The sequence below is a fragment of the Nonomuraea sp. NPDC049646 genome, from assembly GCF_044465525.1.
Classification (GTDB): Bacteria; Actinomycetota; Actinomycetes; order Streptosporangiales; family Streptosporangiaceae; genus Nonomuraea.
Map to the genome: position 1 here is coordinate 166426 of NZ_JBITLU010000016.1, position 55322 is coordinate 221747.

A 55322-nucleotide genomic window follows, 5' to 3' on the forward strand; every position below is an offset into this window, starting at 1 on the left:
GCGGCCAGCTCGCGCATGACGTGGCGGTAGAGGAAGGACCAGCTCGGCTCGCCGTGCAGCAGGACGACCGGCTCGCCGTCCGCCGGGCCGGCCTCGACGTAGGCCATGCGCGGGCCGTCCGGCAGGTCGGCGTGGCGGGGCTCGTAGGGGAAGTCGGGGAGGTTCGCGAAACGCTCTTCGGGGGTGCGCAGGGTCCGCATAGAACAAAACTCTATTCACCGGCGCTGGTGCCTGCCGGGGAACTCGCCGACGAGCACCTGCTTGGGGGTGACGCGCAGCACGTCGGGACCGGCCAGGGCGATGCCGCGCACCTCCACCCAGAACCGCCGCTGCAACGGGTCGGCCGCGAACACCGCCACGCGCGGGTCGGCCGCCACGCCCTCCCACGCCTCGGGCCCGGCGATCAGCCGCAGCTCGCCGGCGGAGGTGACGGACCCGGCCGCGCCCACGACCCGGGGGCCCGCGGGGTCGCCGTAGGACAGGACGAGGCTCCTGGCGTAGGAGAACGCCTGGCGCGCCTCCGGGGTCAGGGTCACCGAGGGCGCGCCGCCCATGGGCAGGTCGCACATGACGAGCGAGGCCCGCCAGGGCCCCGGCGCGCCGCGCCACCACGCGCGCAGGGCGCGGGCCGCGAACACCGCCATCGCCGCGCCGAGCGCGCCCATCCCCGCCCGCCAGGCCCAGGCCGACCCCAGCGCGCCGCCGGCCGCGCAGCCGAGGGCGGCGAGCGCCACGAGGACCCCGGCGGCCAGCAGCCAGCCGTCGCCCCCGCGGCGGGCCCGCAGCCAGGCCCGCAGCATCGGGAACGGCACCGCCACCGCGGCCACCGCGGCCCGCGGCTCGACCGCCAGCGCCCCGCCGACCAGCGGCACCAGCACCGACCAGGTCCTGATGAGCACGATCCACAACGTCACGCCGGCGTTCCTGGCCGCCGTGCGCTCGCCCGGGACGCGCGCCAGCTCGGCCAGCGCGGGCATCGGCCGCCCCCGCCACGACTCGGCCAGCACCCGGACGACCGTCAGCGCCGGCCACATCAGCACCACGATCCCGGCCAGCCCGGCCCAGACCGGATCCCGCCAGGACGGCGCCGCCGGCACCGCGCCCAGCAGCAGCCACCCCGCGAACGCCGGCACCGACAACCCCGCCGACACCACGGCCGCGCCCAGCCAGGGATCGCGCCCGGCCATGGCCGGCACGTACGCCCAGACCCCCACCCGCCGCGCCTGCCGGACGGTCAGCGGCACCAGCGCGGCCAGCGCGGCGAACCCGCACCACCGGGCCCACCCCGCGGCGTCGAGGGCCAGCGCGGCCGCCGTGACGGCGATCGTGGCCACGGCGAGCAGCAGCCGGGCCTGGCGCGCCCACACCTCCAGCGCCCGCCTGGCCCGTCCCGTCTGGCGCGGGTCGACCGGCCAGGCGGGGTCGTGGTGCGGGCGCGGACGGTCCCAGCGCAGCAGGCACAGCGCCAGGTTCACGCGGGCCTGCGGATGGGCCGGAGCCGTGGCGAGCGCGGCGCGGTAGGCCCGCCCGGCCCGCGGATGGTCGCCGCGCAGCAGCGCCAGGTCGCCGAGCAGGACCTCGGGGTCGGCCTCCTCGGGGGCGAACCGGGCGGCCAGCACGGCGTCGGCGACCGCCGCGGGCCAGCGGCCGGGGATCCGGCGGGAGATCGCGGCCAGGCGCAGGCGGGCGGACCAGGAGCCGGGCGCGAGGTCCACCGCGCGTTCGGCCGGGGGGAGGGCGTCGGCGTCGCGGCCCTGGCGTTCGTGGGCCAGGCTGATGAGGCGGCAGGCCCATTCGTCGCCGGGGTCGAGGTCGGCCGCCCGGCGCGCGGCTTCCAGCGCCGACTCGGGACGGCCCGCGTTCAGCCTGGTCAGGGCCTCGGTGCACCACTCGCGTGAGGACTTATCGGAAATATCATCTTTACCGGCACTTCCAGCGTTCCCCACGGCTCCCATGATCGGGTGACGGATGGAGGTTGGGTAGATCCGGACATATGGCTGTATCTCACTAGAGAGGTGGGGGCCGTCGCGGATCGGCCCATACCGCTATGCCGAGCGCCTGGCATGGCCTAAGCTGCCACGCAAGCCGGAGTGGAGAGCCGCGGCAGCAGAGGGCGCGAGACCGCCCCCCGCGAGTTCCCCCGCTTTCGACCGTTCTGCACGTGCAGGCCCTGGTGACCGGATCGGCCTGCAAGGAGGCCCATGACCGTCACCCAGGCCGCACCCCTCGTACGGCGTGCCGATCGCCCGCGACGGGACAACCGCTGGGCCGTCCTCGTGCTGCTCTGCCTGAGCCTGCTCCTGATCACGGTCGACGCCACCGTCCTGCACATCGCGGTGCCCGCGCTCACGGCCGCGCTCGAACCGTCCTCCGTCGAGCTGCTGTGGATCATCGACAGCTACTCGCTCGTCGTCGCGCCGTTGCTCATCGTGTTCGGCACGCTCGGCGACCGCTACGGCCGCAAGCGGCTGGTCCTGGGCGGGTTCGTGCTGTTCGGCCTGGCCTCGGCGGGAGCGGCGTTCGCGCCCACGCCGCTGACCCTGATCCTGGCCAGGGCGCTGCTCGGCGTCGGCGGCGCCATGATCATGCCGGCCACGCTCTCGCTGATCCGCCAGGTGTTCACCGACCGGCGCGAGCGGGCGGTCGCGCTCGGCGTCTGGAGCGCGGTCGCCGCGGCCGGGGCGGCGGTGGGGCCGCTGATCGGCGGCGTGCTGGTCGGCCTCTGGTGGGGCGCGGTCTTCCTGATCAACGTGCCGATCCTGCTGGTGCTGCTGCCCCTGGCCGTCCGGATGCTGCCGGAGTCGCCGCTGCGCAGGGAGCGCCCCTGGGACGCGACGAGCGCGGTGTTGTCGGTGCTCGGCCTGCTCGCCCTGGCCTTCGGGCTGAAGGAGGCCGGGTCGGGGACGCTGCTGCCGTTCTGGGCCTCGGCGCTGGTCTTCCTCGGCGGCGCGGGGCTGCTGGTCGCGTTCGTCCGCCGCCAGTCCCGGCTGCCGGCGCCGCTGCTGGAGCTGGCCCTGTTCCGGCGGCGCGAGTTCACCACCGGCGTGGCCGGCGTGCTGCTGGGCGTGTTCGCGCTGGTCGGGCTCCAGCTCATGCTGGCCCAGTACCTGCAACTCGTGCTGGGCGACAGCCCGGTGCGCGCGGCGGTCAGGATGCTGCCGCTGGTGCTGTCGGCCGTCACCGGCGGCCTCGCGGCGGCCCACATCCTGCCCAGGATCGGCATGCGGGCCACGATGAGCGGCGGGCTCGGGCTCGTCGCGCTGGCCCTGACGCCCACGCTGGGCTGGGGCGTCGAGGGCCATCCGGTGATGCTGGCGGTCTGTTTCGTGGGCATCGGGTTCGGCGTGCAGGTGGCGCTGCTGGCCGCCTCCGACACGATCATGTCCGCGGTGCCCGAGTCCCGCGCCGGCGGGGCCGCGGCCATCGAGGAGACCGCGTACGAGCTGGGCGCGGGCCTCGGCGTCGCCGTGCTCGGCACGATCACCACGCTCGCCTACGCGCCCGCCCTGCCCGCCGTGCCCGGCGTGTCGGCGGGCGGCATGGACCAGGCCAGGCAGTCGCTGGCCGGAGCCGCCCACGTCGCCCGCGAGATCGGCGGCAGCACCGGCGACGCGCTGCTCGACGCCGCTCGCTGGGCCTTCGTCGGCGCCCTGCACACGACCGTGGTCGTCAGCGTCGTCCTGCTCGGCCTGACCGCCGTAGCGGTGGCCATGCTGCTCAGCCGTGATTGAGGTGTGCCGGGCCCCGGACAGGGCAGACAAACATCGTGAAACAGGCCCTGCGTGATGTCGCCGCCTTAGTCGCCCGCGTCGGCGTGGGCGGCATCTTCTTCGCCAACGGCTGGACCAAGCTGGAGGACGGGCTCACCGCCACCGGCGCGAAGTTCCTCCAGCAGGGCGCGCCCGCGCCCGGCGCGTGGGCCACGGTCACCATGCTCACCGAGCTGATCGGCGGCGCGTTGCTGATCGCCGGGCTGGGGGTCGCCGTCACCGGGCTGATCCTGTTCGCCGAGGCGCTGGGCGTCTTCCTGGTGGCCCCACCGCTCAACCCCATCAGCATGAACGAGCTGATCCTGCTCGGGGCCGCCGCCATCCTGCTCGCCGTCGTGGGCGCCGGACGGCTGTCGGTCGACCACATGGTGGTGATCCGCAGGAGGGAGACGGAGGCGGCCAACGAGTTCGCCGCCGACGCCGAGGCCGACCGGGTCATCGCCTCGCTGCGCGACGCCGACGCGCCCGCCCGCCAGTCGAAGCCCGCCGAGGACGCCGTCCCGCAGGCAGGGGAGACCGGTCAGCAGACCGAGGAGAGCGGGCAGCAGGACGGGGACGCGCCCTCGCCCATGACGGACACCATGCCGCACCCCCGGCCCCGCACGCGGCCCGCCGGCCCGCCGGCCGCCGAGGAGCCCGCGCCGGCCCCCGTGCCCGGCGACACGCTGGTGGCGGGCCGCAAGAAGCCCGCGCCCCGCGGACGCCGTCCCTCAGCGGACGGCTGAGCGCGCGGGCACGCGCAGCGCCCCCTGGGTGAGCGCGATGGCCGCCAGGATGACCAGCGCGCCCACCGGCTGGTTCCAGGTGATCGTCTCGTCGAGCAGCAGCACGCCGGAGGCCACCGCGAACACCGGCAGCAGGTACGTCACCGTCGAGGTCGTCGTCACGCCCGCCAGGGCCTGGACCCGGTACAGCAGCAGGTAGGCCACGCCCGTGCCGAGGCCGCCGAGGCCCAGCAGGCTCCACCAGACCTCGGCGGGCGCCGCGGTGTCCACCAGCGGCACGCCCGCCACCAGCGTGATCACCGCGAGCTGGGCCGCGCCGGTCAGGAGCTGCCCCGCGGCCAGCACCACCGGCGGCTCGGACCGCCGCCCGGTGATGAAGCGCCCCATGTACGCCCCGCCGATCCCGTAGCAGAGCGCCGCCCCGAAGCAGGCCAGGCTGCCGCCGAGCTGCCCGCCCGCCATGGGCTGCCACACCCCGAGCACCACCATGACGCCGGCGAACCCGAGCCCGAGCCCGGCCGCCCGCGCGGCGGTCGCCCGCTCGGCGCGCAGCACCAGGGTGAAGGCCAGGGTGCACAGCGGCGTGGTGGCGTTCCAGATCGCGGCGACGACGGAGGAGACGTACTGCTCGCCGTAGGCGAACAGGGTGAAGGGCAGCGTGGTGAGCACGACGGAGGCGATCTGGAAGTGCCCCCACAGCCGCGGGTCGCGGGGGAGCGGCCGCCTGGTCAGCGCGAGCGCGACCAGCAGGGTGGCCGCGCCGACCGCCATGCGGCCGAACGACACCTGCAACGGGTGCAGCGCGCCCACGGCGATCTTGATGAAGAAGAAACTGTTGCCCCAGATGGCGGCCAGCAGCAGGAACGCGGGCAGCCACCTCCCCGTGGCCTCGCTGCGCACGTACGCCTCCTGTAGATGAACCATCGAGGAGCGTAGCGGTCAGAACCGACAATTGGGAGAAGTCACATGTCTGCGGTGAGCCGGGCCACCACCCGCATCTTGTTCATCGCGTCCAGCGCCGCCACCTTGTACGACTCCGCCAGCGTCGGGTAGTTGAACACCGCGTTGACCAGGTAGTCGACGGTCCCGCCGCAGCCCATCACGGTCTGGCCGATGTGCACCAGCTCGGTGGCCCCCGTGCCGAACACGTGCACGCCGAGCAGCCGCCGGTCCTCGGAGGAGACCAGCAGCTTGAGCATCCCGTACGAGTCGCCGATGATCTGTCCCCTGGCCAGCTCCCGGTAGCGCGAGATGCCCACCTCGAACGGGATCCGGTCGCGGGTCAGCTCGTCCTCCGACTTCCCGACGAAGCTGATCTCGGGGATCGTGTAGATGCCGATGGGCGGCAGCTCCCGCAGCTCGGCCACGGGTTCGCCGCAGGCGTGCTGGGCGGCCACCCGGCCCTGCTCCATCGAGGTGGCGGCCAGCGCCGGGAAGCCGATCACGTCACCGACGGCGTAGATGTGCGGCACGGCGGTGGCGTAGTGCTCGTCCACCCGGATCCGGCCGCGGTCGTCGGCGGCCAGCCCGGCGGCCTCCAGGTTCAGCTCGGCCGTCCTGCCCTGGCGTCCGGCCGAGTACATGACGCAGTCGGCCGGGATGCGCTTGCCGCTCTCCAGCAGGGTCAGCGCGCCGCGCGCACGGCGTTCGACGGCGGCGACGTGCTCGCCGAAGCGGAAGGTCACCGCCAGGTCGCGCAGGTGGTACTTGAGCGCCTCGACGATCTCCAGGTCGCAGAACTCCAGCATGCGCTCGCGCCGTTCGACCACCGTCACCTTGGTGCCGAGGGCGGCGAACATGGAGGCGTACTCGATGCCGATGACCCCGGCGCCGACCACGACCATGGTCTCGGGCACCCGGTCCAGGTGCAGGATGGCGTCGGAGTCGATGACCGTGCGCTCGTCGAACTGCACGCTGTCCGGACGGGCGGGGGAGGTGCCGGTGGCGATCACGATCCGGTCGGCGGTGACCTTGCGCTCCTCGTCGCCGCTGATCCCGATGGTGTGCGGGTCGAGGAAGCGTCCGGTGCCGGGCAGGAGCGTGACGTGGTTGCGGCCGAGCTGGCTGCGGATCACCTGGATCTCGCGGCCGATCACGTGCTGGGTGCGCATCCCGAGGTCGGCGACCGTGATCTCGTCCTTGACGCGGTAGCTGGCGCCGTACAGCTCGCGCTGGTTGAGGCCGGTGAGGTAGAGGACCGCCTCGCGCAGCGTCTTGGACGGGATCGTGCCGGTGTTGATGCAGACGCCGCCGATCATGTTCCGTTTCTCGACGACGGCGACGCGCCGGCCCAGCTTCGCCGCCGCGATGGCGGCCTTCTGCCCGCCGGGACCGGAGCCGAGCACCAGCATGTCGTAGTCCGCCACACCGCCCAGTGTGAGCGCGCGGGGTGACCGGCGGAAGGCCCGTCGGCGAGACTGCGCGTATGCAACGTGCATTCCGTCAGGTCGACGTGTTCACCTCCGTCCCTTATCGCGGCAACCCGCTCGCGGTCGTGCTCGACGGCCAAGGGCTGGACACCGAGGAGATGCGGCGCTTCGCCGCCTGGACGAACCTGTCCGAGACGACGTTCGTGCTGCCCCCGACCGTGCCCGGGGCCGACTACCGGGTCCGGATCTTCACCGGGGGCGGCGAGCTGCCCTTCGCCGGGCACCCCACGCTCGGCACCTGCCACGCCTGGCTGGAGGGCGGCGGCCGGCCGCGCGACGCGGCGGAGATCGTCCAGGAGTGCGACGCCGGGCTGATCCGGGTGCGCAGGACCGCCGACGGGCTCGCCTTCGCCGCGCCCGAGCTGGTGCGGTCGGGGCCGGTCGAGGAGGAGCTGGCCGAGCGGCTGGCCGAGACCCTGCGCATCGGGCGCGAGCGCATGGTGGCCGTCGAGTGGGCCGACAACGGGCCCGGCTGGGTGGTGGTGCTGCTCGCCGCCGCCGAGGAGGTGCTGGCGCTGCGGCCGGGCGCGATCGAGCACATGGTCGGCGTGGCGGGGCCCTGCCCGGAGGGCTCGCCGTACGCCTACGAGGTGCGGGTGTTCGCCCCCGATGTCGAGGATCCGGTGACCGGCAGCCTGCACGCGTCCCTGGCGCAGTTCCTGCTGCGCACGGGGCGGGCGAAGGCGCCGTACACGGCGGGGCAGGGGACCGTGCTGGGCCGGGCGGGGCGCGTGCGGATCACCGCCGACGAGCGGGACGTGTGGGTCGGCGGATCGGTCGTCACCTGCGTCAGCGGCCAGGTCGCGTTGTGAAGCGCACCTCGTCGCCGGGCCGCAGTTGCGCCGCGACCGGCAGGTCGGCCTGCCGCACCACCGCGATCACCGGGTAGCCGCCCGTGGGCGGGTGGTCGGCGAGGAACACGATCGGCTGCCCGCTCGGCGGCACCTGCACCGCCCCGGTGACCATGCCCTCGCTCGGCAGCTCGCCCTTCCTGGCCCGCCTCAGCTCGGGCCCGTGCAGGCGCACCCCGACGCGGTTGCTGTCCTGGCTCACCGCGTACGGCCCCCCGCACAGCGCCTCCAGCGCCCCGGGGACGAACCAGTCGTCCCGCGGCCCGGCGAGCACCCGCAGCACGGCGGGCGCGGGCCCCGGCGGCGGCGCCAGGTCCACCGAGATCTCCCCGGCGGCGGACCCGCCCACCGGCAGCAGCGTCCCGGCCCGCAACGGCTCGGGGCCGAGCCCCGACAGCGAGTCGGTGGACCGGCTGCCCAGCACCGGCTCGACCGCGATGCCGCCGCGCACCGCCACGTACGTGCGCAGCCCCCACTCCGGCGCCCCCAGCCGCAGCTCGCCCCCCGGCGGCACCCAGAACGGCGCCCCCATCCGCGCCTCCGCCGGCGCGCCGGTCAGCGCCGCCCACGCGCCCACGTGGAAGCGCAGCCGCGCCAGCCCGAACGTCACCTCGATGCCCGCCGCGTCCTCGCGGTTGCCCACCAGCCGGTTGGCCAGCCGCAGGCTCGGCGCGTCGGCCGCCCCCGAGCACGGGACGCCCAGATGGGCCAGGCCGGGCCGCCCCAGGTCCTGGACGCTGGCGTAAGGGCCGGGCGCGATCACCTCGATCATGCGCGCTCGAACCGCACGCGCATCCCCGGCCGGAACAGCGACGGCGGCTCGGCCGTCACGTCCCAGACCCGCGTCGCCGTGCGCCCCAGCAGCCGCCACCCGCCGGGGGAGGCGGTCGGGTAGACCGCCGAGTACGGCCCCGCGACCGCCACCGAGCCGGCCGGCACCGACGTGCGGGGCGTGTCCAGCCGGGGCAGTTCCAGCACCGGGTCGAGCCCGGTCAGATAGGCGAACCCCGGGGCGAACCCCAGCCACCCGACCACCAGCTCGCGCCCGGTGTGCCGGGCGACCACCTCCTCGGCCGAGATCCCGGCCAGCGCCGCGACGGAATCGAGATCGGCCCCGTCATAGACGACGGGAATCGTCACCGCGGGCCCGGCCGGAGCTTCCGCAGCCGCCGCTCCGGGGGCCGATTCCGTCAGGGCCGCCAGCCTGGCCCGCAACCGCTCCCGGTCGGCGCCCGGCGCCACCACCAGCACGGTCTCCGGCCCCGGCACGACCTCCACGACCCCCTCGGGCCGCTCGGCCCGCAGCGCAGCGTCGAGCCGGTGTGAGGCCGCCAGCGACCCGGTCTCGACGAGCAGCGCGTGCTCCCCCGCCGCACGGATCACGCGAACGCCTGCAGGACCACTCCGGCCGCCAGCAGGTCGTTGCGCACGGCACGGGCCAGCCCGACGGCGTCAGGGGTGTCTCCGTGGACGCACAGCGACCGGGCGGAGACCGGCACCGGACTGCCGTCGACGGCCGTCACAGAGCCCTCCAGGGCCATCCTGCGGGCCCGCGCGGTCACCGCCGCGACGTCGTGGATGACCGCGCCCGCCTCGCGCCGCGGCACCAGCGCCCCCGCCGCCGTGTACGCCCGGTCGGCGAACGCCTCGCTCACCGTCGGGACGCCCGCCGCCGCGGCCACCTCGTGCACCGCCGAGACCGGCAGCGTGAGCACCGGCAGCGTCGGGTCGTAGTCGGCGACGGCGTCGATCACCGCCGCCGCCTGCACCTCGTCGCGGCAGACCCGGTTGTACAGCGCGCCGTGCGGCTTGACGTAGGAGACCCGGCCGCCCATCGCCCTGGCGATGCCGTCGACGGCCGCGAGCTGGTAGAGCACCTCGGCGCACAGCTCCTCGGGCTCCACCTCCATCTCCCTGCGGCCGAAGTGGGCCAGGTCGCGGTAGGACACCTGGGCGCCGATCGACACGCCGCGGTCGACGGCCGCGGCGCACGTGCGCCTGATCGTCACCGGGTCGCCCGCGTGGAAGCCGCAGGCGACGTTGGCGCTGGTGACGATGTCGAGCAGCGCGAGGTCGTCGCCGAGCCGCCAGATGCCGAAACCCTCACCGAGGTCGGCGTTGAGGTCGATCACCATCCCCCCATCATGGCGCAGCGTCACCTCGGCGCGACGAACAACGTCTGAGTCGCCGCACCGACTTCGCCGCGCTCGTCGTACAGGGTGGTGCGGGTCAGGCCGCGGCCGGCGGGGCCGATCGCGGTGGCCGCGTCCATGCAGGTCCATTCGCCCACCGGCGTGCGGAACAGCGAGATCGTCAGGTCGACGTTGACGAACACGTGGGTGGCGAAGTCGACGGCCGGGCTCACGCCGTTGCCGCTGTCGGCGAAGGCGGCCAGCCGTTCGAACGGGGTGATCTCCTCGCCCTCCACCAGCGGCACGGCCAGCCTGCCCCACACCGTGGCCGGGCCGGGCAGCATCGGGCCGCCGCGGGCGAAGCGCCAGTCGAACGCCCTGCCGTAGCCGAAGCCCGACACCAGGTAGGAGGCCGCGTGCGCGGGGGAGGGCGGCGGCACGGGCGCGGGCGGCCCGGCGGCCGGCGTGGCGGGCGTGTCGGCCTCGCGGATGCGCCACGCGGTGGCCCTGGCGTACTCGCGCCCGCCGGACAGCACGGCCGCCGACAGGCACTGCACCCGCTTGCCGTCGCGGACGACGTCGGTGACGACCTCCAGCTCGGCCACGGGCACCGGGGCGAACACGTCGACCGCCAGCCTGGACAGCGCCAGGCCGGGCAGGGGCGCGGTGCGGTCGAGCTCGTGGACGATCAGGGCCGTCACCGGGCCCATGTGCTGGGAGCCCGGGTCCCAGGGCCCCTGGGTGTGCTCGGAGGCGAGGTAGCGGCCCATGGCCAGCCGGCGGTACATCGACATGGGACGGACCCTAGATCTCGTCGGGGATGTCGGCGATGTCGTCGAGGGCCGCGGCCAGCTCGTCGGGGTCGCCGCCGATGCGCTCGGCGATCTCGATCAGCACATGGAGCACGTCGTGGCGGTCGTGGCCGAGGTCGAGCAGGCGCTGGGCGGCCTCCCACAGCTGGGGCGGGTCGCCGTCCCACAGCCGGGTCGCGATCTCCTCGTGCCAGGCCAGGTGCTCCTGGTCGATCACGCCGCCGTGGTCGATCTCCAGTAAGGTGCGCCGGTCGGCCTCGTCGGCCGGGTTGAGCCGGTCGAGGTCGATGCCGTTGTGCACGCCCTGCAGGTAGGGGAACGCGAACACCCGCCTGGCCAGCGCCGACAGGTCGCCGTCGGGCAGCAGCCGCTCCAGCAGCGGCCGGTCGAGCCCGAACGACGTCGGGTCGCGGTAGGCCTCGGGGAACTTGCCGGTGGCCTCCCACACCGCGTCGAGCGTGGCCTTGAGCCCCTGCTCGGGCAGGCCGGTGCGGCGCGCGGCGAAGCGCACCCACGCCGACAGCACGTGCGGCATCGCCTCCTGCTCGGCCACGCTCAGCATCACCTTGCGCGGCAGCCAGTCGAGCAGGAACGTCTCGCACTTGGTCGGGCTGACCCGCAGCGGCCGGTTGAAGTCGCGCTCGCAGCCGTAGTCGATGATGTGGTCGGCGCAGCGCGAGGCCGCCGACGGGTCGGACAGGTGCTCGGCGGCGTCGGAGGCCAGGAACTCGGCGGCCAGCATGGCCCGCCGCTCCCGGCTGTAGGGCGCCTCGATGTGCAGCGGCGCCGGACGTTTGCGGCCCGGCGGCAGCGCCTTGAGCCGGGCGCGGGCGAAGGCGTGGTAGGCGCTGTAGCTCTCGCTCACCGGCGGCGGCGTCTTGGGCTCCCTGGTGGCCTTCATGGCCGACTCCAGCAGCGCCCTGGCCTGCTCGGGCTGGATCTCCTCGAACAGCAGCATCGGGTTGCCCGCCGCCTCGGCCCTGGCCTGCTCCAGCAGCTTGTCGACGTGCGAGGACACCCACGCGTCGCGGGCCATGCCGCTCATGTTGTGGTCGACGACCACGACCAGCGCGTGCCGGTCGCTCGGCGCCGATGCCTCGTTCCAGCGGTAGGCGAACGTGCAGATCACCGTGTCCTGGTCGCCGTAGGCGTCGCGGGAGACGTAGCAGCCGGTGGGCTTGACCGCGCCGACCTTGTCGGCCCAGCCCGGCCTGGCCACGCCCGACTCCATCATCGCCAGCGCCGCGCCCTCGGCCTTGGCGCCCTGGCGGGCGGTGCCCAGGTAGGCCAGGCACACCAGCAGCGTCAGGGAGGCCGGGGTGCCGGCCTTGGCCGCGTAGTCGACCAGGCCCTCCCCGAGGACCTGCTCCACGTCACCGCCCCTGACCCGCCTGCCCCACCAGGCCCCGATCATGTCCGAGACCATCAGTTCCGCGTCGAGAGGGCTGCGCACCGCGAGCAGCTCGCGGGCCGCCTGCACCATCTCCTGGAACACGTCGTCGGGCGGGCTGCTCTCCCGGGGATCTCGTCGGTGTCGGCGCACGCCCTCACTCTCTCGTATTCCAGGCGCAAACGGTGAAGAGAACTCGGCCTGGTGACCCCGATGTTATCGGTGGAGCCGCGATCAGCGGGGACTTCGGGGCGGCGGGGCGGAGTTCACGATGGCGAGCAGGTGCTCGCGCGCGATGCGCTCCACGACCTCCGGCGTGGCCGGGACGCCGAGATGCTCGGCGCACGCGCACACGTCGGCCACGCACCGGTCGATCGTGTCCACGGGTACGGTCAGGAACTCTTCGGCCAGCCGGAGACTGACCGGCTCCCTGAGGAAGCGTGTGGCCAGAGCGAGCATAGATGTGAGATTCCTCTGGAGACCCGGGAGCAAACCCCCAGGAACGTATGCAGGGTGACTTGCGCTCCCATTTCATCTTTTCTCGGCCTTGTGTCAAGGCTCTGAGGCGCCTGTGTTCGCTTCTCGTGCAAAGCTGTTTCCATGCGCATCCAGCTCGCCCAGCGGGACGAGGCAGACGAGCTCCTCGGCCGCAGCCCGCTCGCCCTGCTCGTCGGCATGCTGCTCGACCAGCAGATTCCCATGGAATGGGCGTTCACTGGGCCGTACACCATCTCCGAGCGCCTGGGGCACGACCTGACCGCCGAGGAGATCGCCGCCTGCGACCCCGAGGCGTTCGCCGAGCTCCTGGCGCAGAAGCCGGCCGTGCACCGTTACCCCAAGTCGATGGCCGCCCGCGTCCAGCAGCTCGCGGCCTACCTCGTCGAACACTACGACGGGCGGCCCGAGCTCATCTGGAGCGACGCGGCCGACGGGAAAGACTTGTTGAAACGACTGCAGGCCCTTCCGGGATACGGCAAGCAGAAGGCCCAGATCTTTTTGGCATTGCTGGGCAAGCAGCTGGGGGTCCAGCCGTCAGGCTGGCGTGAGGCAGCCGGACTCTACGGCGAGGAGGGGTCATACCGTTCGGTCGCCGACGTGGTCGACACCGACAGCCTGGGCCGGGTGCGCGCCGCCAAGCAGGAGGCCAAGCGCGCGGCCAAGGGCGAGTAACCTGATCTTGCTGCGCAATGTGGAGCGACTTTGACAGGATGCGTTGACCCTTATGGCGACCGGGCGGCGGCGGGGGCTTCCGTCGGCGCATGCCCATCGCCGATGATGTACTGCAGAATCCGGTCGCCCGGAGCTGCGCTACGCCGATACACAGTTATGGAGATGTGCCGCGTGGGAGACCCTGGCACGCGACGGAGGTGCCGACCATGAGCGCCGAGACCTCCGTTCCCCGTCCCCGGGAGTCGGATGTGGACATCTCAGACTCCGCCCTGTTCAAGGGCATGCTGTCGGAGGCCGAGTTCGCCTTCGCGTTCTTCGACGGCGATGGCCGCGTCCAGCGGGTCAACGACGTGTTCAGCGACGTCGTCAGCGTGCCCGCCGAGCGCCTGGTGGGCCGCTCGCCGGTCGAGGTGCTGACGGCCGACCTGAGCCAGATCATCACCCACGCCGTCCAGGCCGTCATCGAGAGCGACGCGCCGGTCACCGAGGGCCGCGTGCGGGTGCGGTCCGCCGAGGGCGACACCCGCCACTGGTCGCTGTCGTTCTCGCCGGTCCACGACGAGGCGGGCGAGCTGCGCGCCATCGCGCTGGTCGGCCTCGACGTGACCGAGAGCCGGCAGACCGAGGAGGCCCTGCGCCGCAGCGAGGAGCGTTACCGCTCGCTGGTCGAGGCGCAGTCCCAGCTCGTCTGGATCACCTCGCCCACGGGCGCCGTCGTCGAGGACGCGCCCCAGTGGCGCGCGATCACCGGCCAGGGGCTGGAGGAGTACCTCGCCAACGGCTGGTTGGAGGTCGTCCACCCCGAGGAGCGCCAGCAGACCGAGGAGGCCTGGCGGGAGGCGCTGCGCGGCCGCACGATGTTCGAGTGGAACTACCGGGTCCGCACCCGGGCCAGCGGCTACCGCCACTTCGAGGTGCGCGCGGTGCCGATCATCAGGCACGGCAGGGTCGTGGAGTGGGTCGGCGCCAACACCGACGTCACCCCGCAGCGCGAGGCCGAGGAGATGCGCGGCAGGCTGACCGACCAGCTCGGCGCCGCCGCCCTGCGCACCGCGCGGCTCCAGGGCGCCACGGCCCAGCTCGCCGAGGCCCTGACGGTCGAGCAGGTCGTTCAGGTCATCATCGACGTCGGCCGCACCGCGCTGGCCGCCGACCGCTCGGCCGTGGCGCTGCTCGACACCGACCGCGCCGCGCTCAAGCTGGTCAACGGCGAGGGCATCCCCGAGGTCCAGGGCTCGGGCGACGAGATCCCGCTGTCGCACTCCAACGTGATGACGATGGCCGTCAACAGCCGCCGTCCGGTCTTCGCCGAGTCGCCCGAGTCGCTGAAGGCCCAGCTGCTGGAGGCCGGCGACGACGAGGAGGCCCTCGCCGGGTTCATCAGCCAGGGCGACGAGCGCGCCTGGGTCGGTCTGCCGCTGCTGGCCGCCGGCCGGGCGCTCGGCGCGCTGCGCTTCTCGTTCACGCGCCCGCAGAAGATCTCCCAGGAGGACGGCGTCTTCCTGGAGGCGCTGGCCGGGCAGTGCGCCCTGGCCGTCGAGCGGGCCACGCTCTTCGAGCGCGAGCACCGCACGGCCGAGACGCTGCAGCGCAGCCTGCTGCCCGACCGCCTGCCCGTGGTCAAGGGCCTGGTGCTGGCCCAGCGCTTCCGTTCCGGCAGCCGCCACGTCCAGGTCGGCGGCGACTGGTACGACGCGTTCGTCCTGCAGGACGGGCGTGTCGCGGCGGTCGTCGGCGACGTCATGGGCAAGGGCGTCAAGGCCGCGGCGGGCATGGGCCGCATCCGCAACGCCATGCGGGCGCTCGCGCTCACCAACCCGCCGCCCGCCGCCGTGCTCACGGGCCTCGACCGGGTCTTCGAGGCCACGGAAGAGGAGGAGCAGGTCACCACGCTGGCCTACATGGTCGTCGAGCCGGTCACCGGCGAGGGCACGCTGGCCATGGCCGGCCACCCGCCGCCCGTCCTGGTCTCGCCCCAGGGCACGGCGATCCTGTGCGACGCCGAGCCCGGCACGCCGCTGGGCTGGCCGACCAGCCGCCGGCAGTTCCGGTTCGTGGTGCCGCCGGGACACACCGCGGTGCTCTACTCAGACGGTCTCGTGGAGAACAGGAAGCGAGGACTTGACGCCGGTCTCGCAGAGATTTGCAGTGTTGTGACCGAAGCGCCGCCTGAGGTGGTCAGCAGTCCGCACATGTTGCTGGACTTCCTGGTTGACCGGATGTTGTCTGGATATGAACAGGATGATGACGTTACCGCGCTCGCAATTCACGTCCCGCCGGCCACGAAGAGTGACTGAATGAAACAGTCATAACGGTTGCTTTCGGGTATCAGTGCCCCGCTTACGTACGCACTACTGTCTTGGTCGGCCTAGGGTGGAGGACAACCGCCGGGAGGTGGCCGTATGGAGTGCGGGGTCGTGCCACAATGCTGTGTCAGGTCCGTCGCGCTTCGCACGGCCTCACCGATCTCCGAGAGAGGCAACAGCCCCCAGCGGGCATCTGGGTCCATTGTCGCCACGCGTTCGTTCGAGAGGTGTTCGTGTCGCCTGCAAGTTCGACTCGCTCGAAGCCACAAGAGCTGAACGAGCCCGTCATTCAGCGACTGCTCGAGCGTGGGCGCTCGCAGGGTTTCCTCGAGTCTGAGGATGTCCGTCAGGCCTTCGAGGAGGCGGACATCCCCATGTCGCACGCCGCCGCGTTCTTGCGGAACCTCAGCAAAGAGGGCGTGACCGTGGTGGTGACCGCCGCGGATTCGGCTGCGCCGAAGAAGTCTCGTGGTCCAGCAAAGCGCCGCACCGCTGCCCCCGTCAAGACCAAGACGGCAGCGGCCGCCAAAGAGCAGCAGCCCGAGACCGTGACCGCGGTCGTGGGCGCCGCTGAGGCCGAGCCGGCCGCCAAGAAGCCGGCTCCGGCCAAGAAGGCCGCTCCCGCTCCGAAGAAGGCGGCTCCGGCCGCCGCCAAGAAGGCCAAGCCAGAAGTCAGCGCTGGGCCTGCCGAGACCAAGCCGAAGGCACCCGAGGGCCTCAAGGCGACCGACGCGGACGACGACGACGATCTCGAGCTCGACGGCGACGTGGAGCTTGAGGACCTTGAGGACCTCGAGGTCGACGACATCGTGGCCGAGGACGACGCCGACTCCGAGGGTGACTCCGACTCCGACGACGACTCCGACGACGAGCCCAAGGCCGCCGACGTCGCCGCCGTCACCGCGGACAAGACCGAGGACGAGGTCCTCATCCTGTCCGACGACGACGACGACGCCCCGGTCGCCCAGGTGGCCGCCGCCGGTGCCACCGCCGACCCGGTGAAGGACTACCTCAAGCAGATCGGCAAGGTCCCCCTGCTCAACGCCGAGCAGGAGGTCGAGCTGGCCAAGCGCATCGAGGCCGGTCTGTTCGCCGAGGAGCAGCTCGGCGGCGGCGAGACCGAGAGCCTGCCGGTCGACGTCCGGGCCGAGCTCGAATGGATCGCCGAAGACGGCCGCCGGGCCAAGAACCACCTGCTGGAGGCCAACCTCCGGCTCGTGGTCTCGCTGGCCAAGCGCTACACCGGGCGCGGCATGCTGTTCCTCGACCTGATCCAGGAGGGCAACCTCGGCCTGATCAGGGCCGTGGAGAAGTTCGACTACACCAAGGGCTACAAGTTCTCCACCTACGCCACGTGGTGGATCCGGCAGGCGATCACGCGTGCCATGGCCGACCAGGCGCGGACCATCCGCATCCCGGTCCACATGGTCGAAGTGATCAACAAGCTGGCCCGCGTCCAGCGGCAGATGCTGCAGGACCTCGGCCGCGAGCCCACGCCGGAAGAGCTGGCCCGCGAGCTGGACATGACGCCCGAGAAGGTCGTCGAGGTCCAGAAGTACGGCCGCGAGCCCATCTCCCTCCACACCCCGCTGGGTGAGGAGGGCGACAGCGAGTTCGGTGACCTCATCGAGGACTCCGAGGCCATCGTGCCGGCCGACGCCGTCAGCTTCACGCTGCTGCAGGAGCAGCTGCACTCCGTTCTCGACACGCTGTCGGAGCGGGAGGCGGGCGTCGTGTCCATGCGGTTCGGCCTCACCGACGGGCAGCCGAAGACGCTCGACGAGATCGGCAAGGTCTACGGGGTCACCCGTGAGCGCATCCGCCAGATCGAGTCGAAGACCATGTCCAAGCTGCGTCACCCGTCCCGGTCCCAGGTCCTGCGCGACTACCTGGACTAGGAGCCACCTCGTCGATCGCCCCGTCCGGAACCCTCCGGGCGGGGCGATCGCCGTTTCCGGAGGTGGCCCCGCCTCAGGCCGGGTCGGTGACGTGCACGTCGAGGAGCCATGGGCGGTTCGCCCGCGCGGGCTCGGCGAGATCGACCGTCCAGCCCAGGTTGCCGAGGGTCTTGGCCAGCTCGCCGGGCGTGCCGGGGGCCTCCTCCTGCTGGAGCAGGACGCGGGCGATCTCGCCCCGGGTGGCCTTGGCCATGTGGCTGACGACCTTGCCGTCGCGGAAGACGCGTACCGACACCGACCGGTCGCCGGGCTGCCACGCCCCCGCGTACGTGGCCGAGCGCAGGTCCACCACCAGCCCCGGCATCCGGTCCAGCTCCTTGGCCAGGTGCGTGCGCCAGTAGGCGGCCAGGCCGCCCAGCGGCGGCAGGCTGACGCCCATCGACAGGCGGTACGGGGGCACCCGGTCGGAGACACGCAACACGCCCCACAGGCCGGAGAAGATCAGCACGGCCTCCTCCGCCCGAGCCCTGGCGGCCTCGTCCAGGGTGTTCAGGCCGAGATTGTCGTACAGAACGCCGGTGTAGAGGTCGGCGGCGGGAAGGGTGGGGGCGGTCCGCAACGCCGTGTTCTTGGCCGCCTCGCCCGCCAGACCGGGCGTCAGCCCGAGCACCTGCGCGGCGTCGCGGCGCTTGGAGGCCCGGATGAGCGCGGTCACGACCCGCTTGCGGGCACGGTCGAGCTTGGGGAAGGACAGCTCGCCGAGCGGCGGACCGCTCCCCTCGGCGGCCTTTCCCTCGGACGGCGGCAGCAGAATCAGCACAACCCCACACCCTAACGGGCCGGTCAGAGGGTGTTCGCGCTGGTCGGCTAGGCTGCGCGGATGAACGTCGACCTGCTGGTGCACCAGGCGTGGCCGGCCTACGAGCAGCGTGTCCACGACGGCTGGGTGCTGCGTTGCGCCGGCGGCGTGACCAAACGGGCGAACTCGGTGCTCGCCCTGAACGCCCCCGCCGACCTGGAGGCCGCGATCGGCGCCGCCGAGGCGTTCTACGGCGAGCGGGGACAGAGCTGCGCCTTCTCCGTCGGCCCCGGCACCTGGGCCGGGCTGGACGCCGAGCTGGCCCGCAGAGGGTACGAGCTGGTCGACCCGACGGTCATCATGGCCGGATCGCCGTCGGCCGAGCCGGGCGGCCCGGTGCGGATCGAGGACCGTCCGTGGCCGGAATGGCTGGAGACCTGGTGGTCCGTGGACGGCCGGTACGGCGCCGGCCTGGCGGAGGCCACCCGCATCTGCACCGGCGTGCCCGCCTGGTACGGGGCCGTCGAGGAGGACGGCGTGCCGGTCGCGGTCGGCCGGGTCGTGCCGCAGGGGGACACAGCGGGCGTCTTCTGCATGGCGACGTTGCCACGGGCCCGGCGACGCGGGCTGGCCCGTACGGTGCTGCGTGCCCTGACCGGGCACGCCGGGGCGAAGAGCGCGTACCTGGTCACCACCGAGCCCAACCACGGGGCTCAGGCCCTGTACCGCGCCGAGGGTTTCGAAACCATAGGCCGATACCACTACCGCGTCCGCACACCTTGACCCAGGCCGTACGAACGCCCTGAACCACACCGCATGCGGAGGGTCGAGACATCGGCGCGCGCGGCCCCCTGGCCCCGTGCGGCCGGCTGGTGTACGGGAGCACGGCCTGGCCCTAGCCTGCATGCGACCTGGACCACCGCCTGGGCACCCCGGCCGCTGCCTGCCCTCGGCCTGGACGAGGGGCGTGCGCGCAGCCTGAACGGTGTCGCGTGCGGAGGATGGGACTCCGGCGCTCCTCCAGCCCTCCCACCCCGTGCGGAAGGCCTGTGCACGAGGGCACGGCCTGGCCTTTCCTTGCATACGGCCCTGGTTCACCGCCTGCGCGATCCGGCCACTAGATGCCCTCGGCCTGGACCCAGGGGTGTGCGCAGCCTGAACCGTGCCGCGTGCGAAGGGTTGCGACTGCGGCGGCCCTCTGACCACCGTGCGGAGGGCCGATGTACGACGGGCGCGGGCTCGGGTCGCCGCCTGCGTGTGACCCCAGCCATCGCTTGTGTGACCCCAGCCATCGCTTATGTGACCCCAGCCAACGCCTGTGTGTGACCTCAGCCATCGCCTGCGCGACCCCTAAGCAAGCCCCTGCGTGTGCCCCCGCCACCGCCTGCGTGTCTCCTGGACAACCGCCTGCGCGGGTGTGAACGCAGAACGGCGACCCCGGCGTGGTGTGCCGGGATCGCCGAACTGGTCGTGCAATATGTGGTTATGTGATCACAACGAACGCGTCAGCGGTCGTCGTTGGGGTTCATTGACGGGGTTTCGCTGAGGCGAGCCGACTCGTCCAGGATGTCGGCGCCCTTTTCGCGCAGCGCTGCGACGTGCTGACGCCCATGGTGGGCGCAGAACAGCAGCTCCCCACCAACAGGCAGGGTCGCGCGAATGTAGGCCTGGGCGCCGCAGCGGTCGCAGCGGTCGAGGGCCGTCAGCGGCTTAACGGGGGCGAGAGCTCCAGTCACGTATCGCCTTTCGGGTCACCCCCGCCGAAGCGAGGATCTGGCGTCAGTCACTTGAGACAACATCTAACCGGACGTGGACGTTCCCAACCTCCGCCTCGCTACGCCCAGAGCAGAATGTGTCCGAAAGTAATGGTGATCAGCCGGTTGGTAACGGCAAACGTGTCGCCATGGCAAGCTTGTACGCGCGCCTGAGGGAAGAACGGTAGGCTGCGCACACGTGTTCGATGCTTAGACCAGGGGAGCAAGAGTGACGGTAGTGGAGGCGGGTTACACAGCTCGTCACCTGTCGGTGCTTGAGGGCCTCGAGGCCGTACGCAAGCGGCCGGGCATGTACATCGGGTCCACCGACAGCCGCGGGCTCATGCACTGCCTCTGGGAGATCGTGGACAACGGCGTCGATGAGGCCCTGGCCGGCCACTGCGACCGCATCGAGGTCGAGCTCTACGCCGACGGCTCCATCGAGGTGCGGGACAACGGCCGCGGCATCCCCGTTGACATCCACCCCAAGACCGGCCTGGCCGGCGTCGAGCTCGTCTACACAAAGCTTCATGCCGGCGGCAAGTTCGGCAGCGGCTCCTACGGCGCCTCCGGCGGCCTCCACGGCGTGGGCGCCTCCGTGGTCAACGCCCTGTCCTCGCGACTCGACGTCGAGGTCGACCTCGACGGGCGGGTCCACGAGATCAGCTTCAGGCGCGGCGTGCCCGGCGTCTTCGACGGCGACGGGCCCACGGCCAAGTTCAAGAAGAAGTCCGGACTGCGGATCGGCGGCAACCTGCCCAAGAACGTCACGGGCACCCGTGTGCGCTTCTGGGCCGACAAGCAGATCTTCCTGCCCGACGCCGAGGTCTCGCTCGACGAGATCCACGTGCGCCTGCGGCAGACCGCGTTCCTGGTGCCCGGCCTGACCCTGGCGGTCTTCGACAGCAGGGGCGAGGAGCGCACCGGCGAGGAGTTCCGCTTCGACGGCGGCATCTCCGAGTTCACCGAGTTCCTGGCCCGCGACGAGCCCGTCTGCGAGGTGCTGCGGCTGCAGGGCGTGGGCCACTTCCACGAGACCGTGCCGGTCCTCGACGACCAGGGCCACATGACGCCCACCGAGGTGCAGCGCGAGCTCACCGTCGACGTGGCGGTCCGGTGGGGCAAGGGTTACGAGTCGACCGTGCGCTCGTTCGTCAACGTGATCGCCACGCCCAAGGGCGGCACGCACCTGACCGGTTTCGAGCGCGGCCTGGTCCGTACGATCAACGAGCTGCTGCGCGAGACCAGGCTGCTGAAGAGCGGCGACGACCCGGTCAACAAGGAGGACATCTCCGAGGGGCTGACCGGCGTGGTCACCGTCCGGGTGCCCGAGCCGCAGTTCGAGGGGCAGACCAAGGAGGTGCTCGGCACCTCCGCGGCCACCCGTATCGTCTCCCACGTGGTCTCGCGCGAGCTCAAGGAGCTGTTCGCCAACCCGCCGCGCGGGTTCAAGCAGCCGCTGCGCGCCGTGCTGGAGAAGATCGTCGCCGCCGCCAAGGCCCGCATCGCGGCCCGCGAGCACCGCGACAACCAGCGGCGCAAGAGCGCTCTGGAGAACTCCGCGCTGCCCGCCAAGCTGGTCGACTGCCGCAGCGACGCCGTCGACCGCAGCGAGCTGTTCATCGTCGAGGGCGACTCCGCGCTCGGCACGGCCAAGCTGGCCCGTGACTCCGAGTTCCAGGCGCTGCTGCCGATCCGCGGCAAGATTCTCAACGTGCAGAAGGCGTCCGTGAGCGACATGCTCAAGAACGCCGAGTGCGCCGCGATCATCCAGGTGGTGGGGGCCGGGTCGGGGCGTTCGTTCGACATCGAGGCGGCCCGCTACGGCAAGGTCATCCTCATGGCGGACGCCGACGTCGACGGCGCGCACATCCGCTGCCTGCTGCTCACCCTGTTCCACCGCTACATGCGGCCGATGGTGGAGGCCGGCCGGGTGTTCGCGGCCGTGCCGCCGCTGCACCGCATCGAGCTCACCAACCCCGGGCGCGGCAAGGAGAAGTACATCTACTGCTACTCCGACGCAGAGCTGCAGAAGGTCCTGCGCGACCTGGAGCGGCGGGGCAAGCGCTGGAAGGACCCGGTGCAGCGGTACAAGGGCCTGGGGGAGATGGACGCCGACCAGCTCGCCGAGACCACGATGGACCCGCGGCACCGGGTGCTGCGCCGGGTGCGCATCGAGGACGCCGAGGGGGCCGAGTCCATCTTCAGCCTGCTGATGGGGAGCGACGTGGCGCCGCGACGGGAGTTCATCGTCAGCAGCGCGGCCGAGGTCGACCGCGACCACATCGACGCCTGAGCCTGGCGGCGCCCACCCGGGGTCGTATGCCTGAACCCCGGGTTTCGGCGACACCTGGCTCAAGAAAGGTCTCGGGCCCAAGGGGCTCGGAACCTCGCGCGCACGCCCTCGGCGTCGGACCTCGCCGGTAGGAAGCCACCGGTCTCAACGTGACCTTGGGTTCCGCAATGGCCTCCCATGTGTCCTCGGCCGCAAGATGAGTCCCCGTGTCATCGGGCTGTGCGCTGGCCGGGCTTCAGGGGCCGCCGAACGGCACTTGGGGCGGATCGAGCCCGCTGACGCCGGATTCACGAGGACATCGGATTCGGGACGGCATCGAGTCAGGGAGACGCCGGGCTGAGGAGAACGCCGGATTCGGGACGGCATCGGGCTCAGTGCGGCATCCGGCTCAGGGGGACACCTAGGGCCTGGGAACGGCACCCCGGCATCTGGGCTTCTGGCCCGAAGAGTGCGGCGTTGCCGGCGGATGGCGCGGGGCTGGCTTGAGCAAGCCTTCATGGGGGGGCGGCGCGTGCCTCTCGGCGGATGTGCGGGCGCTGCGTGTTCGGTTGGGCGATGGGCCGCTCGGCAATCCCGGCGGCTCGGACGTTAAGGCCCTGCCACCGGTCGGAAAGGGCCCTTCGCTGCCGCCACCCGAGGGTCCGTCCTGGTGGCACGCCGGTCCTGAGACGTTGAGGGGCTTGCGGTGGCGCGCTCTCTCTCGCACGTGGTCTCTCCCTAGGCACCTCCGTCTCGCAGGGCACCGACCGTTCAGCCGGTTGGGAGGGCTTTTGCAGCGCGCCTAGGTTCCCTGTGCCGCCGCCGAGATGAGCAGCGGGTGTGGGGCGCTCGGGCCCGTTCATGACCTACGTCGAGTCCGTCGTCCGGGTGTCGGGACCAGCCATCACCCGTAACCTGCGCTCCTTCGGTGTGCCAGTGATGGACGTGGGGCCGGTCATCATAGTGGGCCCACTTGTAACTGCATGTCGCGCTTGGAGCATTTAGGAGCTTCCGCGAGCGGTCCCACGCCAGACCGGTAACGGCCTCAAGGCTCTCAGGGCCTCAGATGGGGCGTTCTGGCCGCGGTCGGCGCCTGGGCGCTCAAAGGGGGTTCTGGAGCCTCCTGGGGCCTGCTAGCGGGGTTGATGGGCTTGCTGGCGGGCTTCCGGGTTCGTGGCGGCGCGGCGGGGTGGAAGAACGCAGAGGGGCGGGAGACGGCCGAGGGCTGTGAGGGGGCGGACGGGGTGTCGACAGGAGGCTCGGGCTGCGAAGGGCAGTGGTTGCAGGCCGGGCGACAACGGGTCGGTGAAGCGTGGCAAGACTGGGGAGCGAGGTAGGGGGTCCTGGGGCCCTGTATCGGGACGGTAAGCGCCAGCTACGTAGTGTCATCAACGGGTCGAAGGGGTACGGGCGGGACGCAGCCGTTTCGCGGGTCACCAGGGACGAGTCCTGCCAGATCCCCCACGAAGTTCAAGGCCCATGGGCAGGGAGAGGGACGGCGATGGGGGTGACCGCGGGGGCGGCGGTGGATCTGGGGGCGGCGCGCATGCAGATGGCGTTGTCGCTCGGCTGGCACATCATCATCGCCTGCCTCGGCGTCGGCATGCCCGCCATCACCCTGCTCGCCGAGTGGCGGGGCCATCGCACCGGCGACAACAACTACCGGTTGCTGGCGCGACGCTGGGCCAGGGCGCTCGGGGTGCTGTTCGCGGTCGGCGCGGTCTCGGGGACGATCCTGTCGTTCGAGATGGGCCTCCTGTGGCCGGGCATGATGGGCGTGTACGGCGAGGTCATCGGCCTGCCGTTCTCGCTGGAGGGCATCGCGTTCTTCGTCGAGGCCATCTTCCTCGGCATCTACCTGTACGCCTGGGACCGCCTGCGGCCCGTCCCGCACCTGCTGGCCGGGATCCCGATCGTGGTGGCGGGGGTGGCCAGCGCGTTCTTCGTGGTCGCCGCCAACGCCTGGATGCAGCAGCCCACCGGGTACGAGGTCGCGGGCGGCCGGATCGTGGCCGTCGATCCGTGGGCGGCGATGTTCAACCGGGCCACGCCGCCCCAGACGGTCCACATGATCCTGGCGGCGTTCATGGTGGCCGGGTTCCTGATGGCCGGCGTGTACGCGGTCGCCATGCTGCGCGGCCGCCGCGACCGCTACCACCGGCTGGGCCTGCTGCTGCCGCTCACGGTCGCGGCGGCCGTCACGCCCGTGCAGATCGGCGTCGGCGACTGGGCCGCGCACTTCGTGGCCGAGTACCAGCCGGTCAAGCTGGCCGCCATGGAGGGCGTGTTCCGCACGGGCCGCGGCGTGCCGCTGCACCTGGGCGGCATCGCGGTGGACGGCGAGCTGAGGTACGCCCTGGAGATCCCCTACGGCCTGTCCCTGCTGGCCCACTGGAACCCGCACGCGGAGATCACCGGCCTGGAGCAGGTGCCGCCCGCCGACCGGCCGCCGGTCAACATGGTCCACTGGGCGTTCCAGATCATGGTGCTGCTGGGCTTCGGGCTGCTGCTGCTCGGGGCCTGCCTCGCGGTGTCCTGGAAACGACGGCGTGACCTGCCGGAGTCGCCGTGGTTCCTGCGCGCCGCCGCGCTGTCGGGCGTGGCGGCCGTGCTGGCGCTGGAGAGCGGCTGGGTGGTCACCGAGGTCGGACGCCAGCCGTGGATCGTGTTCCGGGTGATGCGCACGGCGCAGGCGGTCAACCCCGCGCCGGGCCTGGTGTACGGGTTCGCGCTGGTCACGGCCGTCTACGTGGCCCTGACCGTGGCCACCGTGTACGTGATGCGCCGACTGTCCCGCGACGTGCCGGTGCCGCTGGCGCCGCAGGAGCCCGACGTCACCGGCTACAAGGTCGTGTGACGATGCCGCTGCCGCAGATCATGCTGGCCGTCCTGTGGGTCGGGCTGACGGCGTACGTCCTGTTCGGGGGCGCCGACTTCGGCGGCGGCGTGTGGGACCTGCTGGCCGGCGGCGCCGAGCGCGGCCGGCGGCGGCGGGACCTGGTGGAGCACTCCATCGGCCCGATCTGGGAGGCCAACCACGTGTGGTTGATCTTCGTGATCGTGCTGGCCTGGACCGGCGTGCCGTCGGTGTTCGCCTCGGTCGCCTCCACTCTCTACATCCCGCTCACCCTGGTGGCGCTGGGCGTGATCGGGCGCGGCGCGGCGTTCGCGTTCCGCAAGGTCTCCTCGCGGCTGTGGCAGCGGCGGCTGTTCGGCGCGACCTTCGCCTTCTCCTCGGTGGTGACCCCGTTCTTCCTCGGCGCCGCGGCGGGCGGCATCGCCTCCGGCCGGGTGCCGCCCGGCGTCGCCAAGGGCGACCTGGTCGGGAGCTGGGTCAACCCCACGTCGATGGCGGTCGGCGCGCTGGGCGTGGGCACGGCCGCGTACCTGGCCGCCGTCTACCTGACCCGCGACGCCCAGCGCGGCGGCCAGGAGGACCTGGCCGAGGAGTTCCGGCGGCGGGCGCTGGGCTGCGGGGCGGTGGTCGGCGTGCTGGCGGCGGTGAGCCTGCTCGTGCTGCGCGCCGACGCGCCCGCCCTGTTCGCCGAGCTGACCACCGGCCGCGCCCTGCCGCTGCTGACGCTGTCGGCACTGGCCGGGCTGGCCTCGCTGGTGCTGCTGTGGCGGCGGGCCTATCTGGCGGTACGCCTCAGCGCCGCGCTGGCCGTGACCGGGCTGCTGTGGGGCTGGGGCGTGGGGCAGTACCCCGTGCTGCTCCCCGGCCTCACCCTCGACCAGGCCGCGGCCACCGACGCGGTGCTGGGGGCCAGCCTCGGGTCGCTGGCCGTCGGCGCGGTGCTGCTGGTCCCGTCGTTGTGGTGGTTGTACGCCACCTTCCAGCGCGAGCGCGACGAGGTCAGTCGCCGACCGGCGTGAGCAGGCCCGTGCGGACGTCGTAGATCGCGCCCGTCACCGGCATGCCGTCGGGCAGGAACGGGGTCGTGCGGATCCGGGTGAGGTCGTGGCGCAGCGCCTCGCCCTGGTCGGGGACGGTGTGGAACTCCAGGCTGCGCGTGTCCACCCCGCGGGCGCTGGTCAGGTCGTGCACGTCGGCGTCCGTCACCTTGGTCATCCCGCAGTCGGTGTGCGGCATGACCAGGACGCGCTCGACGCCGAGCAGGTACACGGCCAGCACCAGCGTGCGCAGCACGTCGTCGGTGACCCGCGCGCCCGCGTTGCGCAGGATCTTGGCGTCGCCGGGCTGCAGGCCCAGCAGGCCCAGTGGGTCGATGCGGGAGTCCATGCAGGTCACCACGGCAAGCCCGCGGGCTGCCCGGCCGGTGAGCCCGGAATCGCCGAAGTCCTTGGCGTACTTCGCGTTGGCGGCATACAGGTCGTCGAACGCAGTCATGCCTCAGATCTTCCCTCACGTCCCAAAGATGATGCTTTCCGGGGTGGCGACTGGCGCGAGTTCCCGAAGGTCCCACGAAATTCACTCACCTTGAGTGATGATGTCGTCACCATCTGTACGTCGTCGAAGAAGGTCAGTCGTGAGTAGGTCCGAATCGCTCGCCGCGTATCTCCGCGCTCAGGCCCGGCGCCGCCTCGACCGTGTGGAGTCCAACGACGACGGGCGCAACGCCAGATGCGCGCTGGCCCTGCTCGACACCGCCGCGTACGCCGCCGGCCTGCCCGAGGACGACCCCATCATCCTCATGCTCGACCAGGCGGGCTGCTACGGGCCGCTCGGCTGCGAGGAGTTCGACCCGGGCGAGGCCGGGGTCCGGCTGATCCGGTCGTGGACCGGCGGCGAGCCCCACGAACTCCTGCTCGCCCTGCCCGCCGCCATCGAGGCCGCCGCCTCCGCCTGACCGTGTTCAGGCTGCGGTCAGGCCCTGTTCAGGCCGTGGGCTCGTTCCCCGGCCGCCACTTGATGCCGCAGCCGATCGAGGCGCGCTGCTCGGCCGGGACGGGATCGCCCGCGAGCAGCGCGTCGACCGCCGCCCGCAGCGAGGAGCCGGTCACCGGGATTGAGTTGCCCGGACGCGACCCGTCGAACTCGCCCCGGTAGACGAGCCGCAGGTCGCCGTCGTAGAGGAAGAAGTCGGGCGTGCAGGCCGCGCGGTAGGCCTTGGCGACGTCCTGGGTGTCGTCCAGCAGGTACGGGAACGGGAACCTCGCGCGCCGGGCCTGTTCGGCCAGGTGTGTGGGATCATCGTCGGGGTAGTTCACGCTGTCGTTGCTGCAGATGCCCACCACCGACAGCCTGGAGCCGTAGCCCGCGGCCAGCGTGCCGAGGCCCGTCTCGATGTGCCGTACGTAGGGGCAGTTGTTGGACAGGAAGACCACGAGCGTGGCGGGGGAGCCCTTGAGGTCCGCGAGCGAGACGCTGCCGCCGTCGATGGCGGTGAGGTCGAAGGAGGGCGCGGGGGAGCCCAGGGGAACCATGAACGAATTGGCAGCCATGACCCTCATTCTCGTCGGCCGGGACGCCGGCGAAACAAGTCCAGGAGGTGAATGATGGCCGGCATCGCGGAGTTCCGCACGACGGTCCTCGACTGCCCGGAGCCGCGGGCGCTCGCCGAGTTCTACTCGCGCCTGCTCGGCTGGCCCGTCACGTACGACGACGACGACTGGGTGGTCGTCGAGGACGGCGGCTCGCCCAAGCGCCTGGCCTTCCAGCGCGTGCCCGGCCACCGGCCGCCGACCTGGCCTGAGGGCGACCGGCCGCAGCAGCTCCACATCGACGTCACCGTCACCGACCTGGACAAGGCCGAGCGGCAGGTGCTGGAGATCGGCGCGACCAAGCACGAGCGGCAGCCGAGCGAGGACGACAGCTTCCGGGTCTTCCTCGACCCCGCCGGCCACACGTTCTGCCTCTGCCGCGACTGACGCAGGCCCGTCCCGCGCGGGCGGGACGGGCCTGCGGTCAGCCGGCGATCACTCCTCCTCGGCCGCCGCCGGCGGCGCCGCGCCGGGCTCGGGGCCCGCGGCCAGGGCGCCGCCGACGGCGCCGATGGTGTGCGTCAGCCGCACGCCGGAGCCGTCGCGGCGGCCGATCTCCTCCGGCAGCGGCACCGGCTTGCCCACCGCCGACACGGCCTTGGCGGGCGCGGGGCCGGCCCAGGCGAGCAGCAGCTCGTCCTCGCCCTTCAGGAACCGCTGGGCCCGCACGCCGCCGGTGGCCCGGCCCTTGGACGGGAACTCGGCGTAGTCGGAGACCTTGCCGCCCCCGACCTGCGTGCCCGGCAGCGCCGTCGAGGACCCGGCCACGGTGACCACCTGCGCCGGACGCGAGGGGTCGACCACGCCGAACCAGATCACCCGGGCGCCGTCGTCGAGCCGGATGCCGGCCATGCCGCCGGCCGGACGCCCCTGAGGACGCACCAGCGAGGCCGGGTAACGCAGGAGCTGGGCGTCGGAGGAGATGAAGACCAGGTCGTGGTCCTCGGAGTCGAGCTCGGCGGCGCCCACCACGGTGTCGCCGTCCTTGAGGGTGATGACTTCGAAGTCGTCGCGGTTGGCCGGGTAGTCGGGCACCACCCGCTTGACCACGCCCTGGGCCGTGCCGATCGCCAGCCCGGGGCTGTCGGGGTCGAGCGAGCCGAGGCCCACGACCTTCTCGTCGGGCTGCAGCGAGACGAACTCGGAGACCGGATGGCCGCCCGACAACGTCGGCGGGTTGGCCGAGGGCGGCAGCGTCGGCAGGTCGACGACCTGGACCCGGATCAACCGCCCGAACGACGTCACCACGCCCACCTCGCCGCGTACGGACGTGCGCGCCACCGACACCAGCACGTCGTGCGCCGAACGGTCGCCCTCGCCCGCCAGCGGAGCCGCGTCGGAGGTGCGGGCCAGCAGCCCCGTGGAGGACAGCAGCGCCCAGCACGGGTCGTCGGCCACCTGGAGCGACACCACCGGCGTGCGGGCCACGCCCGGCGCCTCCAGCAGCACGGTACGGCGCGGCGTGGCGTACTTCTTGGCCACCTCGGCCAGCTCGCCCGAGACCACCTGCCGCAGCTTCGCCTCCGAGGACAGGATCTCGGTGAGCGCCGCGATCTCCGCGCTCAGCGTCTCCTTCTCGCTGTCGAGCTCCAGCTTGTCGAACCTGGTCAGCCGGCGCAGCGGCGTGTCGAGGATGTAGGCGGCCTGGATCTCGGTCAGGTCGAAGACCTCCATCAACCGGGCGCGGGCCTGCGCCGAGTCGTCGGAGGAGCGGATGACCTGGATGACCTCGTCGATGTTGAGCAGCGCGATGATCAGGCCGTCGACCAGGTGCAGGCGCTCCTCGCGCTTGCGCCGGCGGTACTCGGACCTGCGCCGCACGACCTCCAGGCGGTGGTCGACGTAGACCTGGAGCAGCTCGCGCAGGCCGAGCGTGCGCGGCTCGCCGTCGACCAGGGCGACGTTGTTGATGCCGAAGGTCTCCTCCATCGGCGTGAGCCGGTAGAGCTCCTCCAGGACGGCCTCGGGGATGAAGCCGTTCTTGATCTCGATGACCAGGCGCAGGCCCTTGTGCCGGTCGGTGAGGTCCTTCAGGTCGGCGATGCCCTGGAGCTTCTTGCTGGTCACCAGCTCCTTGATCTTGGTGACCACGCGCTCGGGGCCGACGTTGTAGGGCAGCTCGGTGACGATGATGCCCTTGCGGCGCGGCGTGATCTGCTCGACGGCGCACCTGGCCCGCATGCGGAACGTGCCGCGCCCGGTCTCGTAGGCGTCGCGCACGCCCTGGAGCCCGATGATCGAGCCGCCGGTCGGCAGGTCGGGGCCGGGCACGAACTTCATCAGCTCGTCGAGCGTGGCGTCGGGCTTCTTGATCAGGTGGCGGGCGGCGGCCACGACCTCGGCGAGGTTGTGCGGCGCCATGTTGGTCGCCATGCCGACCGCGATGCCGGTGGTGCCGTTGACCAGCAGGTTGGGGAACGCCGACGGCATGACCGTGGGCTCGGTCTCCTGGCCGTCGTAGTTGGGCTTGAAGTTGACGGTGTCCTCGTCGAGCGACTCCACCATGAGCATCGCCGCCGGGGCCAGCCTGGCCTCGGTGTACCGCATGGCGGCCGGCAGGTCGTCGGGGGAGCCGAAGTTGCCGTGGCCGTCGACCAGCGGCAGGCGCATCGAGAACGGCTGCGCCAGGCGCACGAGGGCGTCGTAGATGGCGCTGTCGCCATGGGGGTGGAGCTTGCCCATGACGTCGCCGACGACGCGTGAGGACTTGACGTGGCCGCGGTCGGGACGCAGCCCCATCTCGCTCATGGAGTAGAGGATGCGCCGCTGCACCGGTTTGAGGCCGTCGCGCGCGTCGGGCAGAGCCCGCTGGTAGATCACCGAGTAGGCGTACTCGAGATAGCTCTTGCGCATCTCGGAGGAGACGTCGATGTCGACGATCCGCTCCTCGAAGTCCTCAGGCGGGGGTGCAGTCGTACGTCGGGCCATGTCGAACATTGTGCCGAAGAGACTCGGGTGCCCGCGACTCGTCGGCGCGCCGCCCCGGTCTTGACCAAGCAATTGCTTGGGTCTTACCGTCGGAGGCGAGGACCCCGTCCCCCCGCCTCCGGAGGCTTCGCCATGATCGAGTTCCATCCCGTGACCAAGCACATCGGCGCCGAGGTCACCGGGGTCGATCTGCGCAAACCCCTCTCCCCGGAAGACGTCGCGACCCTGCGCGAGGGGTGGCTGCGGCACCTGGTGCTGTTCTTCCGCGACCAGCACATCGACGACGAGCAGCACCTGCAGTTCGCGCTCAACTTCGGCACGCTCAACCATCCGGCGTTCAAGAAGGACTCCGGCAGCCCGATCCACGTCCTCGACCAGACCTCCCCGAAGGGCGAGGGCGGGGACGAATGGCACAGCGACAACACCTTCGAGCCCACGCCGCCGATGGGCTCGCTGCTGCGCTGCATGCAACTGCCGAGCGTGGGCGGCGACACCTGCTGGGCCAACACCTACCTGGCCTACGAGACGCTGTCGCCGTCGATCCAGCGGCTGTGCGACGAGCTGACCGCCGTGCACGACATCACGATGTCGATGAAGAAGGCGATCTCCAAGGGGCACCCGTTCGACCTGGCCGAGATCCAGGCCAAATGGCCGCCGATAGAGCGCCCGGTGGTCCGCGTGCACGCCGAGACCGGGCGCAAGGCCCTGTTCGTCAACCGCGCCTCCACCACCCGCCTGGTGGGGCTGACCGACCGCGAGAACGAGGCCCTGCTGCCGCTGCTCATCGACCACATCCGCTCGCCCGAGTACCAGTGCAGGCTGAACTGGCGTCCCGGCACGCTGGCCTTCTGGGACAACCGGCCCACCCAGCACTACGCGGTCGCCGACTACACCGAACGCCGCCGCATGCACCGCGTCACGATCAACGCCTTCCCCGAGCACGCGGACGAGGAGCGCCTCACAGCTTGAGCGAGACCCAGCCCGACAGGGCGAAGAACAGGAGCAGCAGCGCCTCCACGCCGTAGACGATGTTGCGCCCGGTAGGGCCGGCCAGCACGTACGCCACAGCGGCGAGCGTGCAGCCGACCAGGAGGAGCACGTCCACCACCCCGAGCACGATCGCCAGCGCGAGGCGCGCCAGGAACCACAGGAAGCCCAGGCCGAACCAGCTCGACATCGTGGAGTCGTCGTAGGCCCACCTCGACAGCGCCATGGGGGAGTAGAAGGAGGTGTCCCAGTACTCCTGCCAGCGCTCCCCGATGCCCGCCGACCGCTCCTTGACGGTGGCCTCGGCGTTCTTGAACTCGACGGTCTGCACGGTGCCGTTGGTCACGTCGATGAGCACCTGACGGCGGACGACCTGGATGACGGCCGTGCCGTTCACCACGGCCATGAACTCGCCGGAACCGCTGTTGACCTTGTAGATGTGGTCGAACCCCGCCACGTCCGGCCTGTCGGGGCTCCTGCGGGCGTCGCGGACGATCACGTAGAAGGCGTCGTCGTCGGCCTCGGGCAGGTTGTACGCGGCGCCGATCGAGAAGACGCCGACCGGCGTGACCAGCGAGGTCTCCCCCGAGACCTGCACCCTGCCGTCGCTGCCCCACTCCAGCTTCACCGGCAGGAAGGCGGGGTGGTAGGACGCCTTCACGTCGGTCCCGGCGCAGCCCGCCGTGGTGAGGATCAGGACGGCCAGCACCACCCGGGCCATCATCTCGAAGTGATCTTTCGTGTTCCTCCGGCGACGCGCCGCCGGTCCGACCGGGGTGTGGACAAGCCCCGTCATCAGCCCTCCTGGGGGGCGAAAGCGCTTGACGACTGCTCAACGTCCCGCCCGGCCGCCCGGTTCCGTACGACGGGCCAACGCGGGCCGGGACGCGCGATCGGCCTGTTCCGTCGGTGGAAGCTGGTAATAAGGGGGACATGATTGAAGCCCCCGACGCGGCGATGCTGCGCGAAGAGGCCGAGGAGCGGCTGCGAGCCCTGGCCGGCGACCACGCCCGGCTGCGAGACGACCAGTGGTCCGCCATCGAGGCGCTCGTGCTCGACCGGCGCAGGGTCCTCGTCGTGCAGCGCACCGGCTGGGGCAAGTCCGCCGTCTACTTCGTGGCCACCGCCCTGCTGCGCGAGCTCGGCGAGGGCCCCACGGTCATCGTCTCGCCGCTGCTCGCCCTCATGCGCAACCAGATCGCCGCCGCCGAGCGCGCCGGGATCAGGGCCGTCACCATCAACTCCGCCAACCCCGAGGCGTGGGAGGAGATCTACGGCCAGGTCGCCGAGGGCATGGTCGACGTGCTGCTGGTCAGCCCCGAGCGGCTCAACAACCCCGACTTCCGCGACAACGTGCTGCCCGAGCTGGCCGAGAGCGCCGGGCTCGTGGTCGTCGACGAGGCCCACTGCATCTCCGACTGGGGCCACGACTTCCGGCCCGACTACCGCCGGCTCGCCACCCTGTTCGACGAGCTGCCGCCCGGCATCCCGGTGCTGGCCACCACCGCCACGGCCAACGCCCGCGTCACCCGCGACGTCGCCGAGCAGATGGGCGAGGGCACGTTCGTGCTGCGCGGCCCGCTGGAGCGCGAGAGCCTCCACCTGAGCGTCGTCAAGCTGCCCTCGGCCGAGCAGCGCCTGGCCTGGCTGGCCCAGACCCTGCGCGAGCTGCCGGGCTCCGGCATCGTCTACACGCTCACCGTCGCCGCCGCCCACGAGATCGCCGGCTACCTGCGCGAGCAGGGCCACGAGGTGGCCGCCTACTCCGGCCAGACCGACCCGGCCGAGCGGCTGGCCGCGGAGGAGGCGCTGCTCAACAACAAGATCAAGGCGCTGGTCGCCACGAGCGCGCTCGGCATGGGGTTCGACAAGCCCGACCTGGGCTTCGTCGTGCACGTCGGCGCGCCGCAGTCGCCCGTCGCCTACTACCAGCAGGTCGGCCGGGCCGGGCGCGGCGTCGAGCGGGCCGAGGTCATCCTGCTGCCCGGCACGGAAGACCGCGAGATCTGGGCCTACTTCACCTCCCTGGCCTTCCCGCCCGAGCCCGTCGTGCGCGCCACGCTCCAGGCGCTCGAACAGGGCGGCGTGATGTCCACCCAGGCCCTGGAGACCGCCGTCGACCTGAGCCGCAGCCGTCTGGAGATGATGCTCAAGGTCCTCGACGTCGACGGCGCCGTGCGCCGGGTCAAGGGCGGCTGGGAGTCGACCGGCGAGCCCTGGGCCTACGACACCGAGCGCTATGCCCGCATCGCCGCCGAGCGCAAGGCCGAGCAGGACGCCATGCTGCGCTACCTGACCACCGAGGAGTGCCGCGAGCAGTACCTGCGCAGGCACCTCGACGACGACACCGCCACGCCCTGCGGCCGCTGCGACAACTGCACCGGCCGCCACCGCTCGCCGGAGATCGCCGCCCAGGCCGTCGAGACCGCCCGCGAACGCCTGAGCAGGCCCGGCGTCGAGATCGAGGCGCGCCGGCAGTGGCCCACCGGCCTGGCCGACCTGTCCGGCAGGATCAAGCCCGAGCTCGGCGCGGAGCCGGGCCGCGCGCTCGGCCGGCTGACCGACATCGGCTGGGGCAACCGGCTGCGCGAGCTGCTGGCCGGAGCCGACGGGCCGATGGCCGACGACATGTTCAAGGCCGTCGTCCAGGTGTTGTCGGCGTGGAGCTGGCAGGAGCGGCCGGTGGCCGTGGTCAACGTGCCGTCGGCGACGCGCCCGCAGCTCGTGCGCGGCTTCGCCGAACGGCTGGCGCAGGTCGGCCGGCTGACCTACCTGGGCGAGCTGGGCTACCGGGCGGGGTCGCCCGGCCGGCAGTTCAACAGCGCCAAGCGCGTCCAGGCGATCAGGGGCACGCTGGCGATGCCGAAAGAGCTCGGCGCGGCCATCGCCCAGTGCGGCGGCCCGGTGCTGCTGGTCGACGACCGCGTGGACACGGGCTGGACGATGACCCTGGCGGCGGCCCTGATCCGGCACGCGGGCGCGCCGGCGGTGCTGCCGCTCGCGCTGGCCACCACGTCCTGACCGGCCGGTAGGCGTCCCGGCCGGGGCAGGGAAGCCCGGCCGGGGAGCGGGTCAGAACGGCGGGCGCGCGCCCAGGTGCATGATGGCCTTGGCGGCGAGCCGGCACCCGGCGGCCAGCGACTCGGCCGGCGGCTTGCCGGCCAGCCACGGCGGCAGGAACCCGGCCGAGAACGCGTCACCCGCGCCCGTGCCGTCGACGATCTTGTCGACCGGCTCGGCGGCCACCCGGACCGGGTCGGGGCGGCCGTTGCTGAACCACAGCGCGCCCTCGGCGTTCATCTTGATGACGACCTGCGGGAACCACGCGGTGAGCACCTTGGCGGCGGCCTCGGCGTCGTCGCGGCCGGTCAGCACCTTGGCCTGGTCGATGTTGGCGAACAGCAGCTTCGCGCCGTTGGTCCATTCGAGGAACGGCTCGGCGCCCGTGCGCTCCAGCGGCGCGGAGGAGGCGCAGTCGACCGAGATCGACATGCCCGTGCGGCGCGCCATGTCGAGCGCCGCCAGACCGGCGTCGCGCGAGCCCTCGTTGACCAGCGTGTAGCCCGACAGGTGCAGGTGGGCGCCCGAGGCGAACAGGTCGCGCGGCAGGTCTTCGGGGGACAGGGCGGCGTTGGCGCCCGGGTCGGAGAGCATCGTGCGCTCGCCCTTGTGCGTGACGAGCACCACGCAGGTGCCGGTGGGCCGCTCGGGGTCCATGACGAGCCGGGCGTCGACGCCGTAGCCCATCAGCTCCATGTCGCGGTTGCGGCCGGTGATGTCGGCGCCCCGGCGGCCGATGAAGGCCACCTCCGCGCCCTCGACGGCGAGCCACGAGGCGATGTTGGCGCCGGAGCCGCCGCCGTGCATCGTCACGATCGCGGGCGTGTCACTCGCCCTGGCGAGCGCGTAACGGGCGCGTGCGACCGCGTCGGTCATGAGATCGCCCACCACGACGACCCGCGTCATGATGCCACCACCTTGCTGCCTTCAGAACGACCCTGGCCACGGCAAAACTAACAGCTTCCGGGCTGTTCGTGGGGCTGACCCCGGACACCGGGCAGCAGTCGATGCACAAGCGTTGCCCAAGAGGCCCGCCGGTCTTGGCATGTGGGATGCGGGTTTACGCTCGTGGCGTGGAGGCACAGTATCCGGCTCACTGGGAGGCCGACGTCGTCCTGGCCGACGGGGGCACCGCGCACGTGCGCCCCATCAGGCCCGCCGACGCCGACCGTCTCCGTGCTTTCTACTCCCGTCTGTCGGCCGAGTCGATCTATTTCCGGTTCTTCGGCCCCCGGCCCCGGCTGTCCGACCGCGACGTCGAGCGCTTCACCAACGTCGACTACGTCAACCGCGTGGCCCTCATCGCCACCATCGGCGCCGAGATGGTCGCGGTCATCCGCTACGACCGCACCGAGCCGGGCGAGGCCGAGGTCGCCTTCCTGGTCGAGGACGCCCACCAGGGCAGGGGCGTGGCCTCCGTCCTGCTGGAGCACCTGGCGGCCACGGCCCGCGAGCGCGGCATCGAGCGGTTCGTCGCCGACGTGCTGCCCGCCAACATGAAGATGATGGGCGTCCTGCGGCAGGCCGGCTACACCGCCCAGAGCCAGTTCGCCGACGGCGTCGTCCGCATGACCCTCGACCTGACCCCGACCGAGACCTCGGCGGAGGTGACGACCTCGCGCGAGCACCGGGCCGAGTCGCGCTCGATCGCGCGCCTGCTGGCCCCCGGCTCGGTCGCGGTCATCGGCGCCTCGCGCGAGCCCGGCGGCGTCGGCCAGACCGTCCTGCGCAACCTGCTGGCGGCCGACTTCAGCGGCCCGGTCTACCCCGTCCACCGGCAGGTGCGGGCCGTGGCGGGCGTGCGGGCCTACCCCAGCGTGACCGAGATCGACGGCGAGGTCGATCTCGCGGTCGTGGCCGTGCCCGCCGAGGGCGTCCTCGACGTGGTCAAGGAGTGCGCGGAGAAGGGCGTCCACGGGCTGGTCGTGGTCTCCTCCGGGTTCGGCGAGACCGGCGCGTCCGGCCGCGCCCGGCAGGACGAGCTGGCCCGCATCGCCCGCTCCTACGGCCTGCGCGTGGTCGGCCCCAACTGCCTGGGCATCGCCAACACCGACCCGGCCGTCAAGCTCAACGCCACGCTGGCCGCCACCGTGCCGGGCCGCGGCCGGGTGGGCTTCTTCAGCCAGTCCGGCGCGCTCGGCACCGCGCTGCTCCAGCGCGTGGCCCAGCGCGGCATGGGCATCTCGTCGTTCGTCTCGGCCGGCAACCGCGCCGACGTCTCGGGCAACGACCTCCTGCAGTACTGGGAGGAGGACGCCGCGACCGAGGTCATCCTGCTCTACCTGGAGTCGCTGGGAAACCCGCGCAAGTTCACCCGGCTGGCCAGGCGCATCGCGCGCAACAAGCCGATCGTGGTGGTCAAGAGCGGCGGCACCCCGGCCGGCCACTCGGCCGAGGAGCTCGGGCTGCCCGACTCCGCGATCAGCTCCCTGTTCGCCCAGGCCGGCCTGATCAGGGTCGACGACCTCATCCAGCTCTTCGACGTGGGCCAGCTCCTGGCCTACCAGCCGCTGCCCGCCGGGCCCAGGGTCGCGCTGGTGACCAACTCCGACGCGCTCGGCCTGCTGGCCGCCGACTCCTGCCTGGCGGCCGGCCTCGAACCGCGCCCGCCGGTCAACCTGGGCGCCGCGGCCGGGCCGGCCGAGTTCGGCGCGGCGCTCGCCGGCGAGCTGGCCGCCGACGAGGTCGACGCGGCCGTCGTGATCTACATGCCGCCGATCCCCGGCGAGTCGGACGAGGTGGCGGCCGAGCTGCTGCGCGTCTCGCAGGAGTCCGCCAAGCCGGTGCTGGCCACGTTCCGCGGGCACCTCGGCATGCACCCGTCGCTGCGCGTGCCCGGCTCCTCCGGCGGCACGCCCGCGCGGGGCTCCATCCCGTCGTACGCGGCGCCGGAGGAGGCGGTCAGGGCCCTGGCCCACGTGGTGCGGTACGCCACCTGGCGGGCGCATCCGGCCGTGCCGCCGCCCGAGCTCGACGGCCTCGACACCGCCCGCGCCCGCGAGCTGGTGCTGGCCGCGCTGTCCGGCGCCCCGGCCCCGGCGGGGGAGGAGCCGGGCGGGTTCGCCGAGCCGGGCCCGCCGGTCGAGATCGACGCCACCGAGCTGCTGTCCGCCTACGGGCTGACCGTCTGGCCCGCCGAGGTCGTTCGCTCGCCCGAGGAGGCCGTGGCCGCCGCCGAACGGCTCGGCTGGCCCGTGGTGCTCAAGGTGGCCGACCCGGGGGCCTCGCGCCGCGCGGGCACCGTACGCCTGGGGCTCACCGGCCCCGAGATGGTGCGCCACGCCTACGCCGAGTTCGCCGACCAGCTCGGCGAGCGGGTCGAGCTGGCCGTGCAGCGCATGGCGCCGCAGCCGGCCGTGCCCACCGTCGTGGGGGTCGTCGAGGACCGCGCGTTCGGGCCGGTGGTCTCGTTCGGGCTCGGCGAGGTGACCGCCCGCCTGCTGCTCGACCAGGGCTTCCGGCTGGCCCCGCTGACCGGCGAGGACGCCGCCGCCCTGGTGCGTTCCGTACGCGCCGCCCCGCTGCTGTTCGGCCAGTACGGCTACCCGCCCGTCGCCGTCCCCGCCCTGGAGGAGCTGCTCGTACGGGTGGGCCGCCTGGCCAACGACCTGCCGCAGGTGGCCCGGCTCGACCTCGACCAGGTGCTGGTGGGCGAGTCGGAGGTGCTGATCCTGGGCGCCCGCGCCACCCTGCGCACCCCGGCGGGACCACGCCTGGACGGCGGCCCGAGACGGCTCTCCTGACCGCACGCACAATGTCGTTCATGTCTAGACAAAGACGTTCATAGAGCGTTATGTCTGGCGGGTGAGTGCACTGCGCGGCCCTGGCAGGATGGAGGCATGAGGGAAACCCGAGTCTCAGCCGCGGGCCTGCGTGAAGCGATCGAGCGCAGCGGCTACTACCCCGACCTCGTCACCGATGCGGTCGAATCCGCGCTGGGCAAGGAGGCCGTGACCGCGTTCGTGGTCCACCACGAGGCCACCTTCGATCCCGCCATGGAGGTTCGCAGGCACGTCACCGTCCTGGTGCTGTCGACGACGAGGCTGCTGGTCTGCCACACCGACGAGCACCCGGCGGTCGAGGGCGTCTCGGCCTCCCACGCGTCCACGACCACCGAGGCGGTCCGGCTGAGCCGCGTGCAGTCGGTGGCCGTCACCCGCGTGGTGCCCGACCCTGCCTCCTACGTGCCGGGCGTCCCGCCCACGGAGGTCACCCTCACCATCGGCTGGGGCGCGATCTCCCACGTCGACCTGGAGCCGGCCACCTGCGGCGACGAGAACTGCGACGCCGACCACGGCTACACCGGCGCGATCACGGCCGACGACCTGTCGCTGCGGGTCAGCGAGGCGGCCGACGGCCCTGAGGCGGTCACCCACGTGCTGGCCTTCGCCAAGGCACTGTCCGAGGCCACCGCCCGAGCCGCCGCCTGACCCCGACGACCCGCCGCTCGGCGCACCACCCGGCCGCCCCGGTCACCGCCAGGGCCGCAGCCTGACCACCCCCGGTCGTCACGGCCGCAGCCTGACCGCCCCCGGTCACCGTCAGGGCCGCCGCCCGGCCACCCGCGGCCACTAGGATGTGGGGATGCTGCCGGACTACGGCGCCGGGTCGCTGGCGGACCTTCCCGGTTCGCTGCTGGCCGCCCTCGGCCTGACCGAGCCCAACCCGCTGGCCCTCGACCCCGCGGCGCGCGTCTGCCTGCTCCTGGTCGACGGCCTGGGGGCCGAGCTGCTCCGCGCCCACCCCGAGACCGCCCCCTTCCTGTCCGCCCTGCCCGCCCGCACCCTCACCGCCGGTTTCCCCGCCACCACCGTCACCAGCCTGTGCTCGCTCGGCACCGGCCTGACCCCGGGCGAGCACGGCATGGTCGGCCTGACGCTGGCCGTCCCCGGCACCGGCCACCTGTTCAACTGCCTGCGCTGGACCCTCCCCGGCGGCCGGACGATGGACCCCGAGGAGTGGCAGCCCGCCACCACCGTCTACCAGCGGGCCGCGGCCCAGGGCGTCGACGCCGTCTACGTGGCCCCCGCCGAGTTCGAGGGCTCCGGCCTGACCAGGGCCGTCTACCGCGGCGTGCGCCACGTGCCCGCCGACGGCGTCGACGACATCGTCGCCCGCGTCGGCGAGGCGCTGCGCGGCGCGCCCCGCGCCCACGTCACCGCCTACTACGGCAAGCTCGACGCCGTCGGCCACATGTCCGGATGGGGTGGCGAGGAGTGGCTGGCCGAGCTGGCCGTCGTCGACGGCCTGGCCCGGCGGCTGGCCGAGTCGCTGCCGCCCGGCTCGGCCCTCTACGTCACCGCCGACCACGGCATGGTCAACGCCACCGAGAAGCTCGACGCCGAGCGCGTGCCCGCGCTGACCGAGGGCGTCGCGCTGCTCGGCGGCGAGGCCCGGGCCAGGCACGTCTACGCCGAGCCCGGCGCCGCCGGGCACGTCCTGGAGGCGTGGCGCGCGACGCTGGGCGAGCGCGCCTGGGTAGTGTCCAGGCAGGAGGCGGTCGAGTCCGGCTGGTTCGGGCCCCGGGTGCGAGAGGCGTGGCTGGGCCGCATCGGCGACGTCGTGGCCGTGCCCCGCGCCGGTCTGGCCGTCACCGCTCCCACCCGCCATCCGATCGAGGCGCTGTTCACCGGCTACCACGGCTCGCTGACCGCCGCCGAGCTCAACGTCCCGCTGCTGGAGGTTTCCACCCGATGAGTGCGCTGATCACGCCCGCCGAGCTCGCCGCGCTGCCGGAGGTGTCCGTGCTCGACGTGCGCTGGCGGCTCGGCGGCCCGCCCGGGATCGGACTCTACCGCGAGGGGCACCTCCCGGGCGCCGTCTTCTGCGACGTCGACGCCGACCTCGCCGCGCCCCCCGGCCCCGCCGGCCGCCACCCGCTGCCGGGCGCCGACGAGTTCCAGCGGGCCATGCGCGCGCTGGGCGTCCGCGACGGCCGCCCGGTCGTGGTCTACGACGACGCCGGCTCCACGACCGCCGCGCGCGCCTGGTGGGCGCTGCGCTTCTTCGGCCACACGTCCGTACGCGTGCTCGACGGCGGCCTGGCGGCCTGGACCGAGGCCGGCCTGCCGGTCACGAAGGACGAGCCCGAGATCGCGCCGGGCGACTTCACTGCCAGGCCCGGCGGCATGCCGACGCTGACCGCCGACGAGGCCGCCGCGGTGGCCGCCGAGGGCGTGCTGCTCGACGCCCGCGCCGCCGAACGTTACCGGGGCGAGGTCGAGCCCGTCGATCCGGTGGCCGGGCACGTGCCCGGCGCGGTGAGCGCGCCCACGACCGGCAACGTCGACGCGGGCGGCAGGTTCCTCGCCCCCGCCGTCCTGCGCGACCGCTTCGCCGGGCTGGGCGTGCGCGAGGGCGTCCCGGTGGGCGCCTACTGCGGGTCGGGGGTCACCGCCGCCCACGAGGTGCTGGCCCTGGAGCTGGCCGGCGTGCCCGCGGCCCTCTACGTCGGCTCCTGGTCGAACTGGGTCGCCGACCCCGCCCGCCCGGTGGCCACCGGCTGACGCCCGAACGCGGTCAGCCGGCCGGATGGACCGGCCGGTCGCCCGCCCCGAAACAGACGAACCCCAGCAGGCCGGTCTTGGCCGACGCGCAGGCCAGAGCCGCGTCCGGCGCCTGCCCGGCGGCCAGCAGCTCGTGGAAGGCGCCCATCATGGCCATCGCGGCCTCGTCCCCGATGGGCACCATCCCCGCCACCACGCACGAGCTCCCGCGCGCCAGGAACGTGCCCGGCAGCCCGAGCGGCGCCCCCTCCGCAGGCGTGCGGGCCATGCCCGAGTTGCACGCCGACAACACGACCAGCTCCGGCGCGCGGTGCAGGCCCAGCAGGTCGTAGGCCATGAGCTGCCCGTCGCCGAGCGTGATGCCGGACAGCAGCGGGCTGCGGGCGTGGAAGGCGCCGTGCGCGGCCAGATGGAGGACGTCGGCCTCGCCGAGCGCGGCCAGCACGGCGTCCCGGCTGCCGGGCACCGCCCGCGCGCCCGGATGGCAGGCCAGCACGCGGGCCACCTCCTCCTCGGCGTGGACCAGGTCGGGCCCGGCCGCCGCCAGCACCACCGGCGCCCCCTCCCGCAGGCGGGCCCGCCGCCGCGCGCCCACCCACGCCGCCGCGCTCGCCGCCACGCTCACGGGACGCTCGCGCAGCCCCGGCAGCGCGCCCCAGGGCAGGGTGTGCAGCGGCCCCACCGGCACCACCACCAGCGGCCGATCACCCAGCTCGGCCACGAGCGGCCCCAGCAGCAGCCGCTCCAGCTCCGCGCCGGCGCCGGTCAGCTCGGTGAGCGCCTGCGCGGGACCGGTCACGTCGAGCCCCGCACCCCACTGACGCAGGGCGTGGCGCAGCCGCATGATCGCCTCACGCGTCTGCCGCACGCCGCCCAGCCGCCGCAGGACCAGCCGGTCGGCGGTGATCAGCACCGCCAGCAGCGTCTCCTCCTCGGCCACGAACTCCACCAGCGCCGCGCCGTCGAGCGCCGCCCGGACCCGGTCGACGTCCACCAGGCCGCACGCGTGTTCCGGCGCCGCGACCGCACGCCACCGCTCGGCCCACTCGAACACCTCGCCCGCGCACCCGTCGCGCACCGCCAGGCCCAGCCCGAAGGCGGCCAGCCGCTCGCCGGACCGGGCCGCGTGCGCCCGCAACGCCGGATCCTCGAACGTCTCCACCTGCCCGCTCACCTCGGCCAGCCCGTCGCGGACCGCCCGCAGCGCCCCCGTGACGTCCTCCCGCAGCGCCGCCTCCAGGGCCAGGGCGTGCTGGCGTACGGTCGCCGGGATCTGCGCGAGCTGCGTGGTCTGCGGCTCGGGGGCCAGCGAGGTCAGGCGGGTGCCGGCCGGCATCCAGCGCTCGGCTCGCTCGGCGTGCCGGGTGAGCCTGCGCAGCTGGGCCGAGGCCACCGGATGGTCGTCGACGGCGAGCGCCGCCTCGGCCGCGCTCAGCCGCAGCGCCGCGGCGGCGGCCACGTGCGAGGAGACGTCCTCCAGCTCGTCGGCGCACTTGATCAGATCGGCGACCAGCTCGGACGTGACCGGCCCGAGCGCCAGCCGGGCACGCAGGACGACCTCGCCGGTCAGCGGCAGCCACGACAGCCGCTCCTGCTCGGCCAGCTCGCGCGCCGCCTGCTCGGCCACCTGCCTGGCCCGGTGGGGATCGCCGGTGAGCAACTCGACCTGGGCCAGCTTGAGCCGCGCCTCGGCCAGCGCCACCTGCGCGCCGGAGGACTCCAGATCGGGCACCGCCAGGCTCAGCATCGCCCTGGCCTCACCGGGCAGGTGCGCCGCCAGCAGCGCGCCGGCGAAGTCGGCCCGCATCGTGGCCAGCCGCTCGGGGAAGCCGAACAGGGTGTCCTCGGCCTCCCGGTAGTGCTCGAACGCGCTCGCGATGTCCCCCCGCCGCACGGCGAGGAAGGGCAGGTTGGCGGCAGACAGCCGGGCCAGGTGGCGCAGGCCGGCGTACTGGGCGATCTGCAGGCAGGCCGCGATGTCGCGCATGGCGGCGTCCCAGTCGCCGCGGTAGGCGTGGATCAGGCCGCGGTTGAGCAGGCCGCCGGCCAGGAACCGCCGGTCGTCGACCGTGCCGGGCGCGGCCACGAGGGCCCGCAGCGACCGGTCGCAGGCGGCGATGGCCTCCTGGTGGCGGCCCAGGTGGGCCAGGGCGACCGCGCGCTGGGTGTCGAGCTTGGCGCGGTCGAGGGGCGACAGGTAGGCCCAGGCCAGGGCGGCCACGCGCAGGGCCTGGAGCGGGTGCCCGCGCTCGGTGCGCACGGTGACCAGCGACAGCCGCGCCTGGGCCTGGCGCTCGGCCGGGGCGCCCGGGGTGGCGATGGCCTGGCGCAGGCAGTGTTCGGCGCCGAGGAGGTCGCCCAGCTCGCGGGCGGCCAGCGCCATGGCGCGCAGCGCGATGGCCTCGGCTTCGGGCGCCTCGGCCCGGCGGGCGGCGGCCAGGACGGTGCGGCCGGCGTAGAGGGCCTGCTCGGGATCGACGTGCGCGCGCAGCACGGCCGCCTCGGCCGCCTCGACGAGCGGACCGTGGTCGGGTGCTGATCCTGGTGGGGGAGAAGTGACGCTCATGGCGGGCTGACCGGCGGGGAGGAGGGGTGGGGGCGTAGGGCGCGGACGCGTGCCAGGGCGGCGGCGTCACGTGCGGATGCGCACCCACCTGGTCTGGACGGGGGCATGACCGGGACGGTGGCACACGATGCTCAGCCACCCGGGCGGCAGCCCGGTGGCGGCGAACCGGCCGTCCTGGGCGACCTGCCGGGTGAGCGTCAGGTGGGGGGTGCGCACGTCGATGGCGGCGCCCTCCCCGGGGTCGGGAAAGATCTGCCCGGCGACGTCGATCAGCCCGTCGCCCACGGTCACCTCCAGGTCGAAGGTGAGACCGTCGGTGACGAACCGCACCAGGTGCGAGCCGTCGTCGCGGTCGGGCGCACCCGAGCGCGCCGCGCGGCCACCGCCGTGGTCGGCGGGGTTGGCGGTCACCGCCTGGGGGACGCGCAGCCCGTAGACGTCACGCGCGGCGGCCGACACGTGCCCGGGCATCGGATCCATGCCGGCGGCCAGCCGGAGCGCCGCCAGGAAGTACTCGTCGTTGATCATTGCGCTGTCTCCTGTAGTGAGAGCAGAGTGCGCAGTTTCTCCAGGCAGCGGGCCCTGGTCGGCCCCACGCTGCCCACGGGCAACCCGAGCCGCATCGCCATCTGCTGGTTGCCCAGATCGGTCGCGACCAGTTGCAGCAGAGTGCGGCAGGGTTCCTGCAGGGCGGAGACCGACTTCCACAGCAGCCGCCTGCCGTCGGCCTCCAGCACGGCGGAGGCGGGGTCGGGCTCCTCGACGGCCCCGAAGGTGGGCCTGCCCTCCGGATCGGCGACCAGCAGGCCCGACGGCTCCTTCCGGAGCAGCAGCAGCGCCTCGCGGCGGGTGGTGGTCATCAGCCAGCCGCCCACCCGCGAGGGGTCGCGGATGTCGTGCAGGTGCTGGAGCAGCCGCAGCCAGGCGCCCTGGACCGCGTCGGCGGCGTCGGCCTCGCCCAGCCCGCACGAGCGGGCCAGCGCCCACATGCGCGGGCCGAACCGGGACTCCATCTCGTCCCAGGCTGATCGGTCGCCGTCGGCCGCGTCGCGGAGCAGCTCCGCCGGTTCGCGCAAGTCGCTCAAGCGGCCTCCTTTCGTCCCGCACGGGGAGGTCATCCTGCCTCCGCGTGATTGGCCGAGGACTGAGCGTAAACTCTACAGACTCGTGGGTACGACAACTCCCAGATCGGGAATTTGCCGGGACTGCCGGGGGTCGAGCAGTCGTTCGACGGCTTCCTTGGCCGGTTCGCGCCGGGCGGCGTCGGCCACGGCCCCCGACACCAGCGCGGTGGCGAACGACGTGCCGCTCCAGGCCGCGTAGCCGGCGAACTCGCCGGTGTCCAGGAAGCTGCTGGTCAGCCAGTCGCCGCGGGCGCAGGCGTCGACCCAGGTGCCGTATCCGGAGAAGGGCGCGCGGCGCTCCTGGGCGGCGTCGAGGGCCGCCACGCCCACCGCGCACGGCAGGGCGGCGGGCCAGAACGGCCGGTCGGAGGCGGTGTTGCCGGCGCAGGCCACCGTCACCGTGTCCTTCAGCGCGCCGATGGCGTCGGCCAGCAGGGGCGGCGGCCGGTCGTCGAAGGAGTGGCAGCCGAAGGAGAGGTTGAGCACCTGCGGCGGGTCCTCGCGCATGCGGTGGAGGGTGCGCACCACGGTCGCCTCGTCGCCCAGGCCGTCGCCGTCGAGCACGCGGCGGACCCGCAGCCTGGCGCCGGGCGCCCGGCGGGCCAGCAGGCCGGCGACGAACGTGCCGTGCCCGGCCTGCGCCCCCTGGGCCGCGTCGGCGCTCTCCGGGCCGAGCCCGGCGTACCAGTCGCTGCCCGACCACCACGGGTGCTTGGCCACGCCGGTGTCGAGCAGGGCCACGACCACGTCCGAACGCGACCTGGCCGGCCTGAAGGAGACGGGCGGCGCGGGGAACGGCCGGGACGCCGGTCCGCCGAAGAACAGCGGCTGGCCGGTGAGCACGTGGTTGGGCGAGGCCCGGAAGCCCCGGTCGCGCAGCTCGGCGGTGATCTCGCACGGGTCCACCCCGGCCGTCAGGTGCAGGACGGTGACCCCGTCGGCCTCGGAGACCGCCTGCGTCCAGCGGGCGGCGGCCGACACCGCGCCCCGGTCGACCAGCACCTGACCTGGCCGGATGAACGCCTCGCCGACAGATTGCATGTCCATGAGCCGGTTGTTTCCCCGCCCGCCACAACTGTCACGTGACACGCCCGCACCAACTTGGTATGGCCCCCCTCTGGTGTCCGATGGCGACCGACGGTAGTCTTCCCCTAGTCACTTGTGATCATCCCGGGGCGAGGCCGTTGGGGAAGGCGCACCTCGTACCGAAACGGGAGGTCCGGTGTCTGCTCGTGGCGTGCTTTACGTCCACTCGGCTCAGCCCGCGCTGTGCCCTCACATCGAATGGGCAGTCGCGGGTGTCCTCGGCGTGCCCGTTGATCTGACGTGGACACCGCAACCAGCCGCGCCGAACGTCGTGCGCGCGCAGGCGGAGTGGGAGGGCCGCGCCGGCATCGCGGCGGCCATCGCCTCTTCGCTCATGGGCTGGCAGCGCCTGCGATTCGAGATCACCGAGGATCCCTCGCCCGGCGTCGACGGCTCCAGACACGCCTACACGCCGACGCTCGGCGCCTTCACGGCGGTCATCGGCGCGGCCGGGGACATCATGATCCCCGAAGACCGCCTGCGTGCCGCCATGATGATGGCCGCCCAGGGCCGGTGCGTGCTGGAGGACGAGCTCGACAAGCTGCTCGGCCGGCCGTGGGACGAAGAGCTGGAGCCCTTCCGGTACGCCGGCGACGGCGCTCCCGTCCGCTGGCTGCACGCCGCCGTCTGACCCCGCCGTCTGACCCCGCCCCACCTCCCGCCGAGCGCCTGCCGGGGGCGGCCCGCGGCACGCACGTCATGCCCTGGAGCCGTCCGGCTTCTCGAACGACGGAAAGGCCCCGCACCGGGTCTCGGTGCGGGGCCTTTCGCATGGAACCGGCCGCTACAGCGGGATGTTGCCGTGGGCGCCCCTGGCCGGGGTGGCCTGGGCGAGCACCTTGGCGATGGCGCCGCGCGTCTCGGCGGGCTTGATCACCTCGTCGATGACGCCCAGCTCCTGGGCGCGGGCCAGGCCGCCGGCGAGCTGCTCGTGCTCCTCGGCGAGCCGCTGCTCCAGCGCCGGGCGCTCCTCCTCGGGCGCGGCGGCGAGCTCGCGCCGCTTGAGCACGCGCACCGCCGCCACCGCCCCCATGACCGCCACCTGGGTGGTCGGCCAGGCGAACACCCTGGTGGCGCCCAGTGCCCGTGAGTTCATCGCGATGTACGCCCCGCCGTACGCCTTGCGGGTGACCACGGTGACCCGGGGCACCGACGCCTCGGCGAAGGCGTGCAGCAGCTTGGCGCCGCGCCGGACGACGCCGTCGTGCTCCTGGCCGACGCCCGGCAGGTAACCCGGCACGTCCACGAGGACAACCAACGGCACTCCGAAGGCGTCACACATACGTACGAAGCGAGCGGCTTTCTCGGCGGACGTGGCGTCGAGGCAGCCGCCCAGCCGCAACGGGTTGTTGGCGACGACACCGACCGTCCGGCCGCCGAGACGGCCCAGAGACGTGACGACGTTGGGCGCCCATTTGGCGTGCAGTTCGACGCCGGCCTCGTCGAGCAGGCCGTTGACCAGCGGCTTGACGTCGTAGGCCCGGCGCGCGGACTCGGGCAGCAGCGAGGAGAAGTCGACCTCCTCGACCGCGCCGGGCCGCACCCGGCCCTGGTGGCCGAGCAGCGTGGCGAGCCGGCGCGCCTGGAGGTAGGCCTCGGCCTCGGTCTTGGTGACGACGTGCACGACGCCGCTGCGCCTGCTGTGCGGCTCGGGGCCGCCCAGCGCCTCGCTGTCGACGTTCTCGCCGGTGACGCTGCGCACGACGTCGGGGCCGGTCACGAAGATGCGGCCGGTGTCGGCCAGGATCACCAGGTCGGTGAGCGCGGGGCCGTAGGCGGCGCCGCCGGCCGCCGGGCCGACGACCACCGAGATCTGCGGCACGACGCCCGACGCCTTGGTCATGGCCGCGAACACCCGGCCGACGGCGTGCAGCGACTCGACGCCTTCGGCGAGCCGGGCGCCGCCGGAGTGCCAGATGCCGATGACCGGCACCCGCTCGCGGACGGCCACGTCGTAGGCGTGCACGATGTGCTCGCAGCCCTCGCTGCCCATCGCGCCGCCCTGGAAGCGCGCGTCGCTGCAGAAGGCGGCGACGGGCACGCCCTCGATCCGGCCCATGGCGGCCAGGACGCCGCTGTTGTCCTGCGGGGTGATGAGCCGCAGCGAGCCCTCGTCGAGCAGCGCTGCCAGGCGGACGACTGGATCGCGGGGGTCGGCGGGCTCCTGGCCGGAGCCTTCGCCCACCACCCGGCTGTCCAGTACGGTCATCAAGCCCCCTTGAAGACGACGGTCACGTTGTGCCCGCCGAACCCGAAGGAGTTGTTGACCGCGGCGATGTCACCCTGCGGCAGCGGGCGGTTCGCGCCGTGGACGATGTCGACCTCGATGCCGTCGTCGAGGTTGTCGAGGTTGATGGTGGCCGGGACGATCCGCTCCTGCAGCGCCTTGATCGTGAAGACGGACTCGATGCCGCCGGCGCCGCCGAGCAGGTGACCGGTCATGGACTTGGTCGAGGTGACCAGCGGGTGGGTGCCGATGGCCTTGGCCACGGCCTGCACCTCGCCGACGTCGCCCGCCGGGGTGGAGGTGGCGTGCGCGTTGACGTGCTTGACGTCGACGCCGGTGATCTCGGCGTCGGTCAGCGCCTGCGTCATCGCCATGATGATGCCGCGGCCCTCGGGCTCGGGCTGGGTGATGTGGTGCGCGTCGGCCGAGTAGCCGACGCCGGAGGCGTAGGCGTAGATGCGCGCGCCGCGCGCCTTGGCGTGCTCCTCCGACTCCAGCACCACGATGCCGGCGCCCTCGCCGAGCACGAACCCGTCGCGGTCGCGGTCCCACGGCCGGGAGGCGCCCTGCGGGTCGTCGTTGCGGGTGGACATCGCCCGCGCGGCGGCGAAGGCGGCGATGTTGAGGCCGTGGATGGCGGCCTCGGTGCCGCCGGCGACCACCACGTCGGCACGGCCGAGCCGGATCATGTCCATGGCGTAGCCGATCGCCTCGGCGCCGGAGGCGCAGGCGGAGACGGTGGCGTGCACGCCCGCCTGGGCGCCCAGGTCGATGCCGATCCAGGCGGCCGGGCCGTTGGGCATGAGCATCGGCACGGTGAAGGGCGACAGCCGGTTCCAGCCGCGCTCCTTCCACGTGTCGTAGGCGGTCAGGGTGGTGCTGATGCCGCCGATGCCGCTGGAGACCACGACGCCCAGCCGCTCGGGGGCCACCTCGGGGGCGCCGGCGTCCTGCCAGGCCTCCCTGGCGGCGACCAGGGCGAACTGCTCGCTGCGGTCGAGACGGCGGGACTCGGGGCGGGGCAGCACCTCGGTGGGGTCGACCGCCGCCGTCCCCGCGAACCGCACGGGGACGGAGTCGATCCACTCCGTGGTGAGGGTCTCCACACCCGACTGACCGGCGAGGAGCGCCGTCCAGGTCGAGGTGACGTCTCCACCGACGGGCGTCGTCGCGCCGAGCCCGGTGACGACGACACGTACCCGGTTCGCACTCACGTTTTCGCGCTCCTTACTGGTCAGAACTGCTGGGTGTCAGGCCTGGATGAAGTTGAGGACGTCCTTGACCGTCTTCAGGTTCTTCAGCTGGTCGTCGGGGATCTCGACGCCGAACTCGTCCTGAGCGGCCACGGCGATCTCGACCATGGACAGGGAGTCGATGTCGAGGTCGTCGACGAAGCTCTTCTCGGGGGTCACCTCGCCGGCCGGAATGCCGGTGATCTCGTTGATGATCTTGCCGAGGCCCGCGAGGATCTCCTGCTCGGTGGCAGCCATGTCGCTACTTCTCCTTCATTTTCTGGTTTCTGTACGGCGTCCGCCGTACGAGCTGAGGTACGGCGGGAGCCGTACCGGATCCTACGGAATCTCGATCACTTGGCCCGCATAGGTCAGACCGGCGCCGAAGCCGAGGATGAGCGCGAGGTCGCCTGAGCGGACCTCGCCGCGCTCCAGCATCCGCGAGAGCGCGAGCGGGATGGAGGCCGCCGACGTGTTGCCCGCGGTGACGATGTCGCGGCCGACGACGGCCTTGTCGGCACCGAGCTTGCGCGCGATGGCCTCGATGATGCGCAGGTTGGCCTGGTGGGGGACGAACGCCGCCAGCTCCGAGGGGTCGACCCCGGCGCGGGCGCACGCCTCCAGGGCCACCGGGTGCAGCGCGGTGGTGGCCCAGCGGAAGACCGTCTGGCCCTCCTGGAAGAGGAACTTCGTGCGGTCGGCGATGGAGATGGCCTCGGACCTGTCGCCGGAGCTGCCCCAGACGACCGGGCCGATGCCGGGCGTGTCGGTCGGGCCGACCACCGCGGCGCCGGCGCCGTCGGCGAAGATCACGGCCGTGGACCGGTCGGTCCAGTCGACCCACTGCGACAGCTTCTCCGAGCCGACGACCAGCACGTTCCTGGCCGAGCCGCCGCGGACGGCGGCGCTGGCGGTGGCCAGCGCGTAGCAGAAGCCGGCGCAGGCGGCGTTGACGTCGAAGGCGCCCGGGGACTTGATGCCCAGCCGGTGGGCCACGAGCGCCGCGGCGTTGGGGATCTGGGTCTCCAGCGTGCAGGTGGCCACGATCACCAGGTCGATCTCGTCGGGCGTGAGGCCGCTGGCGGCCAGCGCCTTGCCGCCGGCCTGGACCGCCATGTCCTCGACGGACTCGGCGGCCGAGGCGACCCGGCGCTCCTTGATCCCGACGCGGGACTGGATCCACTCGTCGTTGGTGTCCATGGTCTTGGCCAGGTCGTCGTTGGTGACGACGTTGTCCGGCTGGTAATGGCCCAAGGCCAGAATCCGGGCGCCGGGGGCGATGTCGGGGATCCTCACTTGATCAGCTCCCTGGCCGCGTCGAGGTCGTCGGGTGTCTTCAGCGCCACGGTCTCGACGCCGCGCAGGCCGCGCTTGGCGAGCCCCGTCAGCGTGCCGCCGGGCAGCAGCTCGATCATCTTGGTCACGCCCAGCTCGGCCATCGTCGCCATGCACAGGTCCCAGCGGACGGGGCTGCTGATCTGCGAGATGAGCCGCTGGACGAACTCGGCGCCGCTCGCGGCGGGCCGGCCGTCGGCGTTGGACAGCAGAGTGACCTGCGGGTCGCCGGGCACGACGTTCCAGGCCGCCTCGCGCAGGGCGTCGACGGCGGGGGCCATGTGACCGGTGTGGAACGCCCCGGCCACCTTGAGCGGGATGAGCCTGGCACGGGCGGGCGCGTCGCCCTTGAAGGCGGCGAGCTGCTCCAGCGTGCCGCCCGCCACGATCTGGCCCGCGCCGTTGATGTTGGCCGGGGTCAGCCCGTGACGCTCGATCGCGGCCAGCACGTCGGCCTCCACGCCGCCGAGCACGGCGGTCATGCCGGTCTCGGTGACGGCGGCGGCCTTGGCCATGGCCTGGGCGCGCTCGCGGACCAGGCCCAGGGCCTGCTCGGCGGTGAGCACCCCGGCCAGCGCGGCCGCGGCGAACTCGCCCACGCTGTGGCCGGCCAGGACGTCGGGGGAGGCCCCCAGCGCCTCGGCGGCGGCCAGCGCGGCGGCCACGAGCAGCGGCTGCGCCACGGCGGTGTCGCGGATCTCGTCGGCGTCGGCGGTGGTGCCGTAGGCCACCAGGTCGATCCCGGCGACCTCCGACCAGGCGCCGAGTCTGTCGGCCAGACCGGGCAACTCAAGCCAGGGGGTCAGGAAGCCTGGGGTTTGGGCGCCTTGGCCCGGAGCGACGAGTACAAGCACAAAAACCACCATGCCCTGTAGAACTTCGACACGCGGATGGAGATCCGTACGAACTTTGTCCCGGGTGCTTTGTAGGAACCCTACAGTGAAGATTTCGGGAATGTTACGTTAGGGCCCGCCATGCCGCGGCGCCTTCGGAAAGCCGGCCCAGGATGAGGCCGACCTGCAGCGTGAAGGCCGACCTGCCCTCGGTGGGCTGGTAGCCCGTGAGCTCGGTGATCTTCTTCAGACGGTAGCGGACCGTGTTCGGGTGCACGAACAGCAGCCGCGCCGTCGCCTCCAGGGAGGTGCCCTGTTCGAGGTAGGTGGCCAGCGTATCGAGCAGGGGAGTGCCGGCCAACGGCAGGTAGACGTTCTCGATGAGCTGCTCCCTGGCGTCGGCGTCGCCGTCGAGGGCGCGTTCGGCCAGCAGGTCCTCGGCGTGCACCGGCCTGGGGGCGTCCGGCCAGCCCGCGGAGGCCTTCAGCCCGGCCAGCGCGGCCCGCGCCGACCGCGCGGCGGCGTGCAGGTCGGGCACCTCGGGGCCGATGACGATCGGGCCCACGCCGAAGCGCGCCACGACCTGCCGGGCCGCGTCGTGGACGCTGTCGGCCCCGCCCACGATCACGATCAGCCGGTCGGCCTGCACGCCGGCCAGCAGGTCCATGCCGATGCGGCGGCCCTTGTCGCGCAGGCCGTCGATGACCGCGCGCGGGTCGTCGTCGGGGGCGTGCCCGGCGATCACGACGACGGGGGAGGAGGTCCAGCCGAGGGCGGCGGCCCAGGAGTGGAGGCCGTCGTCGACCTCGCCGCGCACCAGCGCGTCGACGATCAGCGCCTCCAGCCTGGCGTCCCAGGAGCCGCGGGCCTCCGCCTCGCGGGCGTAGACGTGCGCGGCGGCGAAGGCCACGTCGCGGGTGTAGCGGAGCATGGCCTGCTGGAGCTGGTCCTCGCCGCCCGGCGCGGCCAGCTCGTCGGTCTGGGCCTCGACCACCTCGACCACGACCCGGACGATGTCGACCGTCTGCTGGAGCGAGATCGAGCGTTTGAGCTCGCGCGGGGCCGTGCCGAAGAACTCGATGCTGGGCGTCGGCCGGTTCTCGCCGGCGTGCTGGAACCACTCCACGAACGCGGCGATGCCGGCCTGGGCCACCAGGCCCACCCACGAGCGGTCCTCGGCGCTGAGCGCACGGAACCAGGGGAGCTGGTCGTCCATGCGGGCCATCGCCGCCGTGCCGAGCGCGCCCATGGCGCGCTCGAGCCTTCGCGTGGTGTCCTCCCGGGTCCGGTCTGTCACGCCTCCTAGAGTGCCAGGTCGGTTCCGATGACCGGAACGGTGGTGTTTCAGATGACCGCAACCGCCGTGATCAGGCCGATCGCCACGTGGGTGACCGCCAGCAGGCGCGCGCCGGGCTGCAGCTCCGGCTCCTTCACCAGCTCGCGTACGGAGATCCCGACGACCTTGTCGAACACCAGCATGGCCACCGTCTGCACCACGATGCCGACCAGCCCGAACACGGCCGTGCCCGCGAGCCCTTCGGCCAGCCGGCCGCCGGAGGACCAGATGGACGCGGCCACGATGAGCCCGATCGCCGCCAGCGCGGACGTGGTGAGCAGCGTGGCGTTGGCGTTGCGCTGGGTGCGGATGATCTCGCTCAGCTTGCCGGGCGTGGCCCAGTCGATCACGTAGAAGCCGACGATCAGCAGGATCACGCCGACGGCGGCGTACGCGGCGATCGCGCCGGCGCCGCGGGCCAGGACTTCGAGAAGGGTCACGTCATTTCCAATCACGGGGGTGCTTCAGATCGCGATGCGATGAGGGACGAAGGAGGAGGTGTCATCGGTGATCAGGCCGGTGGTCTCCCTGATGCCGAGCCCGGCGGCCTCGTCGGCGACCACCCAGGCGCCGAGCACCGGCCGCTGGCCCTCGAACGCGGGCAGGGCCTCGAACCCCTGGAAGACGTAGCCCTCCCGGCCGTAACGGCCCGGGGTCTCCTGGGCGCCCTCGGGGGTGACGATGCGCATCGAGGCGCCCTCCCTGCCCAGCAGCGGCTTGGCGATGTAGGAGGTCAGCTCGCGCGGCCCGTCGAGGTAGGCGGGCAGCAGGTTGGGATGGCCGGGGTAGAGCTCCCACAACACGGCCAGCAGCGCCTTGTTCGACAGCAGCGCCTTCCACAGCGGCTCGATCCAGGTGGAGTGGCGCACCGCGTGCCGGCCGAAGTCGTCGGCGAGCATCCACTCCCAGGGGTAGAGCTTGAACGCCGAGCGGATCATCTCGTCCCCGGCGTCGACGAAACGGCGGTTGAGCTCGTCCCAGCCGATGTCCTCCATGGCGACGGCGACCGTCCGCCGGCCGGCCTGCTCGGCGGTCTCCTGCAGGTAGGCGACCGTCATGGCCTCCTCGCCCGTCTCGTCGGCGTTGGTGAAGGCGAAGTGCGTGGGGCCGGGCGGCAGCGGCAGCTCGCGCCAGCGCTCGATGAGCCGCTCGTGCAGGGAGTTCCACTGGTCGTCGCCGGGGTGGACGTCCTGCAGCCAGAACCACTGGATCACCGACGCCTCCACCAGCGACGTCGGCGTGTCGGCGTTGTACTCCAGCAGCCGGGCCGGGCCGGTGCCGTCGTAGCGCAGGTCGAAGCGGCCGTACAGGTGGGGGTCGCGACGCTCCCAGGAGCGGGCCACGGCGTCCCTGGCCCACTCGGGGACGGCGAAGTCGGCGTAGCGGCCGGTCGAGACGACGTGCTCGACGGCCCGCAGGCACATGCCGTGCAGCTCCTCGACCTGCTCCTCCAGCGACTCCACCTCCTCCAGGGACAGGACGTAGTGCACCGACTCGTCCCAGTAGGGCCGGCTCAGGCCCTCGGGGTGGGCCGCCCGGTGGTAGGCCAGGCCCTGGCTCTCGATCGTCTTCTCCCAGCCGGGACGGGCGATGCCATGCTCGCGGCGCACGTCAGCTCCCGCCGCCCCAGCTGTTGCCGAAGCCGCCGCGCTGGATCGACTTGCCGCTGCGGCTGGAGATGTTCACGTCGGACGGCCGGTACGTGGTGCCGCCCTGCATGCGGTTGCCGACCCGGTGGCCGCCGTAGTACCACATGTACGCGCCGCGCGAACCGGCGTAGTAGTGCGACCCGCCGCCACCGCCGTCGTCGTCGCAGTAGTCGTCGTCGACGACCTCGTACGTGCCGTCCTCCAGCCGCACCACGCAGTCGGCGGTGACGTCGTCGTCGTCCTGGGTCGCCGCGCAGTAGCCCACCAGCATCACCGACAGGACCCCGAGAATGGTCAGTGGGACGGCCTTGGACGACTTGCGCGGGGGTGGGGGAGCCGGCGTGCGCGGCGGTTGTGCCATGTGGTTCCTGCTTTCCTGGGCGAATCAGCCTATCGGTGCCCTTCGCCCCTGTTCAATGCCGGTGGTCGTCCGCTCGGGTATGAATGACTCATGGAACCGGTCCAGGCTCTGCGCGAGATCGCCTTCCTGCTCGAACGCGCAGGTGAGCCCACCTATCGGGTCCGCGCGTTCCGCCGCGCGGCCGCGGTCGTGGACGACCTGCCGGAAGGGGAGCTCGCGCGGCTGGCCGGAACCGGCGGGCTGGGCGACCTCCCCGGCATCGGCAAGGTCACCGCCCTCGTGATCAACGAAGCGCTCGACGGTCAGGTTCCGACGTATTTGCGTAGGTTGCGGGCC

Annotated in this window: 50 protein-coding genes (2 of these 50 only partly in view); 20 read left to right on the plus strand and 30 right to left on the minus strand. The window is 72.7% G+C overall.

The window, feature by feature from the left end:
• Both ACIBQ8_RS38770 and ACIBQ8_RS38775 read right to left on the minus strand, forming a co-directional pair.
• Window positions 1-200, minus strand: partial view of a haloalkane dehalogenase gene (locus ACIBQ8_RS38770; RefSeq protein ID WP_397178052.1) — the 5' end (the start) only. Its footprint begins 697 nt before the window's first position; 200 of the gene's 897 nt are visible here — the first part of the coding sequence; the start codon lies at window positions 198-200; the stop codon falls past the left edge of the window.
• Between the two features lie 15 nt (window positions 201-215).
• Complete coding sequence (locus tag ACIBQ8_RS38775) at window positions 216-1955, minus strand: tetratricopeptide repeat protein (protein ID WP_397178051.1); 1740 nt, start codon at window positions 1953-1955, stop codon at window positions 216-218.
• A gap of 246 nt (window positions 1956-2201) precedes the next feature.
• Here ACIBQ8_RS38775 and ACIBQ8_RS38780 point away from each other — a divergent pair, with 246 nt between their 5' ends.
• Together ACIBQ8_RS38780 and ACIBQ8_RS38785 are read left to right on the plus strand one after the other, a co-directional pair.
• Window positions 2202-3731 (plus strand): MFS transporter, encoded by a 1530-nt coding sequence (locus ACIBQ8_RS38780; protein ID WP_397178050.1) that lies wholly within the window; start codon window positions 2202-2204, stop codon window positions 3729-3731.
• A 35-nt stretch (window positions 3732-3766) separates the two neighbouring features.
• Window positions 3767-4495, plus strand: coding sequence for a DoxX family protein (locus tag ACIBQ8_RS38785; RefSeq protein WP_397194540.1), 729 nt, complete (start codon window positions 3767-3769; stop codon window positions 4493-4495).
• Here the strand turns inward: ACIBQ8_RS38785 and ACIBQ8_RS38790 are convergent.
• Complete coding sequence (locus ACIBQ8_RS38790; protein WP_397194541.1) at window positions 4481-5419, minus strand: DMT family transporter; 939 nt, start codon at window positions 5417-5419, stop codon at window positions 4481-4483. The two genes, ACIBQ8_RS38785 and ACIBQ8_RS38790, sit on opposite strands and share 15 nt — an antisense overlap.
• Before the next feature lie 38 nt (window positions 5420-5457).
• Window positions 5458-6861, minus strand: coding sequence for a Si-specific NAD(P)(+) transhydrogenase (gene sthA, locus ACIBQ8_RS38795; RefSeq protein ID WP_397178047.1), 1404 nt, complete (start codon window positions 6859-6861; stop codon window positions 5458-5460).
• 59 nt (window positions 6862-6920) lie between these two features.
• On the opposite strand from sthA, the gene ACIBQ8_RS38800 reads away from it, so the two are divergent.
• The gene (locus ACIBQ8_RS38800) at window positions 6921-7736 is read left to right on the plus strand and encodes a PhzF family phenazine biosynthesis protein (protein ID WP_397178046.1); all 816 of its coding nucleotides are present in this window, start codon (window positions 6921-6923) and stop codon (window positions 7734-7736) included.
• On the opposite strand, the gene ACIBQ8_RS38805 is transcribed toward ACIBQ8_RS38800, so the two are convergent.
• The 6 genes from ACIBQ8_RS38805 to ACIBQ8_RS38830 form a co-directional block, all read right to left on the minus strand.
• Complete coding sequence (locus ACIBQ8_RS38805; protein ID WP_397178045.1) at window positions 7714-8547, minus strand: biotin-dependent carboxyltransferase family protein; 834 nt, start codon at window positions 8545-8547, stop codon at window positions 7714-7716. The genes ACIBQ8_RS38800 and ACIBQ8_RS38805 overlap by 23 nt on opposite strands.
• Window positions 8544-9158, minus strand: a complete 615-nt coding sequence (locus tag ACIBQ8_RS38810; RefSeq protein WP_397178044.1) for an allophanate hydrolase subunit 1 — start codon at window positions 9156-9158, stop codon at window positions 8544-8546. The genes ACIBQ8_RS38805 and ACIBQ8_RS38810 overlap by 4 nt, the downstream gene beginning before the upstream one ends.
• Window positions 9155-9910, minus strand: a complete 756-nt coding sequence (locus ACIBQ8_RS38815; protein ID WP_397178043.1) for a LamB/YcsF family protein — start codon at window positions 9908-9910, stop codon at window positions 9155-9157. Before ACIBQ8_RS38815 ends, ACIBQ8_RS38810 begins: the two co-directional genes overlap by 4 nt.
• A gap of 20 nt (window positions 9911-9930) precedes the next feature.
• Window positions 9931-10701 (minus strand): thioesterase family protein, encoded by a 771-nt coding sequence (locus tag ACIBQ8_RS38820; RefSeq protein WP_397178042.1) that lies wholly within the window; start codon window positions 10699-10701, stop codon window positions 9931-9933.
• 10 nt (window positions 10702-10711) lie between these two features.
• Window positions 10712-12202: a hypothetical protein gene (locus tag ACIBQ8_RS38825; RefSeq protein ID WP_397178184.1), complete on the minus strand. Its 1491-nt coding sequence runs from the start codon at window positions 12200-12202 to the stop codon at window positions 10712-10714.
• A 141-nt stretch (window positions 12203-12343) separates the two neighbouring features.
• Window positions 12344-12568 carry a hypothetical protein gene (locus ACIBQ8_RS38830; protein ID WP_352357735.1) on the minus strand — a complete coding sequence of 75 codons (225 nt, stop codon included), beginning with the start codon at window positions 12566-12568 and terminating at the stop codon, window positions 12344-12346.
• A gap of 141 nt (window positions 12569-12709) precedes the next feature.
• Between ACIBQ8_RS38830 and ACIBQ8_RS38835 the strand changes: the two genes are divergently transcribed.
• From ACIBQ8_RS38835 to ACIBQ8_RS38845, 3 genes are all read left to right on the plus strand, one after another.
• On the plus strand, window positions 12710-13279 hold the full coding sequence (locus ACIBQ8_RS38835; protein ID WP_397178041.1) for an HhH-GPD-type base excision DNA repair protein: 570 nt from the start codon (window positions 12710-12712) through the stop codon (window positions 13277-13279).
• Between the two features lie 206 nt (window positions 13280-13485).
• Window positions 13486-15576 (plus strand): SpoIIE family protein phosphatase, encoded by a 2091-nt coding sequence (locus tag ACIBQ8_RS38840; protein ID WP_397178040.1) that lies wholly within the window; start codon window positions 13486-13488, stop codon window positions 15574-15576.
• 242 nt (window positions 15577-15818) lie between these two features.
• Entirely contained in the window at window positions 15819-17483 is a 1665-nt protein-coding gene (locus ACIBQ8_RS38845) for an RNA polymerase sigma factor (RefSeq protein WP_397194542.1), read from the plus strand.
• A 73-nt stretch (window positions 17484-17556) separates the two neighbouring features.
• On the opposite strand, the gene ACIBQ8_RS38850 is transcribed toward ACIBQ8_RS38845, so the two are convergent.
• Window positions 17557-18303, minus strand: a complete 747-nt coding sequence (locus ACIBQ8_RS38850; RefSeq protein ID WP_397194543.1) for a YaaA family protein — start codon at window positions 18301-18303, stop codon at window positions 17557-17559.
• 60 nt (window positions 18304-18363) lie between these two features.
• Between ACIBQ8_RS38850 and ACIBQ8_RS38855 the strand changes: the two genes are divergently transcribed.
• Window positions 18364-19065, plus strand: coding sequence for a GNAT family N-acetyltransferase (locus ACIBQ8_RS38855; protein WP_397194544.1), 702 nt, complete (start codon window positions 18364-18366; stop codon window positions 19063-19065).
• 722 nt (window positions 19066-19787) lie between these two features.
• Here the strand turns inward: ACIBQ8_RS38855 and ACIBQ8_RS38860 are convergent.
• Window positions 19788-20018: a hypothetical protein gene (locus tag ACIBQ8_RS38860; protein WP_125639804.1), complete on the minus strand. Its 231-nt coding sequence runs from the start codon at window positions 20016-20018 to the stop codon at window positions 19788-19790.
• A 247-nt stretch (window positions 20019-20265) separates the two neighbouring features.
• Between ACIBQ8_RS38860 and ACIBQ8_RS38865 the strand changes: the two genes are divergently transcribed.
• The 3 genes from ACIBQ8_RS38865 to ACIBQ8_RS38875 all read left to right on the plus strand — a co-directional run bounded on the left by ACIBQ8_RS38865 (window position 20266) and on the right by ACIBQ8_RS38875 (window position 26187).
• Window positions 20266-22332, plus strand: coding sequence for a type IIA DNA topoisomerase subunit B (locus ACIBQ8_RS38865; protein WP_397178036.1), 2067 nt, complete (start codon window positions 20266-20268; stop codon window positions 22330-22332).
• A gap of 1480 nt (window positions 22333-23812) precedes the next feature.
• Window positions 23813-25168 carry a cytochrome ubiquinol oxidase subunit I gene (locus ACIBQ8_RS38870; RefSeq protein WP_397194545.1) on the plus strand — a complete coding sequence of 452 codons (1356 nt, stop codon included), beginning with the start codon at window positions 23813-23815 and terminating at the stop codon, window positions 25166-25168.
• A gap of 2 nt (window positions 25169-25170) precedes the next feature.
• Entirely contained in the window at window positions 25171-26187 is a 1017-nt protein-coding gene (locus ACIBQ8_RS38875) for a cytochrome d ubiquinol oxidase subunit II (protein WP_397194546.1), read from the plus strand.
• Here ACIBQ8_RS38875 and ACIBQ8_RS38880 read toward each other — a convergent pair.
• Window positions 26168-26662 carry a beta-class carbonic anhydrase gene (locus ACIBQ8_RS38880; RefSeq protein ID WP_397178033.1) on the minus strand — a complete coding sequence of 165 codons (495 nt, stop codon included), beginning with the start codon at window positions 26660-26662 and terminating at the stop codon, window positions 26168-26170. The genes ACIBQ8_RS38875 and ACIBQ8_RS38880 overlap by 20 nt on opposite strands.
• 139 nt (window positions 26663-26801) lie before the next feature.
• Between ACIBQ8_RS38880 and ACIBQ8_RS38885 the strand changes: the two genes are divergently transcribed.
• The gene (locus ACIBQ8_RS38885) at window positions 26802-27122 is read left to right on the plus strand and encodes a hypothetical protein (RefSeq protein WP_352357718.1); all 321 of its coding nucleotides are present in this window, start codon (window positions 26802-26804) and stop codon (window positions 27120-27122) included.
• A gap of 28 nt (window positions 27123-27150) precedes the next feature.
• On the opposite strand, the gene ACIBQ8_RS38890 is transcribed toward ACIBQ8_RS38885, so the two are convergent.
• A complete protein-coding gene (locus ACIBQ8_RS38890) occupies window positions 27151-27717 on the minus strand; it encodes a thioredoxin family protein (RefSeq protein ID WP_397194547.1) in 567 nt (188 codons plus the stop codon).
• Between the two features lie 51 nt (window positions 27718-27768).
• On the opposite strand from ACIBQ8_RS38890, the gene ACIBQ8_RS38895 reads away from it, so the two are divergent.
• Window positions 27769-28143: a VOC family protein gene (locus ACIBQ8_RS38895; RefSeq protein ID WP_397194548.1), complete on the plus strand. Its 375-nt coding sequence runs from the start codon at window positions 27769-27771 to the stop codon at window positions 28141-28143.
• Window positions 28144-28191: 48 nt separating this feature from the next.
• Here ACIBQ8_RS38895 and ACIBQ8_RS38900 read toward each other — a convergent pair whose 3' ends face one another.
• On the minus strand, window positions 28192-30684 hold the full coding sequence (locus tag ACIBQ8_RS38900; protein ID WP_397178030.1) for a DNA topoisomerase (ATP-hydrolyzing) subunit A: 2493 nt from the start codon (window positions 30682-30684) through the stop codon (window positions 28192-28194).
• Between the two features lie 132 nt (window positions 30685-30816).
• On the opposite strand from ACIBQ8_RS38900, the gene ACIBQ8_RS38905 reads away from it, so the two are divergent.
• Window positions 30817-31653 (plus strand): TauD/TfdA dioxygenase family protein, encoded by an 837-nt coding sequence (locus ACIBQ8_RS38905; RefSeq protein WP_397194549.1) that lies wholly within the window; start codon window positions 30817-30819, stop codon window positions 31651-31653.
• Here ACIBQ8_RS38905 and ACIBQ8_RS38910 read toward each other — a convergent pair.
• Complete coding sequence (locus ACIBQ8_RS38910) at window positions 31643-32467, minus strand: hypothetical protein (RefSeq protein WP_397178028.1); 825 nt, start codon at window positions 32465-32467, stop codon at window positions 31643-31645. The two genes, ACIBQ8_RS38905 and ACIBQ8_RS38910, sit on opposite strands and share 11 nt — an antisense overlap.
• A gap of 137 nt (window positions 32468-32604) precedes the next feature.
• Between ACIBQ8_RS38910 and ACIBQ8_RS38915 the strand changes: the two genes are divergently transcribed.
• On the plus strand, window positions 32605-34692 hold the full coding sequence (locus ACIBQ8_RS38915) for a RecQ family ATP-dependent DNA helicase (protein ID WP_397178027.1): 2088 nt from the start codon (window positions 32605-32607) through the stop codon (window positions 34690-34692).
• 51 nt (window positions 34693-34743) lie between these two features.
• Here the strand turns inward: ACIBQ8_RS38915 and ACIBQ8_RS38920 are convergent, their stop codons facing one another.
• Entirely contained in the window at window positions 34744-35637 is an 894-nt protein-coding gene (locus ACIBQ8_RS38920; protein ID WP_352323632.1) for a sugar kinase, read from the minus strand.
• Window positions 35638-35804: 167 nt separating this feature from the next.
• Between ACIBQ8_RS38920 and ACIBQ8_RS38925 the strand changes: the two genes are divergently transcribed.
• The 4 genes from ACIBQ8_RS38925 (at window position 35805) to ACIBQ8_RS38940 (ending at window position 41237) form a co-directional block, all read left to right on the plus strand.
• Window positions 35805-38474, plus strand: coding sequence for a GNAT family N-acetyltransferase (locus ACIBQ8_RS38925; protein ID WP_397194550.1), 2670 nt, complete (start codon window positions 35805-35807; stop codon window positions 38472-38474).
• Window positions 38475-38570: 96 nt separating this feature from the next.
• Window positions 38571-39161: a DUF5998 family protein gene (locus ACIBQ8_RS38930; protein WP_352323634.1), complete on the plus strand. Its 591-nt coding sequence runs from the start codon at window positions 38571-38573 to the stop codon at window positions 39159-39161.
• Between the two features lie 154 nt (window positions 39162-39315).
• Window positions 39316-40428 (plus strand): alkaline phosphatase family protein, encoded by a 1113-nt coding sequence (locus ACIBQ8_RS38935; protein WP_397194551.1) that lies wholly within the window; start codon window positions 39316-39318, stop codon window positions 40426-40428.
• Window positions 40425-41237 carry a sulfurtransferase gene (locus tag ACIBQ8_RS38940; RefSeq protein WP_397194552.1) on the plus strand — a complete coding sequence of 271 codons (813 nt, stop codon included), beginning with the start codon at window positions 40425-40427 and terminating at the stop codon, window positions 41235-41237. Before ACIBQ8_RS38935 ends, ACIBQ8_RS38940 begins: the two co-directional genes overlap by 4 nt.
• A 13-nt stretch (window positions 41238-41250) precedes the next feature.
• Here ACIBQ8_RS38940 and ACIBQ8_RS38945 read toward each other — a convergent pair whose 3' ends face one another.
• The 4 genes from ACIBQ8_RS38945 to ACIBQ8_RS38960 form a co-directional block, all read right to left on the minus strand.
• A complete protein-coding gene (locus ACIBQ8_RS38945) occupies window positions 41251-43803 on the minus strand; it encodes a CHAT domain-containing protein (protein ID WP_397194553.1) in 2553 nt (850 codons plus the stop codon).
• Between the two features lie 66 nt (window positions 43804-43869).
• Window positions 43870-44331 (minus strand): hypothetical protein, encoded by a 462-nt coding sequence (locus ACIBQ8_RS38950; protein WP_397178022.1) that lies wholly within the window; start codon window positions 44329-44331, stop codon window positions 43870-43872.
• Window positions 44328-44888 carry an RNA polymerase sigma factor gene (locus ACIBQ8_RS38955; RefSeq protein ID WP_397178021.1) on the minus strand — a complete coding sequence of 187 codons (561 nt, stop codon included), beginning with the start codon at window positions 44886-44888 and terminating at the stop codon, window positions 44328-44330. The genes ACIBQ8_RS38950 and ACIBQ8_RS38955 overlap by 4 nt, the downstream gene beginning before the upstream one ends.
• Window positions 44889-44960: 72 nt before the next feature.
• Window positions 44961-45974 (minus strand): S8 family peptidase, encoded by a 1014-nt coding sequence (locus ACIBQ8_RS38960; RefSeq protein WP_397178020.1) that lies wholly within the window; start codon window positions 45972-45974, stop codon window positions 44961-44963.
• Window positions 45975-46149: 175 nt separating this feature from the next.
• Between ACIBQ8_RS38960 and ACIBQ8_RS38965 the strand changes: the two genes are divergently transcribed.
• The gene (locus ACIBQ8_RS38965) at window positions 46150-46644 is read left to right on the plus strand and encodes a DUF3145 domain-containing protein (RefSeq protein ID WP_352323642.1); all 495 of its coding nucleotides are present in this window, start codon (window positions 46150-46152) and stop codon (window positions 46642-46644) included.
• A 153-nt stretch (window positions 46645-46797) separates the two neighbouring features.
• On the opposite strand, the gene ACIBQ8_RS38970 is transcribed toward ACIBQ8_RS38965, so the two are convergent.
• The 9 genes from ACIBQ8_RS38970 to ACIBQ8_RS39010 all read right to left on the minus strand — a co-directional run bounded on the left by ACIBQ8_RS38970 (window position 46798) and on the right by ACIBQ8_RS39010 (window position 54986).
• Window positions 46798-48222 carry an acyl-CoA carboxylase subunit beta gene (locus ACIBQ8_RS38970; protein WP_397178019.1) on the minus strand — a complete coding sequence of 475 codons (1425 nt, stop codon included), beginning with the start codon at window positions 48220-48222 and terminating at the stop codon, window positions 46798-46800.
• Window positions 48222-49454 (minus strand): beta-ketoacyl-ACP synthase II, encoded by a 1233-nt coding sequence (gene fabF / locus ACIBQ8_RS38975; RefSeq protein WP_397194554.1) that lies wholly within the window; start codon window positions 49452-49454, stop codon window positions 48222-48224. Before fabF ends, ACIBQ8_RS38970 begins: the two co-directional genes overlap by 1 nt.
• 36 nt (window positions 49455-49490) lie before the next feature.
• Complete coding sequence (locus ACIBQ8_RS38980) at window positions 49491-49730, minus strand: acyl carrier protein (protein ID WP_125639869.1); 240 nt, start codon at window positions 49728-49730, stop codon at window positions 49491-49493.
• Between the two features lie 81 nt (window positions 49731-49811).
• Window positions 49812-50768 carry a beta-ketoacyl-ACP synthase III gene (locus ACIBQ8_RS38985; RefSeq protein ID WP_397178017.1) on the minus strand — a complete coding sequence of 319 codons (957 nt, stop codon included), beginning with the start codon at window positions 50766-50768 and terminating at the stop codon, window positions 49812-49814.
• Complete coding sequence (locus ACIBQ8_RS38990) at window positions 50765-51661, minus strand: ACP S-malonyltransferase (protein WP_397194555.1); 897 nt, start codon at window positions 51659-51661, stop codon at window positions 50765-50767. Before ACIBQ8_RS38990 ends, ACIBQ8_RS38985 begins: the two co-directional genes overlap by 4 nt.
• A 103-nt stretch (window positions 51662-51764) precedes the next feature.
• The gene (locus ACIBQ8_RS38995; RefSeq protein WP_357965870.1) at window positions 51765-52889 is read right to left on the minus strand and encodes a helix-turn-helix domain-containing protein; all 1125 of its coding nucleotides are present in this window, start codon (window positions 52887-52889) and stop codon (window positions 51765-51767) included.
• A gap of 95 nt (window positions 52890-52984) precedes the next feature.
• Window positions 52985-53416 (minus strand): DUF350 domain-containing protein, encoded by a 432-nt coding sequence (locus ACIBQ8_RS39000; RefSeq protein ID WP_352323647.1) that lies wholly within the window; start codon window positions 53414-53416, stop codon window positions 52985-52987.
• A gap of 24 nt (window positions 53417-53440) precedes the next feature.
• Window positions 53441-54586 carry a glutathionylspermidine synthase family protein gene (locus tag ACIBQ8_RS39005; protein WP_397194556.1) on the minus strand — a complete coding sequence of 382 codons (1146 nt, stop codon included), beginning with the start codon at window positions 54584-54586 and terminating at the stop codon, window positions 53441-53443.
• 1 nt (window position 54587) lies between these two features.
• The gene (locus ACIBQ8_RS39010) at window positions 54588-54986 is read right to left on the minus strand and encodes a hypothetical protein (protein WP_397178013.1); all 399 of its coding nucleotides are present in this window, start codon (window positions 54984-54986) and stop codon (window positions 54588-54590) included.
• Window positions 54987-55076: 90 nt separating this feature from the next.
• Here ACIBQ8_RS39010 and ACIBQ8_RS39015 point away from each other — a divergent pair, with 90 nt between their 5' ends.
• Window positions 55077-55322: the start of a PHP domain-containing protein gene (locus ACIBQ8_RS39015; RefSeq protein ID WP_397194557.1), read on the plus strand. It continues 777 nt past the right edge of the window; 246 of the gene's 1023 nt are visible here — the first part of the coding sequence; the start codon lies at window positions 55077-55079; its stop codon lies off the right edge, out of view.

What these genes read in the sequence shown, in the direction of transcription:
- ACIBQ8_RS38980 (WP_125639869.1), bottom strand. Translation starts at nt 49,730, where the DNA reads ATGGCTGCCACCGAGCAGGAGATCCTCGCGGGCCTCGGCAAGATCATC.
- ACIBQ8_RS38825 (WP_397178184.1), bottom strand. Translation starts at nt 12,202, where the DNA reads ATGGTGCAGGCGGCCCGCGAGCTGCTCGCGGTGCGCAGCCCTCTCGAC.
- ACIBQ8_RS38940 (WP_397194552.1), top strand. Translation starts at nt 40,425, where the DNA reads ATGAGTGCGCTGATCACGCCCGCCGAGCTCGCCGCGCTGCCGGAGGTG.
- ACIBQ8_RS38970 (WP_397178019.1), bottom strand. Translation starts at nt 48,222, where the DNA reads ATGACCGTACTGGACAGCCGGGTGGTGGGCGAAGGCTCCGGCCAGGAG.
- ACIBQ8_RS38890 (WP_397194547.1), bottom strand. Translation starts at nt 27,717, where the DNA reads ATGGCTGCCAATTCGTTCATGGTTCCCCTGGGCTCCCCCGCGCCCTCC.
- ACIBQ8_RS38830 (WP_352357735.1), bottom strand. Translation starts at nt 12,568, where the DNA reads ATGCTCGCTCTGGCCACACGCTTCCTCAGGGAGCCGGTCAGTCTCCGG.
- ACIBQ8_RS38855 (WP_397194544.1), top strand. Translation starts at nt 18,364, where the DNA reads ATGAACGTCGACCTGCTGGTGCACCAGGCGTGGCCGGCCTACGAGCAG.
- ACIBQ8_RS38790 (WP_397194541.1), bottom strand. Translation starts at nt 5,419, where the DNA reads ATGGTTCATCTACAGGAGGCGTACGTGCGCAGCGAGGCCACGGGGAGG.
- ACIBQ8_RS38945 (WP_397194553.1), bottom strand. Translation starts at nt 43,803, where the DNA reads ATGAGCGTCACTTCTCCCCCACCAGGATCAGCACCCGACCACGGTCCG.
- ACIBQ8_RS38840 (WP_397178040.1), top strand. Translation starts at nt 13,486, where the DNA reads ATGAGCGCCGAGACCTCCGTTCCCCGTCCCCGGGAGTCGGATGTGGAC.
- ACIBQ8_RS38780 (WP_397178050.1), top strand. Translation starts at nt 2,202, where the DNA reads ATGACCGTCACCCAGGCCGCACCCCTCGTACGGCGTGCCGATCGCCCG.
- ACIBQ8_RS38815 (WP_397178043.1), bottom strand. Translation starts at nt 9,910, where the DNA reads ATGGTGATCGACCTCAACGCCGACCTCGGTGAGGGTTTCGGCATCTGG.
- ACIBQ8_RS38870 (WP_397194545.1), top strand. Translation starts at nt 23,813, where the DNA reads ATGGGGGTGACCGCGGGGGCGGCGGTGGATCTGGGGGCGGCGCGCATG.
- ACIBQ8_RS38935 (WP_397194551.1), top strand. Translation starts at nt 39,316, where the DNA reads ATGCTGCCGGACTACGGCGCCGGGTCGCTGGCGGACCTTCCCGGTTCG.
- ACIBQ8_RS38800 (WP_397178046.1), top strand. Translation starts at nt 6,921, where the DNA reads ATGCAACGTGCATTCCGTCAGGTCGACGTGTTCACCTCCGTCCCTTAT.
- ACIBQ8_RS38960 (WP_397178020.1), bottom strand. Translation starts at nt 45,974, where the DNA reads ATGGACATGCAATCTGTCGGCGAGGCGTTCATCCGGCCAGGTCAGGTG.
- ACIBQ8_RS38805 (WP_397178045.1), bottom strand. Translation starts at nt 8,547, where the DNA reads ATGATCGAGGTGATCGCGCCCGGCCCTTACGCCAGCGTCCAGGACCTG.
- ACIBQ8_RS38835 (WP_397178041.1), top strand. Translation starts at nt 12,710, where the DNA reads ATGCGCATCCAGCTCGCCCAGCGGGACGAGGCAGACGAGCTCCTCGGC.
- ACIBQ8_RS38900 (WP_397178030.1), bottom strand. Translation starts at nt 30,684, where the DNA reads ATGGCCCGACGTACGACTGCACCCCCGCCTGAGGACTTCGAGGAGCGG.
- ACIBQ8_RS39010 (WP_397178013.1), bottom strand. Translation starts at nt 54,986, where the DNA reads ATGGCACAACCGCCGCGCACGCCGGCTCCCCCACCCCCGCGCAAGTCG.
- ACIBQ8_RS38950 (WP_397178022.1), bottom strand. Translation starts at nt 44,331, where the DNA reads ATGATCAACGACGAGTACTTCCTGGCGGCGCTCCGGCTGGCCGCCGGC.
- ACIBQ8_RS38905 (WP_397194549.1), top strand. Translation starts at nt 30,817, where the DNA reads ATGATCGAGTTCCATCCCGTGACCAAGCACATCGGCGCCGAGGTCACC.
- ACIBQ8_RS38880 (WP_397178033.1), bottom strand. Translation starts at nt 26,662, where the DNA reads ATGACTGCGTTCGACGACCTGTATGCCGCCAACGCGAAGTACGCCAAG.
- ACIBQ8_RS38820 (WP_397178042.1), bottom strand. Translation starts at nt 10,701, where the DNA reads ATGTCGATGTACCGCCGGCTGGCCATGGGCCGCTACCTCGCCTCCGAG.
- ACIBQ8_RS38915 (WP_397178027.1), top strand. Translation starts at nt 32,605, where the DNA reads ATGATTGAAGCCCCCGACGCGGCGATGCTGCGCGAAGAGGCCGAGGAG.
- ACIBQ8_RS38910 (WP_397178028.1), bottom strand. Translation starts at nt 32,467, where the DNA reads ATGACGGGGCTTGTCCACACCCCGGTCGGACCGGCGGCGCGTCGCCGG.
- ACIBQ8_RS38995 (WP_357965870.1), bottom strand. Translation starts at nt 52,889, where the DNA reads ATGGGCGCGCTCGGCACGGCGGCGATGGCCCGCATGGACGACCAGCTC.
- ACIBQ8_RS38920 (WP_352323632.1), bottom strand. Translation starts at nt 35,637, where the DNA reads ATGACGCGGGTCGTCGTGGTGGGCGATCTCATGACCGACGCGGTCGCA.
- ACIBQ8_RS38930 (WP_352323634.1), top strand. Translation starts at nt 38,571, where the DNA reads ATGAGGGAAACCCGAGTCTCAGCCGCGGGCCTGCGTGAAGCGATCGAG.
- ACIBQ8_RS38875 (WP_397194546.1), top strand. Translation starts at nt 25,171, where the DNA reads ATGCCGCTGCCGCAGATCATGCTGGCCGTCCTGTGGGTCGGGCTGACG.
- ACIBQ8_RS38895 (WP_397194548.1), top strand. Translation starts at nt 27,769, where the DNA reads ATGATGGCCGGCATCGCGGAGTTCCGCACGACGGTCCTCGACTGCCCG.
- ACIBQ8_RS38775 (WP_397178051.1), bottom strand. Translation starts at nt 1,955, where the DNA reads ATGGGAGCCGTGGGGAACGCTGGAAGTGCCGGTAAAGATGATATTTCC.